General features: G+C 39.1%; 60 protein-coding genes and 1 riboswitch (2 of these 61 only partly in view). Of the genes, 51 read left to right on the top strand and 9 right to left on the bottom strand.

Annotation, left to right across the window (positions count from 1 at the left end; genetic code table 11):
* The 3 genes from ACMX9J_RS02565 to ACMX9J_RS02575 form a co-directional block, all read left to right on the top strand.
* Positions 1 to 456: the 3' portion of a hypothetical protein gene (locus ACMX9J_RS02565; RefSeq protein ID WP_416225380.1), read on the top strand. The gene continues 18 nt to the left of window position 1, outside the view; the window shows 456 of its 474 coding nt (coding positions 19-474); its start codon lies off the left edge, out of view; it ends in the stop codon at positions 454 to 456.
* Positions 457 to 631: 175 nt separating this feature from the next.
* Positions 632 to 1,207: a GNAT family N-acetyltransferase gene (locus ACMX9J_RS02570; RefSeq protein WP_028413360.1), complete on the top strand. Its 576-nt coding sequence runs from the start codon at positions 632 to 634 to the stop codon at positions 1,205 to 1,207.
* Positions 1,208 to 1,459: 252 nt separating this feature from the next.
* A complete protein-coding gene (locus tag ACMX9J_RS02575) occupies positions 1,460 to 2,146 on the top strand; it encodes an O-methyltransferase (protein ID WP_034266120.1) in 687 nt (228 codons plus the stop codon).
* A gap of 200 nt (positions 2,147 to 2,346) precedes the next feature.
* On the opposite strand, the gene ACMX9J_RS02580 is transcribed toward ACMX9J_RS02575, so the two are convergent.
* The 6 genes from ACMX9J_RS02580 to ACMX9J_RS02605 form a co-directional block, all read right to left on the bottom strand.
* The gene (locus ACMX9J_RS02580) at positions 2,347 to 3,258 is read right to left on the bottom strand and encodes a LysR family transcriptional regulator (RefSeq protein WP_416225381.1); all 912 of its coding nucleotides are present in this window, start codon (positions 3,256 to 3,258) and stop codon (positions 2,347 to 2,349) included.
* 132 nt (positions 3,259 to 3,390) lie between these two features.
* Positions 3,391 to 3,576, bottom strand: coding sequence for a hypothetical protein (locus tag ACMX9J_RS02585; protein WP_028413357.1), 186 nt, complete (start codon positions 3,574 to 3,576; stop codon positions 3,391 to 3,393).
* A gap of 155 nt (positions 3,577 to 3,731) precedes the next feature.
* Positions 3,732 to 3,866: a hypothetical protein gene (locus tag ACMX9J_RS02590; protein WP_013057043.1), complete on the bottom strand. Its 135-nt coding sequence runs from the start codon at positions 3,864 to 3,866 to the stop codon at positions 3,732 to 3,734.
* A gap of 138 nt (positions 3,867 to 4,004) precedes the next feature.
* Positions 4,005 to 5,267 (bottom strand): dicarboxylate/amino acid:cation symporter, encoded by a 1,263-nt coding sequence (locus ACMX9J_RS02595; protein ID WP_416225382.1) that lies wholly within the window; start codon positions 5,265 to 5,267, stop codon positions 4,005 to 4,007.
* Between the two features lie 50 nt (positions 5,268 to 5,317).
* Positions 5,318 to 6,646 carry a diaminopimelate decarboxylase gene (gene lysA, locus ACMX9J_RS02600; RefSeq protein ID WP_014460106.1) on the bottom strand — a complete coding sequence of 443 codons (1,329 nt, stop codon included), beginning with the start codon at positions 6,644 to 6,646 and terminating at the stop codon, positions 5,318 to 5,320.
* A gap of 138 nt (positions 6,647 to 6,784) precedes the next feature.
* Positions 6,785 to 6,967: riboswitch (Lysine riboswitch) on the bottom strand.
* Positions 6,968 to 7,033: 66 nt separating this feature from the next.
* A complete protein-coding gene (locus ACMX9J_RS02605; protein ID WP_028413355.1) occupies positions 7,034 to 7,546 on the bottom strand; it encodes a CBO0543 family protein in 513 nt (170 codons plus the stop codon).
* Positions 7,547 to 7,884: 338 nt separating this feature from the next.
* Between ACMX9J_RS02605 and ACMX9J_RS02610 the strand changes: the two genes are divergently transcribed.
* The 43 genes from ACMX9J_RS02610 to ACMX9J_RS02820 all read left to right on the top strand — a co-directional run bounded on the left by ACMX9J_RS02610 (position 7,885) and on the right by ACMX9J_RS02820 (position 50,387).
* Positions 7,885 to 9,003 (top strand): NAD(P)/FAD-dependent oxidoreductase, encoded by a 1,119-nt coding sequence (locus tag ACMX9J_RS02610; protein WP_033578972.1) that lies wholly within the window; start codon positions 7,885 to 7,887, stop codon positions 9,001 to 9,003.
* Between the two features lie 73 nt (positions 9,004 to 9,076).
* Positions 9,077 to 9,391: a YckD family protein gene (locus tag ACMX9J_RS02615; protein WP_047750976.1), complete on the top strand. Its 315-nt coding sequence runs from the start codon at positions 9,077 to 9,079 to the stop codon at positions 9,389 to 9,391.
* A gap of 161 nt (positions 9,392 to 9,552) precedes the next feature.
* Positions 9,553 to 11,277: a PAS domain S-box protein gene (locus tag ACMX9J_RS02620; RefSeq protein WP_033578973.1), complete on the top strand. Its 1,725-nt coding sequence runs from the start codon at positions 9,553 to 9,555 to the stop codon at positions 11,275 to 11,277.
* Between the two features lie 86 nt (positions 11,278 to 11,363).
* Positions 11,364 to 11,627 (top strand): DUF1292 domain-containing protein, encoded by a 264-nt coding sequence (locus ACMX9J_RS02625; protein WP_013057050.1) that lies wholly within the window; start codon positions 11,364 to 11,366, stop codon positions 11,625 to 11,627.
* Positions 11,628 to 11,779: 152 nt separating this feature from the next.
* Positions 11,780 to 13,024 carry an acyl-CoA dehydrogenase gene (locus tag ACMX9J_RS02630; protein WP_328171572.1) on the top strand — a complete coding sequence of 415 codons (1,245 nt, stop codon included), beginning with the start codon at positions 11,780 to 11,782 and terminating at the stop codon, positions 13,022 to 13,024.
* Positions 13,002 to 13,775, top strand: coding sequence for an SDR family oxidoreductase (locus ACMX9J_RS02635; protein WP_416225383.1), 774 nt, complete (start codon positions 13,002 to 13,004; stop codon positions 13,773 to 13,775). The genes ACMX9J_RS02630 and ACMX9J_RS02635 overlap by 23 nt, the downstream gene beginning before the upstream one ends.
* Before the next feature lie 19 nt (positions 13,776 to 13,794).
* Positions 13,795 to 15,411, top strand: coding sequence for a long-chain-fatty-acid--CoA ligase (locus ACMX9J_RS02640; protein WP_182029626.1), 1,617 nt, complete (start codon positions 13,795 to 13,797; stop codon positions 15,409 to 15,411).
* Positions 15,412 to 15,501: 90 nt separating this feature from the next.
* A complete protein-coding gene (locus ACMX9J_RS02645; protein WP_028413348.1) occupies positions 15,502 to 16,068 on the top strand; it encodes a TetR/AcrR family transcriptional regulator in 567 nt (188 codons plus the stop codon).
* Between the two features lie 80 nt (positions 16,069 to 16,148).
* Positions 16,149 to 17,033 (top strand): 3-hydroxyacyl-CoA dehydrogenase family protein, encoded by an 885-nt coding sequence (locus ACMX9J_RS02650; RefSeq protein WP_033578977.1) that lies wholly within the window; start codon positions 16,149 to 16,151, stop codon positions 17,031 to 17,033.
* The gene (locus ACMX9J_RS02655) at positions 17,030 to 17,812 is read left to right on the top strand and encodes an enoyl-CoA hydratase (protein WP_028413346.1); all 783 of its coding nucleotides are present in this window, start codon (positions 17,030 to 17,032) and stop codon (positions 17,810 to 17,812) included. Before ACMX9J_RS02650 ends, ACMX9J_RS02655 begins: the two co-directional genes overlap by 4 nt.
* 14 nt (positions 17,813 to 17,826) lie before the next feature.
* Positions 17,827 to 18,228: an acyl-CoA thioesterase gene (locus ACMX9J_RS02660; RefSeq protein ID WP_048020916.1), complete on the top strand. Its 402-nt coding sequence runs from the start codon at positions 17,827 to 17,829 to the stop codon at positions 18,226 to 18,228.
* Between the two features lie 25 nt (positions 18,229 to 18,253).
* Complete coding sequence (locus ACMX9J_RS02665) at positions 18,254 to 19,312, top strand: phosphotransferase family protein (protein WP_182029628.1); 1,059 nt, start codon at positions 18,254 to 18,256, stop codon at positions 19,310 to 19,312.
* Positions 19,309 to 20,052, top strand: coding sequence for a 2-phosphosulfolactate phosphatase (locus ACMX9J_RS02670; protein WP_311264512.1), 744 nt, complete (start codon positions 19,309 to 19,311; stop codon positions 20,050 to 20,052). The genes ACMX9J_RS02665 and ACMX9J_RS02670 overlap by 4 nt, the downstream gene beginning before the upstream one ends.
* A complete protein-coding gene (locus tag ACMX9J_RS02675; RefSeq protein WP_325076844.1) occupies positions 20,040 to 21,818 on the top strand; it encodes an acyl-CoA dehydrogenase family protein in 1,779 nt (592 codons plus the stop codon). The genes ACMX9J_RS02670 and ACMX9J_RS02675 overlap by 13 nt, the downstream gene beginning before the upstream one ends.
* 14 nt (positions 21,819 to 21,832) lie before the next feature.
* Positions 21,833 to 22,594, top strand: a complete 762-nt coding sequence (locus ACMX9J_RS02680) for an SDR family NAD(P)-dependent oxidoreductase (RefSeq protein WP_048021471.1) — start codon at positions 21,833 to 21,835, stop codon at positions 22,592 to 22,594.
* A gap of 29 nt (positions 22,595 to 22,623) precedes the next feature.
* Positions 22,624 to 23,397 carry an enoyl-CoA hydratase/isomerase family protein gene (locus tag ACMX9J_RS02685; protein WP_028413341.1) on the top strand — a complete coding sequence of 258 codons (774 nt, stop codon included), beginning with the start codon at positions 22,624 to 22,626 and terminating at the stop codon, positions 23,395 to 23,397.
* Between the two features lie 16 nt (positions 23,398 to 23,413).
* Positions 23,414 to 24,397 carry a quinone oxidoreductase family protein gene (locus ACMX9J_RS02690; protein ID WP_274863890.1) on the top strand — a complete coding sequence of 328 codons (984 nt, stop codon included), beginning with the start codon at positions 23,414 to 23,416 and terminating at the stop codon, positions 24,395 to 24,397.
* Between the two features lie 193 nt (positions 24,398 to 24,590).
* Complete coding sequence (gene pdxS / locus ACMX9J_RS02695; protein WP_014460089.1) at positions 24,591 to 25,475, top strand: pyridoxal 5'-phosphate synthase lyase subunit PdxS; 885 nt, start codon at positions 24,591 to 24,593, stop codon at positions 25,473 to 25,475.
* 37 nt (positions 25,476 to 25,512) lie between these two features.
* Positions 25,513 to 25,761 (top strand): ferredoxin, encoded by a 249-nt coding sequence (locus ACMX9J_RS02700; RefSeq protein WP_013057065.1) that lies wholly within the window; start codon positions 25,513 to 25,515, stop codon positions 25,759 to 25,761.
* Between the two features lie 214 nt (positions 25,762 to 25,975).
* On the top strand, positions 25,976 to 26,305 hold the full coding sequence (locus tag ACMX9J_RS02705) for a DUF3870 domain-containing protein (RefSeq protein WP_013057066.1): 330 nt from the start codon (positions 25,976 to 25,978) through the stop codon (positions 26,303 to 26,305).
* A gap of 179 nt (positions 26,306 to 26,484) precedes the next feature.
* Positions 26,485 to 27,141 carry a CoA transferase subunit A gene (locus ACMX9J_RS02710; RefSeq protein ID WP_416225384.1) on the top strand — a complete coding sequence of 219 codons (657 nt, stop codon included), beginning with the start codon at positions 26,485 to 26,487 and terminating at the stop codon, positions 27,139 to 27,141.
* Between the two features lies 1 nt (position 27,142).
* Positions 27,143 to 27,805, top strand: a complete 663-nt coding sequence (locus ACMX9J_RS02715) for a 3-oxoacid CoA-transferase subunit B (protein WP_034266157.1) — start codon at positions 27,143 to 27,145, stop codon at positions 27,803 to 27,805.
* The gene (locus ACMX9J_RS02720; RefSeq protein WP_416225385.1) at positions 27,805 to 28,986 is read left to right on the top strand and encodes a thiolase family protein; all 1,182 of its coding nucleotides are present in this window, start codon (positions 27,805 to 27,807) and stop codon (positions 28,984 to 28,986) included. The genes ACMX9J_RS02715 and ACMX9J_RS02720 overlap by 1 nt, the downstream gene beginning before the upstream one ends.
* Complete coding sequence (locus ACMX9J_RS02725) at positions 28,974 to 30,359, top strand: aspartate aminotransferase family protein (RefSeq protein ID WP_416225386.1); 1,386 nt, start codon at positions 28,974 to 28,976, stop codon at positions 30,357 to 30,359. Before ACMX9J_RS02720 ends, ACMX9J_RS02725 begins: the two co-directional genes overlap by 13 nt.
* A complete protein-coding gene (locus ACMX9J_RS02730) occupies positions 30,343 to 31,638 on the top strand; it encodes an aminotransferase class III-fold pyridoxal phosphate-dependent enzyme (RefSeq protein WP_034266166.1) in 1,296 nt (431 codons plus the stop codon). Before ACMX9J_RS02725 ends, ACMX9J_RS02730 begins: the two co-directional genes overlap by 17 nt.
* Before the next feature lie 28 nt (positions 31,639 to 31,666).
* The gene (locus ACMX9J_RS02735; RefSeq protein WP_416225387.1) at positions 31,667 to 33,124 is read left to right on the top strand and encodes an aldehyde dehydrogenase family protein; all 1,458 of its coding nucleotides are present in this window, start codon (positions 31,667 to 31,669) and stop codon (positions 33,122 to 33,124) included.
* Between the two features lie 29 nt (positions 33,125 to 33,153).
* Complete coding sequence (locus ACMX9J_RS02740; RefSeq protein ID WP_416225388.1) at positions 33,154 to 34,674, top strand: M81 family metallopeptidase; 1,521 nt, start codon at positions 33,154 to 33,156, stop codon at positions 34,672 to 34,674.
* Positions 34,662 to 35,141: a GNAT family N-acetyltransferase gene (locus tag ACMX9J_RS02745; RefSeq protein WP_028413331.1), complete on the top strand. Its 480-nt coding sequence runs from the start codon at positions 34,662 to 34,664 to the stop codon at positions 35,139 to 35,141. The genes ACMX9J_RS02740 and ACMX9J_RS02745 overlap by 13 nt, the downstream gene beginning before the upstream one ends.
* Positions 35,142 to 35,183: 42 nt before the next feature.
* Positions 35,184 to 36,593 (top strand): lysine 2,3-aminomutase, encoded by a 1,410-nt coding sequence (ablA, locus tag ACMX9J_RS02750; protein ID WP_033578990.1) that lies wholly within the window; start codon positions 35,184 to 35,186, stop codon positions 36,591 to 36,593.
* Positions 36,594 to 36,595: 2 nt separating this feature from the next.
* Positions 36,596 to 36,874: a YokU family protein gene (locus ACMX9J_RS02755; protein WP_013057076.1), complete on the top strand. Its 279-nt coding sequence runs from the start codon at positions 36,596 to 36,598 to the stop codon at positions 36,872 to 36,874.
* Positions 36,875 to 36,975: 101 nt separating this feature from the next.
* Complete coding sequence (locus tag ACMX9J_RS02760) at positions 36,976 to 38,457, top strand: amino acid permease (protein ID WP_033578992.1); 1,482 nt, start codon at positions 36,976 to 36,978, stop codon at positions 38,455 to 38,457.
* 239 nt (positions 38,458 to 38,696) lie between these two features.
* Positions 38,697 to 39,443 (top strand): MBL fold metallo-hydrolase, encoded by a 747-nt coding sequence (locus tag ACMX9J_RS02765; protein ID WP_034266182.1) that lies wholly within the window; start codon positions 38,697 to 38,699, stop codon positions 39,441 to 39,443.
* 30 nt (positions 39,444 to 39,473) lie between these two features.
* A complete protein-coding gene (locus tag ACMX9J_RS02770) occupies positions 39,474 to 39,731 on the top strand; it encodes a hypothetical protein (RefSeq protein WP_033578994.1) in 258 nt (85 codons plus the stop codon).
* A 39-nt stretch (positions 39,732 to 39,770) separates the two neighbouring features.
* The gene (locus ACMX9J_RS02775; protein ID WP_033578995.1) at positions 39,771 to 40,232 is read left to right on the top strand and encodes a GNAT family N-acetyltransferase; all 462 of its coding nucleotides are present in this window, start codon (positions 39,771 to 39,773) and stop codon (positions 40,230 to 40,232) included.
* A gap of 190 nt (positions 40,233 to 40,422) precedes the next feature.
* A complete protein-coding gene (locus ACMX9J_RS02780) occupies positions 40,423 to 41,595 on the top strand; it encodes an iron-containing alcohol dehydrogenase (RefSeq protein WP_034266185.1) in 1,173 nt (390 codons plus the stop codon).
* A gap of 178 nt (positions 41,596 to 41,773) precedes the next feature.
* A complete protein-coding gene (locus ACMX9J_RS02785) occupies positions 41,774 to 42,979 on the top strand; it encodes an MFS transporter (RefSeq protein WP_034266188.1) in 1,206 nt (401 codons plus the stop codon).
* A 142-nt stretch (positions 42,980 to 43,121) separates the two neighbouring features.
* Complete coding sequence (locus ACMX9J_RS02790) at positions 43,122 to 43,970, top strand: helix-turn-helix domain-containing protein (RefSeq protein WP_416225389.1); 849 nt, start codon at positions 43,122 to 43,124, stop codon at positions 43,968 to 43,970.
* 129 nt (positions 43,971 to 44,099) lie between these two features.
* Complete coding sequence (locus tag ACMX9J_RS02795; RefSeq protein ID WP_416225390.1) at positions 44,100 to 44,684, top strand: NAD(P)H-dependent oxidoreductase; 585 nt, start codon at positions 44,100 to 44,102, stop codon at positions 44,682 to 44,684.
* A gap of 311 nt (positions 44,685 to 44,995) precedes the next feature.
* Positions 44,996 to 46,258: an ATP-grasp domain-containing protein gene (locus ACMX9J_RS02800; RefSeq protein ID WP_165636061.1), complete on the top strand. Its 1,263-nt coding sequence runs from the start codon at positions 44,996 to 44,998 to the stop codon at positions 46,256 to 46,258.
* A gap of 15 nt (positions 46,259 to 46,273) precedes the next feature.
* Positions 46,274 to 46,834 (top strand): hypothetical protein, encoded by a 561-nt coding sequence (locus tag ACMX9J_RS02805; protein WP_034266196.1) that lies wholly within the window; start codon positions 46,274 to 46,276, stop codon positions 46,832 to 46,834.
* 33 nt (positions 46,835 to 46,867) lie between these two features.
* Entirely contained in the window at positions 46,868 to 47,806 is a 939-nt protein-coding gene (locus ACMX9J_RS02810; RefSeq protein ID WP_337050517.1) for a DMT family transporter, read from the top strand.
* A gap of 28 nt (positions 47,807 to 47,834) precedes the next feature.
* Positions 47,835 to 49,070: a DUF6421 family protein gene (locus ACMX9J_RS02815; RefSeq protein ID WP_165636063.1), complete on the top strand. Its 1,236-nt coding sequence runs from the start codon at positions 47,835 to 47,837 to the stop codon at positions 49,068 to 49,070.
* A gap of 15 nt (positions 49,071 to 49,085) precedes the next feature.
* Positions 49,086 to 50,387 (top strand): valine--pyruvate transaminase, encoded by a 1,302-nt coding sequence (locus ACMX9J_RS02820; RefSeq protein ID WP_176344055.1) that lies wholly within the window; start codon positions 49,086 to 49,088, stop codon positions 50,385 to 50,387.
* Between the two features lie 163 nt (positions 50,388 to 50,550).
* Here ACMX9J_RS02820 and ACMX9J_RS02825 read toward each other — a convergent pair whose 3' ends face one another.
* Positions 50,551 to 50,943, bottom strand: coding sequence for a (2Fe-2S) ferredoxin domain-containing protein (locus tag ACMX9J_RS02825; protein ID WP_337050637.1), 393 nt, complete (start codon positions 50,941 to 50,943; stop codon positions 50,551 to 50,553).
* Positions 50,944 to 51,034: 91 nt separating this feature from the next.
* Positions 51,035 to 51,304, bottom strand: coding sequence for a 30S ribosomal protein S14 (gene rpsN, locus ACMX9J_RS02830; RefSeq protein ID WP_034266209.1), 270 nt, complete (start codon positions 51,302 to 51,304; stop codon positions 51,035 to 51,037).
* A gap of 266 nt (positions 51,305 to 51,570) precedes the next feature.
* On the opposite strand from rpsN, the gene ACMX9J_RS02835 reads away from it, so the two are divergent.
* The 4 genes from ACMX9J_RS02835 to thrS all read left to right on the top strand — a co-directional run bounded on the left by ACMX9J_RS02835 (position 51,571) and on the right by thrS (position 56,443).
* Positions 51,571 to 52,029, top strand: coding sequence for a cell wall hydrolase (locus ACMX9J_RS02835; protein WP_033579000.1), 459 nt, complete (start codon positions 51,571 to 51,573; stop codon positions 52,027 to 52,029).
* Positions 52,030 to 52,171: 142 nt separating this feature from the next.
* Positions 52,172 to 52,372 (top strand): hypothetical protein, encoded by a 201-nt coding sequence (locus ACMX9J_RS02840; protein WP_034266212.1) that lies wholly within the window; start codon positions 52,172 to 52,174, stop codon positions 52,370 to 52,372.
* 164 nt (positions 52,373 to 52,536) lie between these two features.
* On the top strand, positions 52,537 to 54,279 hold the full coding sequence (locus ACMX9J_RS02845) for a sulfatase-like hydrolase/transferase (RefSeq protein WP_416225391.1): 1,743 nt from the start codon (positions 52,537 to 52,539) through the stop codon (positions 54,277 to 54,279).
* Positions 54,280 to 55,225: 946 nt separating this feature from the next.
* Complete coding sequence (thrS, locus tag ACMX9J_RS02850) at positions 55,226 to 56,443, top strand: threonine--tRNA ligase (protein WP_033579003.1); 1,218 nt, start codon at positions 55,226 to 55,228, stop codon at positions 56,441 to 56,443.
* Positions 56,444 to 56,614: 171 nt separating this feature from the next.
* On the opposite strand, the gene ACMX9J_RS02855 is transcribed toward thrS, so the two are convergent.
* Positions 56,615 to 56,818 carry a hypothetical protein gene (locus ACMX9J_RS02855; protein ID WP_416225392.1) on the bottom strand — a complete coding sequence of 68 codons (204 nt, stop codon included), beginning with the start codon at positions 56,816 to 56,818 and terminating at the stop codon, positions 56,615 to 56,617.
* A 388-nt stretch (positions 56,819 to 57,206) separates the two neighbouring features.
* Here ACMX9J_RS02855 and ACMX9J_RS02860 point away from each other — a divergent pair, with 388 nt between their 5' ends.
* A protein-coding gene (locus tag ACMX9J_RS02860; RefSeq protein ID WP_048020877.1) for an amino acid permease crosses the window boundary here: on the top strand, positions 57,207 to 57,671 show its beginning. 936 nt of this gene lie beyond the right edge of the window; 465 of the gene's 1,401 nt are visible here — the first part of the coding sequence; the start codon lies at positions 57,207 to 57,209; its stop codon lies off the right edge, out of view.

Here is a 57,671-nt window from a genome sequence, read left to right on the forward strand (position 1 = left end):
ATCAAAGATTCTTTTTTAGAAAAAGGAGAAATTGAATTTTTAGAATTAAAGAAAGACGAAATACGTTATCTAAAGTTCGATCGATTTTTAAAAGTCATTAAAGCACTTAATCAACGCAGTGATAAAGGCTACCAGAGTCTTATGCTTTCCGTTGATGGCTTTAAAGGTACTTCAAGAGAATTATATGAGATAGAGGAGTTTCGCAGGTATGTAAATTTGTTAATTAATCAAGTTCCTCAAATGTTATTTTATATTCATGATAAAAACAAAATGACTAATCAAATTTTGAAGAGTTTATCAAATAATAGCAGCCAGCCGGCCTCTATAGATCCTAAAAGAGCACGTTTAATGATTGATGCCATACAAGAGCAAGTAGCGAAAACAGAGGACAAAGAGATAAAGGAGAATCTTTCTGAATTCGTATGTAAAATCCAGAGCTTTGTGAATCAGTATTAACAGTTCCCAATAGAAAAGCAGAATCCATATTATAAAAAAGTACGAGAACTTAAAGCTTCTCGTGCTTTTTTTGTTGGGAAAACTGTAGAAAAAGAAAAGGATTATCAACATATATTGATAAATAATAAAAGTAAAGCTTCATATTTGGCAGTGAAATAATCAGGAGGGATGAACATTGAATCATATTGAAATAAGAAGACCAAAAATAGAGGACAGCGCAGAACTCCACGAGCTTTTTAATGAAGTGATCACAGATACCTTTCATAGAGAGGGGCTATCTGACATGGTGAACGATATACAAATAGAAATTGAAAGTAAAGAACAATATTTAAAAAGTGACCTTGATAGCGATGGGAAATGTCGATTCTTTTGGCTCGGAATAGATACGTGCACCAATAAGATTATTGGCTGCATTGAATATGGCCCTGTTAGTGAATTAATTATGGCGTGTACAAAAGGGGAGCTGCAAGGATGGATTGAAATCGGCACAGTTTTTGTTCATCCAAAGTACCAAAGAAAAGGGGTAGGAACACTGCTTATACATATTATGCTGCTTACGCTTCAAAGCAGAGAAATTAAAAAAATTTGTTTGGATAGCGGATACAAGAATGCTCAGAAAGTATGGAAAAACATATTTGGAATTCCCGATTACTTAGTAAAAGATTACTGGAGCAAAGGATATCATCACATGATTTGGAAAATAGAAACAGAACGTACACCGATAGTATTTAAGTTCAGTCATAACGGATAATAAGATGTCTTCTAGAAAATAGCCGGTAGAAAGGTACCGGCTATTTTTTACGGATTGAGCTACGATTATTTAAAGATAAAAAAGACCTCTCTGAAGGTCTTTTTTTTATGGACATATAACAATTCTTTTTAAGAGCGAGCAGGATAGTTTATTAGAGAGCTAGAACACATTCATAATACGAACGATTACGGCAACAAGCTGAATATGAGAAAAACATATTCGTATCTTTGAATAATAAAGCTTTTATCACTTATGTGGAGGAGTATGGAAATGTCTATATATGAAATTTGGAATGAAGTGGATCTTTATATGAATGATAAGCTCATACAACCTGACCCTATTCTTGATGAGGTATTGAAGGCAAATCAAGAGGCTGGATTACCTGCCATCGACGTATCGCCTAGTCAAGGAAAGTTTCTGCATTTGTTAGCTTCATTAAAAGGGGCTAAACGCATTTTGGAAATTGGTACTCTTGGAGGGTACAGCACGATTTGGCTAGCCAGAGCTCTTCCGAAAGACGGACAGCTGATTACGCTCGAATTAAGCGCTCAGCATGCAGAAGTAGCACGAGCTAATTTAAAAAGAGCGGGAGTAAGCCACTTAGTAGAAGTCATTGTCGGCCCCGGGCTTGATACATTAGCTGTATTAAAGGATAAGGGAACAGAGCCGTTTGATCTTATCTTTATTGATGCTGACAAGCCGAATAACCCAAATTACTTAAAGTGGGCTCTAGAATTATCGAAACGAGGAAGTACGATTATTTGTGATAATGTTGTTCGTCAAGGGCATGTGGTGAACTCAGAAAGTGAAGATGAAAATGTAAAGGGAATTCGACAATTTATGGATGCTCTGGCTCAAGAAAAACGAATCAGCGCCACGGCTATACAAACCGTTGGAAGCAAAGGCTATGATGGATTCATTGTAGGGATTGTTGAATGACAGAACTCGTGTTACATATAAAGAGGCTGGGACAAAAGTAGTTTTGTTGAAGGGAAATCCGACCGATGAATTCAAATTCTTGATGGAGAATCTCGATTCCTCGGTCGGATTTTTTCATGGTGATAGTGAACGTAAATTTCATGTGTGTAGGCGTAGGTGCTTCTAGCTGTGGATTGATTTCGTTATCTCCCAGCCTCTATTTAATTTGCGTCCAACTTATTTGTTATTTTTTTTGCTGTCAGAAAATTAATCAACTCTCTTACAGCGAATGAACTGTAGCGTTCTTTTAACAGAATAATTCCAAGTTCCCACATCATTTCAGGATCTGCAATAGGTACCGTAATAATATTGGAATCTTTCACTTTGGCATAAAGCGATTCGGGTAAAATAGCAATACCTAGTTCTGCTGCTGTTAATTCAATAATTAAATCCCATTGAGAACTTTTATATGCGATAGAAGGCACAAATCCTGATTTTAAAGCATCTTGAATTAACCGGTCGTGCAGCGTAAATTCTTCACTGAACATAATGAATTTTTCATGCTCCAATTCTTTCATCCAGACGGAAGAACGTTTCGCTAAAGGATGGTTTTTATGGGCGTATAAAAGGAATCTCTCCTTAACGAACGGGTATACGTGAAAATGCTCATCATGACCGCTTGTGAGAGGAAGCATAACAATCCCCATATCTACACCAGCCTCTTCCACAAGGGCTTCAATTTTTTTTGCTCCAAATTCAATAAGCTCTAGAGATACTTTAGGGTATTGTTCATTAAATGCTTTTGCAATCTTCGGGAAAAACAAGGTCCCGATGAGCGGAGGGATTCCCATCTTGATTTGCCCTGTTTGCAAGTTCATTAAATCGCCCAACAAGTGAGGCATGTCTTTTAACACCGACAGCGCTTTAGTTGCCTGATGATACACGACTTCTCCTGCATCGGTTAGCTTTAATTCTCTTGTTGAACGGTCAAGAAGCTCAAATCCTAGTTCATTTTCTACTTTTTTGACGGCTTTACTTAAAGCCGTTTGTGACAAATGAACTTGCAGCGCTGCCTTTGTAAAATTTTTATGATTCGCTACCTCTATAAAGTATTCTAAGTCTCTGATTTCCATGTGAAACTCCATTTCTGCAAACTGCTTATCCTTTTTTTTTACTCTTTATTTTAACCATTAAATTATTTACTGTAAATGCGCTGATTAAAAAAGGGAGCTATCCAATGAATAAAAACGAGGAAAGGAAATGAACTAAAGTTTCTGTCGAAATTGATTTATAAAACCAATAATCTTTTTATAGAGAAACATAGATTTTGCTACTAGCTGATGAGGAATATAAAGATTTTTGCCTGTACGTTCGGGCAAAAATGCAAAACTTATCAAAATAACTGAAAGCCCAAAGGCTGCAGCTGTAATCTCTATCCAAGAAAACACCATATCATTCCTCCTTTTACAAACCTATTAATAGAATATGTAAAAGTTTGAAAGGAGGTTGTACGATAGACCTATAAAGAGCGTCGTCATTAAGCTCTCTCAAAATAAAATGACGTCAAAGAACGCAGGGCCTGTGCCAAACGTTCTTTGACGTCATTTTATTTTCGCTCTTCAGCTTGATGCTCTTGTTTGTTTTGCTCAGTGAGACGTTTTTGATGAGCTTTTGTTTCTGCACTTACGTGATTCGCATCATTCGGTTGATTCTTCTTTGAACCTCCTGCAGCGTTACTCATTAGACGACACCTCCAGTCCGGTTATGAAACATACCTATAGAATGTGCGTATTTACAAACTTTATACACGGCTATCGATATTACTGCACACGAAAAAAGCAAAGGGAGAGTCACTAAGACTGTTCCCTTTGCTTTTTTACTAGGCGACTTTATCGGTGGTGATAATTTTGTTAATCCAGTCTTTTCCTTCTGTAAACCTTGTAACAAGCATCGCTGTTACTGTATTTCCCGTACTGTTTAAGAGCGTAGCAGGGGCGTCAATAATTGTGGAAATGACCGCAATGATGGGCAGAACTTCTGGCGAAAATCCGTAAATTGTAATGATTAACATTTCGCCAATCATACCGCCTCCAGGAATTGCTCCCATTACGGCTCCAACTAAAAAGGCTACGCCTAATATGCTCAAAATACTCGTAGCAGACGTCATATCTTTGCCGAACAAACTGAATAAGAAAACAATTTTTAGAATACCACCGATAACAGAACCATCTTTATGGGTGTTTGCTCCTAATGGAATCACTGTTTCAGCAATATCCAGCGGCACACCCATTTTCTTTGTTGCGTCTAAATTGACTGGAATAGATGCCGCGGAAGAACAGGTAGCAATAGCAGTGATAGAAGGAGCAGCTGCATTTTTCCAAAACAGCTTAATTCCTGCTTTACCGCCAGCAATCCATGCGTATAGCGTAAAGAAGCCAAAATAGTAAACGATTGCAATTAATAAATAAAGAATAAATGCTCTAGCATACCCTTGCAAGATCTTTGGTCCAAGTTCTCCTACTATAGTAGCAAAATAGCACCCTAAACCAATTGGAGCATAGTACATGACAATTTTAACGACTTTCATCGATACTTCTTGACCCGAAGTCAGAAATTTCGCCATAGGCTGTCCTTTTTCACCAGCCATCGTGGTAGCAATACCGAAGATAACGGCAAAGACAATTAATTGTAAAATATGCTCTTTCGAAAATAACTGAACAAAATCAGGTACAGTAAATGTACTAACAAGCTGATTTAAAAGCGTCATTTTTTCAGCTGTATTTTCACTGTCACCCATTAATTCTTTAATTGCAGAAGTATCTACGTTGTGCAGCGGATTGTAAAGTGATGCGCCTAAAAAGCCTAGAACGGCTGAAACAGCAGCAGTGGCGACAAACACAACGGCGATACCTAGCATAATTTTACCAAGACGTTTCATTTCGTTCATGTTTGCGATCGCCGAAGCCACACTAAAAAAGACAAGGGGAACGATAATCATGAACATTAAATTAAGAAACAAATCACCAAAGGGCTTTACGACTGCCACATCGGGCCCGATAGCATATCCTGCTATCCCGCCAATTAAAATAGCGAGAAGCAGAATAAGCGATGATCTGTACGTTTTAAATACACTTAAAACCATATAGATTTCCTCCAAACAACAATAGCTTCTTTACTACGCAAGAACAGCTATCATTTGCTCATTGCATACGTAGTAACGACTGGCTTTACATCTTTACGCACCAAATCTTCGTATGTTTCTCGCTCTACAGCAAGACGAGCTTCTCCATTTTTCACAAATACAACAGCAGGGCGCGGAATACGGTTGTAATTGCTAGCCATTGAATAGTTGTAGGCACCTGTAGAGGATACTGCTAGTAAATCTCCTTGATTAACGCGCGGTAAATCGATATCCCAAATAAGCATATCTCCTGATTCACAGCATTTCCCCGCAATTGATACTGTTTCATCTTTTTTATCCGTCACTCTATTAGCCAAGACAGCTTCATGTTTTGCATCGTAAAGAGCAGGACGGATATTATCGGTCATACCGCCATCAATTCCTACGTATTTGCGTACACCTGGAATCTCCTTCGTTGAGCCGATTGTATAAAGCGTTGTACCTGCTTCTCCTACGATGCTTCTTCCAGGCTCAATCCAGACTTCCGGAAGGGTATAATTCTGTTCAGTTAACGTGCGGCTTAGCTTTTCTGTCAGTGCATCTACATAATACTCAACTGGAAGTGGAGAGTCGCTTTCGGTATAACGAATACCAAAACCACCACCTACGTTTAAAACTTTTACTTCAAATTCCATTTTATCACGAATACTGAATAAGAAATCAGTTAAAATATCAATGGCGCGAGAAAAACCATCTACTTCAAAAATTTGCGAACCAATATGACAATGAATGCCTAAAAGATCGTAGTAAGGCTTTTCTAATGCAGAACTTACCGCTTTCATAGCCTGGTCATTGGAAAGACCAAATCCAAACTTGGAGTCTTCCTGTCCGGTCATAATATACTCATGTGTGTGGGCTTCAATCCCTGGAGTAACACGCAGAAGAATAGATGCTTTCTGTTTGCGCTCAGCTGCTAAGGCATGTAAAACTTCAAGTTCGGTAAAGTTATCCACAACAAAACAGCCAATATTCGCATCAAGAGCCATTTCAATTTCTTCAATCGTTTTGTTATTTCCGTGAAAATGAATGCGTTCAGCTGGATATCCCGCTTCAAGAGCTGTAAATAATTCGCCTCCTGAGACCACATCTAATGACATATCAAGCTTCGTTAAAAGGCTAGCCATTTCCATACAAAGAAACGCTTTCCCTGCATAGGCGATTTGATATGAAAATCCGCTTCTTTGAAAGGCTGAATGGAAGGCCTTGCATTTCGTCTCAATTAATTCTTGATCGTAGATGTATAGGGGAGTGCCGTATTGTTTTTTCAGTTCGACCGTATCGCACTGCCCAATTTCTAAATGATTGCTGCTGTTAATTTTACTCGTTCCATGTAAGTACATAATCCGTATCCCTCCATTTAAATCATTCAACTATAACTTTGATGGTCAGTAGAAAAACACAAAAAAGACCCGTGAAGTGATGTTCACGCGTCTTGGTTTCATAATAATAAAGTATTATTACATTCTAGGCATCAACATCTCTTCAATAGCTCTCCACAAACCAAGTGGTTTGTGACAGCTCAGCATTTATTCAATACTGAACCAGTATATGAACACAATGGATGTTTATATACTTCGGCACGAAATCCCTTTTACTTATCTTCACAGACTCCATTAGTCTCCAATAAGTGACTCTTGATTTCATGCACCTCTATTCTCAGAGAGGAAAATTATATTTAAATGTAACTCCTATTATATTTCCTTTTCCTCTGTCTAGTCAATGAAAAGTTAAGGCATAGGAATATCAAAGAAGATAAATAAAAAAGCTATGAAGCTTCCAGATAGAATCCAAGCAGCCAGCGCTGTCTTCTGATGAATGATTAAAAGTGAGAACGTGACAATATTGAAGAGAAAAGAACATAGCAGCGACCATCCATAATGATGAGTGATACTGTGATTAACATAAGCAATGAACTCAATCACAGTAAATAAAAGCGCCCATAAAAGAATCCACCACAGCCGGCCGCTTACATGCAGCGGCAGCCTTCCTAAAAAAACCGGTATAACAAACGGATAAATAATTAAGGTTATTCCAAGAGAAACCATTAGGTGATCGGGTAGAAAAAGATGATCAATACCAACAGGGTGAAATACCCATACGCGGTGATGAAACAGCAGCACTTCATAAAGCAAATTCCCCGTGACCCAAAACAGCAAAGTAGGGTAGTATTCTTGATACCTTCGCCACTTGCCAAATAGTAAACCAAGAATGATAAAAAATAATACAAATGAAGATTGCATACGCTCTCCTTAAAATAACGGTTATTTCTTTTTATTTACATATTATAGTGGTTTTATTCTTTCATTTTTTTATTCAGCACCTATAATAGAAAAGCCGTAAGCCACAGCGTTAAAGACGTACTACCACTATTTATGGCTTTCTTCACCCTGTTATAATCTTGGTAAAAGAACTTCTACCGCTTTTGTTTACGAGACGAAAGGAGCTATATGTCAAAGTCAGCAAGGCTTAAAAATAAGCTTAAAATAGCTTCGCCTAGTATGTGACTTCTTTTTTTGCTATGCTAAAATTGCATACATATAGCATGAGAATACTAGAAGAAAGAAAAGGGTGTTTTGGTATGAAAACATACATCGTAGTTGGAGCTGGGGTACTTGGAGCTTCTACGGCATATCATTTAGCAAAAGCAGGAGCAGATGTGACATTGATAGATCGCAAGGATGCTGGTCAAGCTACTGATGCAGCAGCAGGAATTGTTTGTCCATGGCTTTCGCAGCGTCGAAATAAAGCATGGTACCGCTTAGCAAAAGGCGGCGCCAAGTACTATCAAACATTAATTCAGCAATTAGAAGAAGATGGAGAAACGGATACGGGATATAAGCGAGTAGGAGCAATTAGTTTACACACTGATGAACAAAAGCTTAAAAAAATGGAAGAACGAGCATATAAGCGTCGGGAAGAAGCCCCCGAAATAGGCGAGATTACACGTTTATCCGCTAAAGAAACACAGGCTTTGTTTCCGGCTCTTTCGGAAGAATACAGTTCAGTTCATATTAGTGGAGCCGCTCGCGTTAACGGAAGAGCTCTTCGAAACGCACTTGTGAATGCAGCGAAGAAAAACGGTGCAAAAATAATAGAAGGAAACGCAGAACTACTTTATGAAAATAATCAAGTAACGGGCGTTGCCGTAAATGGACAAACCCTTCTAGCAAGTACAACAATCGTGACAGCAGGAGCGTGGGCAAATCAATTACTAGAGCCTCTTGGAGTGAAATTTTTAGCAAGCTTTCAAAAAGCGCAAATTGTCCACTTGCATCTTCCTGATTTAGATACAAAAGACTGGCCCGTTGTAATGCCTCCAAGCGACCAATATATTCTTTCGTTTGAACAAGGTCAAATTGTCATAGGAGCAACACATGAAAACGACACGGGTTATGACTTGAGAGTAACGGCTGGGGGGCTTCATGAAATTTTTTCAAAGGCCTTATTAATTGCTCCTGGCTTAACAGAAAGCACAGTCTTAGAAACAAGGGTAGGGTTTCGACCATTTACTCCAGGCTTCTTGCCAGTCATCGGGGCTCTTCCAGCTTACGAAGGAATACTAGTAGCGAATGGTCTCGGAGCTTCAGGCTTAACGTCGGGTCCTTATCTTGGTTCAGAGCTTGCTAAATTAGCACTTGAAATGGAAATGGAAATTGATCTTAGCGATTATGATGTAAGAGGAGCTATTGAGTCCTAAGCAAATGGAATGAATGAAAACAAATAGAAGTTCGCAAACTATAACTACTATATGATGAAAGGAAGTAGATTGTTTGCGAAAGGTTATGATAAGTGCAGCAGCAGCTTTTTTATTTATGAGCGGGACGCCTGTATTAGCGGAAAACAATCCTCAGCCAGAAACAAAAGACGTGCAGCTGACGTCTCAGCAAAAGCAGGAATTATCCGTTCTGTACAAAGAAATGTTCGAAAAAAAGAAAGAAATACTTTCAAAATATGTGGAGTACGGCGTGCTAAGCAAAACGGAGAGTCAAAACATTTCTTCACATATGGAAAATCGCTATCAGCATATGGAGAAAAATGGGTTTGTTCCGAAGCGGCACTGTCATAAAATGAATCATTCAAAGTAATTCCTATTCACATAAAAAAGCGCCTATACAGGCGCTTTTTTTATGTGAATGAATGGAAAATATCTGCTTCTTTATCTAGTAAATTTTAAACGCCTCATGTAAAATTAAGAGAATGAGAACGATTAGGAAAGATGCTAGTGAGGGGTAGGTAAATATGAACGATGAACGAAAATAAAAAAATAGTCCGATTACATGCAGAAAATCATTCAGCTGAGGCTCTAGGAATCATATTTGCTTACAAACAAAAAGGTGACCACCTTGTTTACAGTATGTATCAAGGAGAAAGCGTTTCTGAGCAAAAAATACCTCTAGAAGAATGGGTCTCGTATGAGCATTTTTTCGAAGCGCTAAATAAAAAGAAAACGCTTATGTACGAGCTTCAAATAAATGATAAACGCTATGTAGTAAACTTAACCCCTTTATCTTACACAGAAAAGCCTGAAATTATGGGACATTGCGTGAATATAACTAGTTATCAAGAGAAAAAAGAACAGATTCAACCTTTTATTTATCATAACGCAGATGCTGTTGCTATCGTTGACTTAGAGGGTAAAACGCTTCAAGTGAACCCTGCGTTTGAGAATACATTTGGCTGGACGTTTGAAGAAATTCATCAAAAGCCTCTTCCGATTATACCTTCGTTTTTAAAGGAGCCCGTGTGCGAACTTCACAAGACTATTCAATCAGGGGAATCGAAAACGGAATTTGAGACGGTAAGACAGCATAAAGACGGGCATTTAATTAATGTAAGCGTCACACTATTTCGCGTTGAAAATATGAATGATTGGCCGTTATGCATTGCGTTTGTCTATCGAGATATAACATCGCGCAAGCAGGATGAGACGGCTTTAAAAGAAAGCGAACAGCGCTACCGAAGTTTGATTGAGTTATCCCCGGAAGCAATTATCGTTCATAGTGAAGGTAAAATTGATTATATCAACCCTGCAGGAGCTAAAGCACTAGGATACAAGAATCCTCAAGATGTATTAGGAGCTTGTGTTTATCAGTTTGTTCACCCTGATTACTATGATGTTGTAAAACAGCGAATTTATCGAATGAAAACAGAAAATAAATCTGTGGATCTGCAGGAAGAAAAGTTTATTCATAAAGACGGTCATACGATTGATGCCGAAACCATTGCCTTTCCTATTCCCTATATGGGAAAGCAGGCCATTCAAGTTTTGTTTCGTGATATTACAGAACGTAAAAAAACTGAAAAATTGCTGCGTGAATCCGCTCAGCTTTCCTTAGTCGGACAGTTAGCAGCGGGTATCGCTCACGAAATCAGAAACCCTCTAACAGCGGTAAAAGGATTTATGCAGTTATTAGAAGAAACGAGCGGTCAGCCTTACTATGTAGAAATGATAAATCATGAGTTAGATAGAATCGAATTGATTGCCGACGAGTTCTTGAGTCTTGCAAAGCCTCAGGCGAAAACCTACAAAGACAAACACGTCCAAGATATCTTAGAGAACACGTTAAAGCTAGCTGAGGTGCAGGGGATTACAGAGAAAATTCACGTAAAAAAAGAGATTGATCTTCATCTTCCTCTCGTATTATGCGAAGAAAACCAGTTAAAACAGGTCTTTAGCAATATATTTAAAAATGCCGTCGAATCTATGCCAAGTGGAGGAACTGTAACGATTCAACTAAAAAGATTTAATCAGGAGAACCTTGTTGTCCGGTTTAGCGACGAGGGGCCAGGCATCACGCAGGAACGAATGCAGCATTTAGGAAAACCTTTTTATAGTACGAAAGAGAAAGGAACGGGGCTTGGACTGATGGTGTGCTATAAGATCATTCGAGAACATAGAGGAGAAATTAACTTTGTAAGTGAACTTGGAAAAGGAACTACCGTAGACATTCTTTTGCCTTTTAAAAAGTAGATTCTACTTTTATAAGCATGAAACCTTTTCTAAAGGGGAATACATGTTAGTGAACGAATAATGAGGTTAAAATAGGAGGGAATACGATGGAACGTATTGAAACGGGAGAGATTTTTACAATTTTAGATGAAAATGATCAAGAGCAAGATATTGAAGTGCTTGGAAAAATGACGATTGAAGGCCACGATTATATTGCCGTTGCGTTTGTGGAAGAAGTTTTAATTGAAACAGAAGAAGAAATTGATGTTTTCTTTTTAAAAATTGAAGATGATGGTGAATGGTCTTCAATTGAAGATGATGATGAGTTTGAAAAAGTATCAGCCGTATTTGAGGAAATGACATCCGCGTAAAAAGAGAGGTTACAACCTCTCTTTTTTTTATTTCTAAATAATATAATATTTAGAATTTTTCTAAAAATATCTTGCTGAATTATTTCCCTTCATTTATGATGAATATGTAACATACCAACCGGTTAGTAAGTAAATGAAAGCGAGGGACTACCGTGTATTTTTTTTACTCTGACAAAGTAGTGAAGCTGCAAAAAGAATTGAGCTCTTTTATGGAAGAGCATATTTATCCAAATGAACGGCTATACGAACAACAGCTGAATGAACAGCCATCTAGATGGTCAGCTGTTCCTCCAATCATGGAAGAGTTAAAAGAAAAAGCAAAGCGAGCTGGGCTATGGAACTTATTTTTGCCAGAAAGCGAATACGGAGCAGGTCTAACAAATGTAGAATACGCTCCTCTTTGCGAAATTATGGGCCGTTCTATTATTGGACCAGAAGCTTTTAACTGCGGAGCTCCTGACACTGGCAATATGGAAGTGCTGGTTCGATACGGAACGCCTGAACAGAAAGAAAAATGGCTAAAGCCTCTGTTAAATGGAGACATTCGCTCCTGCTTTTCTATGACAGAACCGGATGTAGGTTCTTCTGATGCCACAAACATTCAGTGCAGTATTGTAAGAGAAGGCGATGAATATGTAATCAATGGAAGAAAATGGTGGTCTTCAGGTGCGGGAGATCCTCGCTGCAAAATTGCTATTGTCATGGGAAAAAGCGATTTTAACGCATCTAAATATGAACAGCAGTCTATGATTCTAGTTCCATTAAATACTCCGGGAGTTAAAATTGAACGAATGCTGCCAGTCTTTGGATACGATCACGCTCCTCATGGACATGCTGAAATTCATTATGACAATGTGCGTGTGCCAGCATCCAATATGCTTTTAGGCGAAGGAAAAGGGTTTGCTATTGCTCAAGGTAGATTAGGGCCTGGACGTATTCATCACTGCATGCGTCTAATAGGAGCAGCTGAAAGAGCGCTCGAAGAATTATGTAAGCGTATTCAAAGTCGTTCTACATTTAATAAGGTGCTTTCTCAGCAAGGGGTTATTCAAGAATGGGTGGCAGAATCGCGTATTGAAATTGAGCAAGCTCGCTTATTAACATTAAAAGCTGCTTATATGATGGACACAGTTGGAAATAAAAAAGCGCGGAAAGAAATTGCCATGATTAAAGTAATAGCTCCTGCTATGGCTTTAAAAGTCATTGATCGTGCCATTCAAGCATTTGGAGCAGCAGGTGTTTCAGAAGACACGCCGCTTGCGGCACTTTGGGCAAATGCCCGCACTTTGCGCCTTGCCGATGGTCCAGACGAAGTGCACAAAGCACAGCTTGCAAGACTTGAGCTAAAATCCTATCAAGAACAGGAGGCAACCTATGCACATAAAGGATCTATTTGATTTAACTGGAAAGACAGCTATTATTACCGGAGGAGGCAGAGGATTAGGAGAGCAAATGGCAGAAGGGCTTGCAGAGGCAGGGGCAAATATTGTTCTATGCTCAAGAAAAAAAGAAGCATGTCAGCAAGTGGCTGATCGATTGGCCACCATAGGCGTAAAAACCCTCGCTTTAGCATGCGACATCAGTCAGCCTGAAGATATTAAAAATGTCGTGCATCAAACGATTGAAACATTTGGACGCATCGATATTTTAATTAACAACAGCGGAGCTACGTGGGGAGCTTCGGCTGAAGAAATGCCTCTTGAAGCATGGCAAAAAGTGATGAATATTAATGTGACGGGCACGTTTTTAATGTCACAAGAAGCTGGAAAAGAAATGATTAAACAAAAAGCTGGTAAGATTATTAACATTGCTTCAATTGCGGGTCTTGGAGGAACGGACCCTCAGTATATGGATACAATCGGGTACAACACGAGTAAAGGAGCGGTCATTACGTTCACGAAAGATTTAGCTGTCAAATGGGGACAGCATAATATTCAAGTTAATGCAATTGCGCCGGGATTTTTTCCTACTAAAATGTCAGGTGCGATTATGGAACAAGGAAAAGATTATTTTCTAAGTCAAACCCCTTTAAAACGCTTTGGCTCCGAAGCTGATTTAAAAGGAGCGGCTGTTTTTCTTGCTTCTGCAGCGTCTAATTATATTACGGGCGATATTCTGACAGTAGACGGTGGAGTTCATGCTATGTGAATAAGAAAGGAGTTACTCAATGGAAGACGTTAAAAAATGGTTTACACCTTATCCAGAAGCCTACACTCATGACATTCACATCGAAGATATTTCACTATTTGATATGCTGAAAGAAACAGCCGAACGTTATCCTGCTCACACAGCCACGCGCATGTATCAGCATACGTTAACGTACCAGGAGCTGTACCACTCAGTTCGCGTATTTGCAGGAGCACTGCAGAAAAAAGGGATTAAAAAAGGAGATCGTGTAGCAATTATGCTGCCAAATTGTCCGCAATATATAATAAGCTATTTTGGCATTGTAGCAGCGGGCGGCATTGTCACTCAGGTCAACCCCATGCTTGTCGAACAAGAACTAGAGCATATTTTACACGATTCCGGCGCAAAAAAAATAATTCTACTCGATGATTTCTATACGAGACTTCAAGAGATAAGGAATCGTATTGAGATAGAAGAAGCGATAACCGTCAGCTTGCAAAAACCTTTTGTTCCTACATCACCAGACCTTTCCTTCTTAGATTTTCTAACCATTAAGCATGAATTTAATCAGCCGGTCATCCATCCAGCACACGATATTGCTGTTCTTCAGTATACGGGAGGAACGACCGGACCATCTAAAGGTGCGATGCTTACACATACAAACATTTACACAAACGCAGTTCAATCATACGAAATATTTAAGCATGATATTGAATTGGGAAAAGAAAAATGCTTAACCGTTATTCCATTGTTTCACGTATTTGGCATGACTTCCTGTATGCATTTATCAATTCTTTGCGGAAATGAAATATTGCTATTGCCGCGTTTTGATTTAGAAGAAGTACTAAATACAATCAAAAAAGAGCAGCCTAGTATTTTTCCTGGAGTGCCAACTATGTATGTCGCGATTACCAATCATCCGCGGGCAGAAGAATACAATATCGAAAGTATTCGCATCTGCAACAGCGGCAGTGCGCCAATGCCTGTTGAGCTGATGAAAGAGTTCGAACGAAAAACGGGTGCTAAAGTGTTAGAAGGGTACGGCTTATCAGAAGCGTCCCCCGTTACCCATTGCAACCTGCCGTTTTGTGAACGAAAGCCAGGCACAGTCGGACTTGGCGTTCCGCAAACTGCTTATAAAATTGTAGACGTGGCTACAGGAACAAAAGAACTGCCAAGAGGAGAGCTTGGAGAAATAGTGATTAAAGGCCCTCAAGTTATGAAGGGCTATTGGAATCAGCCTGAAGAAACAGCTCACGCGCTTAGAAACGGCTGGCTGTACACAGGAGATATTGGACAGATAGACGAAGATGGGTATTTATCCATTGTTGATCGCAAAAAAGATATGATTATTGCGAGTGGTTTTAATGTGTATCCTCGAGATATTGAAGAAGTTTTATATGAGCACAGCCACATTAAAGAAGCCGTTGTCATTGGCGTTCCGCATCCTTACAGAGGAGAAACAATTAAAGCGATTTTGGTAGTGAAAGAAGGAAAATCTCTTTCTGAAGAAGAGCTTACTTCTTATTGTCGACATCATCTTGCAGCTTACAAAATTCCGCGAATCTTTGAGTTTCGCGCTGAGCTTCCTAAGACCAATGTAGGAAAAATTTTACGAAGAGCACTGCGAGAAGAAGTGGTGAAAGAAACGATGTAAAGAAGCTGAACATAAACAAACTTTTTCAAAAGCTCCCTCTAAGCCATGGTATAATTTGTGAAAATGAGAAAAGACAGAGAGGGTTTGACGATGAAAGATTTGATGATGGAACGAAGCATTCAGCTTTTTGCTCAAAAAGGTTTCAAAGAAACGTCTATTCAAGATATTGTAAATGAATTAAATGTCACAAAAGGAACGTTTTATTATTATTTTAAAAGCAAGCAAGAGCTTTTAATGGATATTCACCTTCAATATATTGAAAGATTAATAGAAAACCAAGAGACGATTCTTGCAGATAAGACAATATCTTATCCTGAAAAGCTGCACAGCATTATTTTTAAACTTGTTCATGATATTGAGAAAGAAGGTCTTCGAGCTAAAGTGTTTTTTCGAGAGATGCGTCATTTGAGTGAAGAACACTTACAGCAAATCATTCCAAAGCGCGATCGTTTTAAAGAAAACGTACAGGAAATTATTGAAAAAGGAATGGAAGCAGGGCAGTTCCGTTCAGATTTGCCTTCAGATATCGTGACGCTAGGCATATTAGGAATGACAAATTGGAGCTATTTTTGGTTTCAGCCGGATGGTGAAAAGTCAGATCGAGAAGTTGCGGCTATTTTTTATAAGATGTTAATGAAAGGTATTCAGTCACAGTAGCTGCTAGGCTGGACAGTGCTCGTAAAAGGTGGGAAAGTATAAGCTCTTTCTCTCCTTTTATATTAAAAGGAGGCTATAACATGAATAGTAAAGATATACAGCGTATTGCTGTCATTGGCGCAGGACAAATGGGACATCAAATTGGTATGCTTTGTGCACTTGGAGGATATGAAACAATTATTCAAGATATGAATGAACAATCACTCATCGAGGCGAAAAATAAGCTGGAAGCAATTATAGACAAGTGGGTTCACAAAGGCAAAATTTCCTCTGATGCTAAAGAAGCCGCATTTCAAAGGTTGTCTTTTACAAGCACATTAAAGGAAGCGGTTTCAAGTGCTGATTTTGTGATTGAAGCTGTTGTAGAAAAGTTAGATGTAAAACAAAGCGTCTTTAAAGAAATAGATGAGTACGCACCAAGTCACGCCATTTTAGCATCGAATAGTTCAACAATTGTTAACTCGCTTATTGCAAGTGCAACAAACCGTCCAGAGCAAATCGTTAACATGCATTTCTTTTTTCCTCCTCTTGTAATGGACTGCGTAGAAGTTGTGATGAGTGAAAAGACAAGTGAACAAACAGCTCAAACGACAATGGAAGTTTGCAAGCAAATTAATCGCACAGCAGTCCTTCTGAAAAAAGAAATCTCAGGTTTTATTGCCAATCGAATTTTAGGAGCGCTGCAAAAAGAAGCCGTTTTCCTTTACGAAAATGGATACGCAGATTTTGAAGACATTGATACGATTTGCAAAAAAGCGCTCAATCACCCGATCGGTCCTTTTGAATTGATGGATCTCTCAGGAATTGACGTCGGATATTTTGTGATGCAGCAGCGCTATAGCGAAACAGGGGACCCTGAGGACAAGCCAGCTGCGTGCATAGAAGAAAAAGTTCAAAAAGGCGAGCTTGGACGCAAAACAGGAAAAGGTTTTTACACATACCACACACAGGGAGTGAAGCAATGATGAAAAAATTTGTACGTATTGAAAAAGAAGAGAAAACAGCTATTGTAACCATTGATAATCCGCCTTTAAATGTAATGAGCCAGGCTGTTGTGCAGCAGCTTGAAGAAACGTATGAAGAGCTTAGTAAAGATCCTGATGTCATTACAATCATTTTAACGGGAGCGGGCGACCGGGCGTTTATGGCTGGAGCTGATATTAAAGAATTTCCACAGCTAATGGGACAAAGCGGTATTAAAGAAGAGTTTATGAAAACCCATCGTGTTTTGCAAAAACTTGAAAACATTGAAAAACCAACAATTGTCGTGTTAAACGGTTTAACGTTTGGGGGAGGGTGCGAACTTTCACTAACCGCTGATATACGCATTGCCGAAGAACATGCTCAAATCGGTCTTCCGGAAGTGAAGCTCGGATTGTTTCCCGGAGGCGGCGGAACTCAGCGTCTTCCGCGCGTAATCGGCGCATCTAAAGCTAAAGAATGGATGTTTGCCGGCAGTCCTGTTTCGGCGGAAGAAGCACTTCATGCAGGCTTTGCCAATCATGTAACGCCTAAAGGAAAAGGGCTCGAAAAAGCAAAAGAGCTGGCTAAGAAATTTAACCGTCACTCTCTTCCGTCACTTTCTCGAATTAAGGCAGCGGTAAACGAAGGAATGAATCGTACACTATCTGAAGGTCTTGAACTTGAGGCAGAGCTGTTTGAAGAAGTCTTTCAAACAGAAGATATTAAAGAAGGAGTATCAGCATTTATTGAAAAGCGTCCCGCTGTTTTTTCACATAAGTAAAGGAGGAGAAAACCATGTATGAAACACAGGTCAAAGTGCGTTTTTGCGAAACAGACGCACTCGGTCACATTAACAATACGAGCTATTTCATTTATTTAGAAGAGGCACGCATTGCTTTTTTTGAAGAAATGGGAGCATCCATGCATACAAAAAAGTGGGAGTATATTTTAGCGTCTACTAAATGTGATTTTGTTGCGCAAGGATATTTTAATCAAGTGTTAACGATTAAAACCTTTGTATCTAATGTCGGCAATAAAAGCTTTACAATTGGCCATGAAATTACCGACAGCAAGACGGGATCGCTGATTGCTAAAGGAGAAGCTGTCATCGTGTACTTTGATTTTGATGCACAAAAAAGCATTTCTATTCCAGCGGACATTAAGCAGTTTTTGATGAATTATAAAGTAGCTGTTTAACTATAAAAAAGCAGGTGGTAAAAGAATGTCACAAATCATTCCTGTACGAAAAGGAGAGGAATTAAACACGGAAAAACTGCATCAGTTTCTCCGTGTTTCGATTCCTGATTTACCTAAAGAGCCTCTTTTAATCAAGCAATTTGGATCGGGTGCGTCCAATTTAACCTACGCTCTTTCAGTCGGAGAGTGGGAGGCGGTGTTGAGACGCCCGCCATTTGGGCCAGTTGCGCCAAAAGCGCATGACATGGAAAGAGAATACAAGATTTTATCTGTTTTATCGAAATCTTTCCCTCTCGCTCCTAGGCCTAATGTGTTTTGTGAAGATGAAACGGTGGTCGGGAAACCCTTTTTTTTAATGGAGCGAAAGCACGGTGTTCTCATCGACACAGCGTTTCCAGAAGACGTGAAAGGAACTAGCGAACTTTGCCGTCGTATTTCAGAACAAATGGTAGATGTCCTTGTTCAGCTTCATGACGTTCCTTATAAAGGTACGCTCCTTGAAGAAATCAGCAAGCCTGAAGGTTTTTTAGAACGTCAAGTACACGGCTGGATTCATCGTTATGAAAAATCAAAAACAAGTGACATACCGGAAGTAGAAGCACTAAAGAAATGGTTGACCACACACATCCCCACTTCACAGCATTCAACCATTATTCACTATGATTATAAGCTTAACAATACGTTATTTTCACCGGATGGAAATAAAATTGTAGGATTATTTGACTGGGAAATGACAACCGTTGGAGACCCGCTTGCTGATTTGGGAGTGGCGATGAGCTATTGGATGGAAGACAGCGACCCTGAACTTTTAAAAAGAGGATTGGGGAACCCACCTGTTACTGTGCAAAAAAGCTTTTATTCCCGTCGAGATTTTGTGGAAGCGTATGCTAAAAAAAGCGGACGAGATGTGTCACACATTGACTTTTACCTGAAGTTTGCGTACTTCAAACTTGCTGTCATTTGTCAGCAAATTTATTACCGTTATAAAAAAGGCCAAACAAATGACAAACGGTTTTCACAATTTGGAGAGTATGTAAAAACGCTGATTATTCATGCTCTGCATACAGAACGCGGGCATATATGAAAAGAAAAGTTCACGTAATACTCAAAAAAGAAGAGCTTCTTGCCAAAAAGCTAGAAGGAAAAACGGTCGTTATATTTGACGTCTTATTGGCTACTTCAACAATTGCGGCTGCTTTACAACAAGGAGCAATAGAGGTTATTCCCGTAAAAAACGAAGAAGAAGCGCGCAATAAAGCAAAAACGTATAAGCCTGACGAAATTGCGCTTGTAGGCGAATATAGAGGGAAAACGATTGAAGGCTTTTTTGATCCAAGCCCCAGCACGATAAAGCAGCATGTTCAAGATAAAACGGTTATTTTATCCACCACTAATGGAACGGTGGCCATTCATAACGCTGAAAAAGCAAAACATGTCTATGCAGCTTCACTGTTAAACGGAGAAGCGGTTGCCAGTGCTGTTTGTCAACCAAGTCAAGATGAAACTGTTTTATTGGTTTGTTCAGGTTCATCCGATCGCTTCTGTCTAGAAGATTTATATGGAGCGGGGTACTTTATAAGCTGTCTTCTGCAACTAAAAACATTTTATTTAACGGATGCTGCAAAAGCCGCACTGCTTTTGTATAAGGCTTATGAGCATTCATCTATTGAAATATTGAAACACTCAGCCGTAGGAGAAATGCTCACTCAGTATGGCTTTCTAGACGAAATTGGCTTTGTAAGCCGGAAAAACGTCTATTCTGTAGTTCCTAAGGTAGTGAAGAAAAAGCTAGTAAACGGGGAGGAAATGATATGTCTGAAATGAAAACCGAAGCAAAAGGCGGATCATTTTTACTTAAAAAAACATCTGCGCAGCACGTCTATACACCTGAAGACTTAACGGATGAGCATCGTATGATCGCTCAGACAGCAAAGCAGTTTATTGAAAAAGAAGTCGACCCTTACCACAGTGACATTGAGCAGCAAGATTTTGATAAAGTAGTAGAATTGATGCACAAAGCAGGCGAACTCGGACTTCTTGCTCACAGTATTCCAGAAGCATATGGAGGACTAGGTCTTGATAAAGTAAGCAAAGGACTCGTCGGTGAAATCATCGGCCGGACAAGCGGATATGGAGTCGCTCATTCTAATCATACATGCATTGCGACACTTCCTATTACGTATTTTGGTACCAAAAAGCAAAAAGAAAAATACTTGCCCAAATTGGCAAGCGGTGAATATATTGGCGCCTACTGTTTGACAGAGCCAGAAGCTGGTTCTGATGCTCTTGCAGCCCAAACAAAAGCCGTATTAAATCCTGAAAAAACGCATTATGTATTAAATGGAATGAAGCAGTACATTACCAATGCTGCCTTTTCAGATACGTTCATCACATATGCAAAAGTAGACGGAGAACATTTTACCGCTTTTATTGTAGAAAAAGATTTTGAAGGACTGTCTCTCGGGCCAGAAGAAAAGAAAATGGGGATTAAAGGGTCGTCTACTCGCCCGGTTATTTATGAAGATTGTTTAGTACCCGTAGAAAACGTACTTGGACAAGTAGGAAGAGGTCACTTAATTGCGCTGAACGTCTTAAACCTTGGACGTTTTAACTTAGGTTCTGCATGTATGGGCGCAGCGAAATATGCGTTTGAACTTGCTTTAGGTTATACAAAAGAACGCAAGCAGTTTAAAACAGCTATTGCGGAATTTAACGCTTCAAAAGAAAAAATAGCAAAAATGGCGGCTCGTATTTTTGCATCTGAATCTATCCAGTACCGTACAGCTGGTTTACTAGAAGAGGCGCTTGGTGGACTATATGAAAGTGAAAATCATAAGTTAGTAGCTAAACAGCTGGCTGAATTTGCAATGGAATGTTCAGTGTGTAAAGTGTATGGATCGGAAACTCTTGATTTAATTGCCGATGAATCGCTGCAGCTTCATGGCGGAGCAGGATTTATTCAAGAATATAAAATTGAACAAGTATACCGTGACTCACGCATCAATCGTATTTTTGAAGGTACAAATGAAATCAACCGCCTTTTGCTTCCAACTCAGCTTCTAAAAAAAGCAGGCAAAGGAGAAATAGAGCTGAACAAACGAGTAGAACATGCCGTTAGTGAATTGATGAGCGGTCAGTGGGAAATATCTTCAAATGAACTTCTAGCACGAGAAAAGCAGGCTGTTATTACAACAAGACATTTATTTCTTGCATTGTTAGGAACAGCATTCCAAACGTTTCAGACAAATCTAGCGCAAGAACAAGAAACGCTGATGAAACTAGCAGAAATTGCTATTGGGCTATTCGCTATGGAGTCATCTGTGCTGCGCGTGGAAAAAGCTGTAACCAGAAATGGAGAAGAAAAAGAAACGTTAAAAAGCAAGCTCACAGCAACAGTTGTTAGTGAAACGCTCTTTGAAATTGAAAAGCAGGCTCGACAATTAATAAACGGGATGTTAACGGATGAAAAACACCGACAGTACCGCACAATTCTTGGAAAATGGATGAATGATTTGCAAAGTGAAGGAGAGTTCATGCGCAATCGAGACATCGCCCGTGAATTTATCGACAGCGGACGATATGTTGTATAAGGAGGGGTATTATGATGCGTTTTGAAGGGCAAATAGCTGTTATTACAGGAGCTGGAAGCGGCATTGGAGAAGCGACCGCTCAAAGAATGGCGAAAGAAGGCGCTCGCGTCATTCTTGTCGGGCGAACGAAAGAAAAACTAATACAGGCTGCATCCGCTATTGACACACGGTGTGAACGAAAATGTACAGATATTTTCCCAGCTGACGTAACGAAAGAAGAAGACGTCAAAGAGCTTGCTGAGTTTATAAAAGAAAAGTACGGACAAATTCATTTATTAATTAATAACGCAGGCGGATCTGTTAATTCCACAATCAAAGAAACAACGCTTGAACAGTGGAAACAGGTGCAGGACGTCAATTTAACAAGCGTATTTCTTGTAACAAAACATTTGATTCCTTTTTTAACTGAAGAAATAGCAGAAAATCGCTCTATTGTTAACATCGCTTCTCTTTCAGGACATAAAGCAGGTGCGCAAATTCCCCACTATAGCGCTGCTAAAGCTGCTTTAATCAACTTTACAAAAGCAATGGCATTTGAATTAGCACCTCACGGAATCAGAGTAAACTCTGTGTCTCCTGGATTCGTAGAAACACCTTTAACACAGCCTGGACTTGAAAATGAGCGCTTCACTAAGGCAATCGAAAAAAATACAGCTTTAAAACGTGTAGGTAAACCAGATGAAATTGCAAATGTTATTGCTTTTGTAGCGTCTAAAGAGGCATCGTATATGACGGGAAGTGATTTATTAGTAGACGGCGGGTGGCTTATCGTTTAATGCAAAGCAAAGAGGAGGAAGTCGAAATTATGAGTGATTTAGTAGTAGAAAAGCAGGGGACTATTTTATCTTTAACATTAAATCGACCGGATCGTTTAAATGCATTCAGTGAGGAAATGATTGAAAAGTTAACAGCTGAAATAAAACAGGCACAAAGCGATGAGTCTATTAAAGTGGTTATATTAAATGGAGCGGGGCGCTCGTTTTCTGCCGGAGGCGATGTAAAAACGATGGGTCAAGCATCGGGAGCTGATGTTTATGAACATATCGGCCGTTTAAATGAATGTATTTTAGCGATGCAAAATCTAGAGAAGCCAATTATTTCAGCAGTTCATGGGTTTGCAGCAGGAGCTGCTTTTAATTTAGCTCTCGCTTCTGACTTTATCATCGCATCACAAGAAAGCCGATTTGTATTAAGCTTTTCTCAAGTGGGATTGATTTCAGATGGAGGAGGTCTTTACTTTCTCACAAAGGTCGTTGGCCCCCACAAAGCTAAAGAACTGCTGTTTTTAGCAGAGCCTCTGGATGCCGATACGGCTTACAAAGCCGGTTTTTTGAACCGTGTAGTGCCGTTAGATCAGTTGAAAGATGAGGTTACGTCTTTTGCAAGCCGTTTATCACAAGGGCCAACGAAAGCGTACGGAAAAATGAAAAAAATCGTCAACGATTCATTCCATTTAACGCTAGAACAAGTGCTTGAACAAGAAAGGCTAACGCAAGTTCTTATGGTAGAAACGAGGGATCATCAAGAAGGAATATCTGCATTTAAAGAAAAAAGAAAGCCACTATTTCAAGGGAAATAAGAGGGGGATATAAAAGATGAAAGCTATTCAATTCACCCAGTATGGAGGGCCTGATGTTCTGCAAGTTATCGATATTGCACGCCCTGTACCTAAAAAGAAAGATGTGCTCATTAAAGTTGCGGCAATTGGCGTTAATTATGCCGACGCTGCGCGGCGCGAAGGAGCATATGTAGTCGAAACGCCGCTGCCTTTTATTCCAGGCTCTGAAGTAGCAGGCGAAGTGGTTGAAGTAGGCGAGGATGTACAAGGGATAAAAGTAGGTACAAAAGTCGTGACACTGCTGGGATCTAATCGAGCAACAGGATACGCTGAGTACACGCTGGCAGATTCAAGAGGCCTTATTCCGTTGCCGGAGAATGTGGATTTAACACAGGCCGTTGCTTTGCCTCTTCAAGGACTAACGGCTTATCATATTTTAAAAACAATGGGTCGCCTTGAAAAAGGAGAAATCGTCATCGTTCATGCAGCAGCAGGCGGCGTCGGAACCCTAGCTGTTCAGCTTGCGAAAATTTTTGGAGCTGGAAAAGTTATTGCTACAGCGAGCTCTAAAGAAAAGCTTGAGCTTGCAAAAAATCTTGGAGCCGACGAAGTGATTAACTATACAGAAACGGGCTGGGAAAAACGGATTTTAGAAGTAACAGAAGGAAAAGGAGCCGATATTATTTTAGAAATGGTAGGAGGCCATATATTCTATGAATCTCTTCAATGTCTTGCACCATTTGGGCGCCTCGTTTTTTACGGAATGGCTAGCGGAAAATCTGTAAAGTTTAACCCTGCTCGCCTGATGGAAAAAAATCAGGCGGTTCTCGGCTTTTTCTTACCTCAAATGATGGCAAAACCAGCACTTTATCAGCAAAGCCTGCATGAGCTATTAAACTACGTGAATTCCGGTCAGTTAAAATTAATGCTGGGCGGTACATTTTCACTTGAAGAAGCAGCAGATGTACATCGTCTGCTTCAAGGAAGAAAAACGACCGGAAAATTAGTGTTAGTTCCTTAACAAAACAGCTTCCGTCTCTAATAGGGATGGAAGCTGTTTTAGTTTAAAAAATTGGCTTTCGCCTGCCAAATTTTTAAAAACCGCTTAATAATTTGGCATAAAAATCAGTACTTTTCACTAATTTCTTCTATATTTTAACACTGGCATGGAAGTTGCATAATAAGTGTTTGAACATATAAAGGAGGAATTGAATATGGTGAGAAATGGAACGGACCGCGTGAAGCGGGGAATGGCAGAAATGCAAAAAGGCGGCGTTATCATGGACGTGATCAATGCAGAACAGGCAAAAATTGCAGAGGCAGCAGGCGCTGTTGCTGTTATGGCATTGGAGCGTGTTCCAGCTGATATTCGTGCAGCAGGCGGCGTGTCTCGTATGGCAGACCCAACAATTGTTGAAGAAGTGATGAACGCTGTGTCCATTCCAGTTATGGCAAAAGCTCGTATTGGCCATATTGTTGAAGCACGCGTGCTAGAAGCAATGGGTGTAGACTACATTGATGAAAGTGAAGTACTTACTCCAGCTGATGAGGAATATCACCTTAACAAAAGTACATTTACGGTTCCATTTGTATGCGGATGCCGTGATTTAGGGGAAGCAGCAAGACGAATTGGTGAAGGTGCTTCGATGCTTCGTACAAAAGGCGAACCAGGAACAGGAAATATCGTGGAAGCAGTGCGTCATATGCGCCAAGTCAACGCTCAAGTACGTAAAGTTGTGGGCATGGACGAAGATGAGCTAATGACAGAAGCCAAACTATTAGGCGCGCCTTATGAGTTATTACTGCAAATTAAACGTGAAGGTCGCCTACCAGTTGTAAACTTTGCAGCGGGCGGCGTAGCAACACCAGCGGACGCAGCGTTAATGATGCAGCTTGGAGCAGACGGCGTGTTCGTTGGTTCAGGAATCTTTAAATCCGACAACCCTGAAAAATTTGCTCGAGCAATCGTGGAAGCAACAACGCATTATCAAGACTATGAACTGATTGCAAGCTTGTCAAAAGGGCTAGGAAGTGCAATGAAAGGAATTGAAATTTCATCATTATTACCAGAAAATCGTATGCAAGAACGCGGCTGGTAATAAGTAATAACTTTTAAACTTAGTTAGGAGAATGATCATGGGGAAATATACGATAGTCGATAAAGAAACGTGTATTGCGTGCGGCGCATGCGGAGCTGCGGCACCTGATATTTATGATTATGATGATGAAGGAATTGCGTTCGTTATCCTTGATGATAATCAAGGCACTGTTGAAGTGCCCCAAGAGTTAGAAGACGATTTAATAGATGCGTTTGAAGGCTGCCCAACAGAGTCCATCCGTATAGCAGATGAAAAGTTTGATGGAGATTCGAATAAATTTCAATAAAGCCGAATAAATAAAAAAATAGAAAGTTTTTTTAAAAGAAAAGAAGGATTTTGTCTAGAAAAGGCGAAATATTAGTTGTGTAAGAACATATCTTTTTAAAAATGAAAGCACTTACATAACTAAAAGCATATGAGTTAGTCTCATTTGACCTTTCAGAATTATTAGTGTAAATGTGCGGAGTAATTAAATAGTTTTTAAAAGGAGATTAAGGGGCATGCAAATACTGAATACAGTCATTGTGACAGGATATGCAAAAGCTCCACAGGGAACTTCCATGTATGAAATGTATAAGCATGCGGGAATTGTACTAGAAGTGGATCTGACAGAGCATAAAATTGTAAATGCTGAGTTTACGTTTATTACGGAGCTGACGCAAAATTTTTTCCGGAAGCTGCTTATTGGTTACTGCCTTGCAGATGGAATTGAACCTCTTATTGAACGTATTCAAAATTATTATTTTGCTCCATCTCAACAGGCGATTATCGTAGCGCTTCAGGCTGCAATCCAACGTTACTGGGATAATGTGAATCAAAAAATTACATAGCGTTTGGTTAGAATAAAGTGAGAAGACAACCTCTTTTCATGGTCTTATTAAAACCAAGCAGACACACACACTTTACAAAGAGTGGGGGACATCCCTTTTTCTTTGGGGAGTCATTGTGTCCTGCTTGGTTTTTTTCGTGTAAAGCGCTGTGAAATATAAAAAGAAAAGGAGGAAACAAAATGAACAAAATCATCACGCGCGAAGAAGCAATAGAAAAAATAACAGATGGCGCACGCATTATGGTAGGTGGATTTGGTCTTGTTGGAAGCCCGCTTAGTCTGATTGAAGCGATTGCCAAATCAAACCTTAAAGATTTAGAGATTATTAGTAATAACCTCGGTGAACCTGGAAAAGGATTAGGTGTATTGGTTCAAAAAAAACAAGTAAAAAAAGCCATAGGGTCTTATTTTACTTCCAACCCTGAAGTTGTACACGCTTATCAACAACAAGAACTTCAAGTGGAGCTCATCCCGCAAGGAACAATGTCCGAGGCAATTAGAGCAGGAGGAGCAGGCATCGGAGGATTTTATACGCCTGTGAGCGTAGGGACTCAGCTCGCTGAAGGAAAAGAAGAACGAGTGTTAAAAGGAAAGAAATATGTTTTGCAAGAATCGCTGCACGCAGATGTAGCGCTTATAAAAGCTAAAAAAGCAGACCGACTCGGAAATCTTATTTACAGCAAATCAGCAAGAAACTTTAATCCAATGATGGCAACGGCCGCTGATATCGTGATTGCTGAAGTAGAAGAAGTGGTTGAAGTTGGACAAATTTCTCCTGAAGAAATTATCACTCCTCATTTATACGTTACTTATATCGTAGTGAAAGGAGAAAAATAAGATGAACGTCAAACAATATATTGCCGGGCGCGCTGCAAAAGAGCTTTGTCACGGAGATGTAGTGAACTTAGGGATAGGGATTCCTACTTTGGTTGCTAATTATATTTCACCCGATGTTCACGTGTTTTTACATTCAGAAAACGGAATTCTCGGCGTTGGCCCTACTCCTGAAGAAACCTATATAGATCCAGAGCTTGTGAATGCTGGGAAGCTTCCCGTCACGGTCTTGGAAGGTGCCTCATTTTTTAACAGCGCCGATTCTTTTGCGATGATACGCGGAGGTCATGTGAATGTATCCATTCTTGGAGTGCTTCAAGTAGATGAAGCAGGGCGAATTGCGAACTGGGCTGTCCCTGGGAAAAGTGTTCTTGGCGTAGGAGGAGCAATGGATTTATTAGAAGGATCGAAAAAAGTGATTGTGACGACTCTTCATACGAATAGTCAAGGAGAGTCAAAGCTAGTTAGGAATTTAAGCTATCCGCTTACTTCAGAGCGACGAGTCGATATGATTATTACGGAATTAGCTGTCTTTTCGGTAACCGATCTTGGTCTTGAACTTCTTGAAACAGCTCCGGGTGTTTCTTTAGAGGAAGTAAAACAAAAAACTGAGGCTGCTTTTCATGTTTCTACATTGTTTAGCAAAGACAATGAGGTGACGGCATAATGGCAGTGATTGTAAATGCATTTCGAACTCCTATTGGAAAGTTTGGCGGTTCGCTTGCAGATACGCTTCCAGAAGAACTAGTCTCTCTTGTGATGAAAAACAATTTGTCTTCAGCCGGATATACATCAGAGATTGTTGATGAAATTATTGTCGGACAAACGAAACAAAGCGCTCATGCTCCTAATATAGCGAGAGTAGCCGGGCTTAAAGCTCAATTCTCTGAACGTATTCCTGCTTATACCGTGCACCGCCAGTGCGGCTCAGGCATGCAGGCTGTGATGAATGGCGCTATGTCCATTTTATCAGGTCAAGCCGAAACGGTATTAGCTGGAGGAGTGGAAAGCATGTCTCAAGCACCGCACTATACGGTAGGCACTCGTTTTGGTTTTCACGTTGGTGATTTAACACTCTATGACTCTAACACAGAAAGTCAGCCAAAATCACAGCCTGAAACGCTATACGGAACGTTTACAATGGGACAGACGGCGGAGTGGCTTGCTGAAAAGTATAGCATTAGCCGTACGGAGCAGGACGAGTTTGCTTTTTATAGTCAGGAAAAAGCTAGGCGGGCTATAGAACTTGATTTGTTCGAAGAAGAAATTATACCGGTTCCTGTAAAAGAAGGAATGAGGCATTTTGCAACAGATGAATTTCCTCGTCTTACTAGCAAAGAAAAGCTTGGTACGCTTAAGTCCGTTTTTCAAAGAAATGGAACGGTGACAGCCGGAAATTCATCCGGAAGAAACGATGGCGCTTCGATGCTGCTGATGATGTCGGAAGAAAAAGCTGAGCATCTCGGATTAACACCTATGGCAAAGATTGTGTCGTTTGCCGCAGCCGGCGTCTCTCCAAAGGAAATGGGAATTGGCCCCGTTTCTGCTTCGCAAATTGCTTTAACTAAAGCCGGTTTAAGCTTAAATGATATGGACTTAATTGAATTAAACGAAGCATTTGCCGCCCAAAGTATTGCTTGCTTAAGAGAATGGGACATCACATCAGAGAAAGTGAATGTAAACGGAGGAGCAATTGCGCTTGGACATCCTTTAGGCTGCTCCGGGGCAAGAATCATCACAACTCTGTGTCATGAGCTCCACAAGCAAAAAAGACGATACGGCCTTGCTACTATTTGCGTTGCAGGAGGATTAGGAATGGCGATGGTGGTGGAAAGATGGACGAAATAAAAAGAGATTATGTTTTTCATAGAGATTTAACAAAAAAGTACCCTATGATTACGTACGGTCAAGGAAGCTACTTAATAGATGAACAAGGAAAAAAGTATTTAGACGGCTGCTCCGGGGCCGTAGCGGCAAACTTAGGGCACGGCATTGTAAAAATAGCCGAGGCGATGGCTGATCAGGCTAAAAAAGCGGCGTTTGTTCATACATTACGTTTTGAAACAGATGTTTTGCATAAACTTGCAGGAAAAATCGGTAAAATGGCTCCACTCTATTTAAACAAAGTCTATTTTACATCAGGAGGATCAGAAGCCAATGAAAGTGCATTAAAATTAGCAAGGCAATATCACAGAGATGTCGGAAAGACGCAAAAACACATCGTAATCGGAAGGTGGCAGTCCTATCACGGAAATACGATAGGGGCACTATCAGCTGGAGGAGATGTAAAAAGACGATATCCTTACACACCTAATCTTTTACATTTTGCGCACGTTTATTCTCCTTATTGTCACCGCTGTCCGTATAATCGCAATCAAGAAGACTGCGTGGCAAATCAAAACTGGAGCTGCATCACCGATATTGAACGCACCATTTTAGAGCTCGGTCCAGAAAATATTTCAGCTTTTATCGCAGAGCCGATTGTAGGAAGTCAGCAAGGAGCTGTCGTGCCTCCGCTTGACTATTTCAAAAAAGTACGTGAGCTCTGCAGCCGCTATGACATTCTTTTGATTGTTGATGAAGTGATGACAGGCTTTGGGAGAACGGGAACTGATTTTGCAGTGGAACAATTCGGAATCGAACCGGATATTCTAACGTTTGGTAAAGGAGTTTCAGCAGGGTACGCTCCTTTAGGAGGAATGGTTGTCCATGACCGTCTGATTCAAGGACTGTTAGAAAATAGCGGCGGAAAATTCCTTCACGGCTATACGTACAGTGGACATCCTGTTTCGATAGCGGCAGGACTTGCTGCTTTGGACATGTATGAAGAAGTAAATATCCTTCAAAATGTAGAAACTCAAGGTGCGTATTTAATGGAATGTTTAGTAGCGCTGCAGCGAAAGCATCCGTATATTTCAGATATTCGCGGCCGCGGACTTTTAATTGGATTAGAACTAATGAAAGACGCCAATCAACAGATATTTTTCGAGCCAGGCGAAGCAGCCAGCGAAAAGCTCAATGAAATTTGTATGGAGCTTGGAGGCGTATTTTATCCAGGGTCCGGATCTATAGATGGACATAAAGGAGAACATATCATTATTAGTCCTCCTTTAAACATAACGAAATCAGAAGTTGATGAAATAGTGAGATTGCTAGATCATGCGTTTTCTATTTTTCATCAGCACATAAGAAAGGATGAGTCATATGAAAGTGCAAAATAAAACAGAAGAGCTTCAAATCAAAGGCAAAAAACATTTATCACCCGTGATGACAAGAGTAACAGAGCTTGTTATTGAAAAAGCGCACGGTGCGAAATTTTGGACAGCTGATGGCACGGAATACATTGATTTTGTATCAGGAGTAGCTGTCAATGCAGTAGGTCATACACATGAAAAGATGGTAGAAGCGATTAAAAAACAAGCAGATCAGCTGCTTCACCTCGGTTTAAATTACGGATACTATGAAACAGCTGTGAATTTGGCAGAAAAACTTGCGCAAATTACGCCAGGAAACTTAGATACGGTTTTCTTTTCAAACTCAGGCGCAGAAGCTATTGATGGAGCGCTTAAGTTAGCAAAAGCGGCCACTGGGAGACCAGCGATTATTGCTTTTGAAGGTTCTTTTCATGGCCGTACACTCGGAGCTACAGCTATTACGGCTTCAAGCTCCAAGTACCGAAGCTACTACGAGCCGATTTTAGGAGAAGTGTATCACGCGCCTTATCCGTATCCAAGTCAGCTTCCTAATATTGACGAGGAAGAAGCGGAAGCATATTGCTTAAATCAACTGCAAAAGCTGTTTGAACTGCGAGTGGATCCTTCACGCGTAGCGGCGATTGTTATTGAGCCAGTCATGGGTGAAGGAGGCTATTACCCTGCTCCTTCTAGCTTTTTACGCGCACTGAGAGACATAGCGAATGATTATGGCATTCTGCTTATCTTTGATGAAGTGCAAACGGGATTCGGGCGCACTGGAAAAATGTTTGCCGCAGAACATGCTGGAGTCACACCAGATATTTTAGTTTTAGCAAAAGCTCTTTCCGGTGGTATGCCACTAGGAGCAATTGTAGCAAGCCGAGAACTGCATGAGAAATGGCCAACAGCCGGACATGGTTCTACTTTTGGTGGAAATCCAGTATCGTGCGCAGCTGCTTTAGCTAACATTTCAATCATTGAAGAAGAAAAGCTTGTAGAGCGCAGTGAAAAAGTAGGTGCCGATATTGTGAAACGTCTTCAGCATTCTATCGGACATTTACCGGCTATTAAAGAGGTTAGAGGAATTGGCATGATGATTGGCATTGAATTTCATGTTGAAACAGCAGCTGCTTATGTTCCTGCCATTAAATCAAAAGCGCTGGAAAGAAGACTGCTTATCATGAACTGTGGAGTCAAAGGGCAAACCATTCGCTTAATGCTGCCGCTGAATATTGATAAAGACGTGCTGAATCAAGGGCTGTCTTTATTAGAAGAAGTCATCACAGAAGCAGTTTCAATTAACTAGCTTTTTAAATGAAAAGGAGGGTAACGATATGAGTCAAACTAAAACCGAACTGCTGCAAGGAGATTTATATATTAACGGCGAGTGGGTAAGTGAAGAGGAGCAAACCTATTTTAAAAGTATAAACCCTGCAACACAAGAGCTCGTCGGAACGTGCGCAGCCGCTACGGCTAGTCAAGTCGATGCTGCCGTAAACGCGGCTAGTAAAGCCTACAGCCACTGGAAAAATACATCTATTCCGGAACGTGCAGCATTTTTAACAAAAGCAGCTTTGCTTTTTGAAGACAGAAAAGAAGAGCTAGCTCAAGTGATGACAAAAGAAATGGGAAAACCACTGACAGAATCCATAGGGGAAGTTGGTGTCGTCATTGCAACAGCTCAGTATATGGCGGGAGAAGGAAGACGTTTGTTTGGCGAAATAGTGCCCGCTGGCTTTCCTGACCGAGATATAAAAATGGTGCGCGAACCGCTTGGAGTTGTGGCATGTATTACACCTTGGAACTTTCCTGTTTCTCTCGCTTCTTATAAAATGTTTGCTGCTTTAATTGCTGGCAACACGGTTGTTTGGAAGCCGGCTTCAGAAGTGGCGCTCTCAGCGAAGATTTTTATGGAAGTATTGCACGCTGCGGGGCTTCCAAAAGGAACGATTAACTTGCTTACAGGATCGGGCAGAATCGTTGGACAAAAGCTTGCTACGCACTCTGAAGTGAAAATCATCTCATTTACAGGTTCTACGGAAGTTGGTCAGCAATTAGCAGAAATGAGCAGCAAAACCTTAAAGCGTATTTCTTTAGAGCTAGGAGGAAAAAACGCGGTTATCGTATTAAAAGATGCCAATCTGGATAAAGCAGCAGAGGGAATCGTTAAATCAGCATTCACGACAACGGGTCAGCGCTGTACCGCAGCTAGCAGAGTCATCGTGGAGCGTTCAGTAAAAGAAGAGCTGTTGAAAAAAGTAATAGCTCTTACAGAAGAAATGAAGATTGGAAATGGTCTTGATGAAGGGGTTGCAATAGGACCGCTTGTTAATGAACAGCAGTGCCGTTTAGTAGAAGATTACGTACAAAAAGGGGTAGAAGAAGGCGGGAATATTGCGCTCGGAGGTCGTGCTTTATCAGAGTTAGGAACTTGTTATTACATGCCTACAATCATCGATAACGTCCATTCAAATCACACAATTGCTCAAGAAGAGATTTTTGGTCCCGTGCTTGCTTTTATTGAAGTAGATGGCTACGAAGAAGCAATGAGCGTCAATAATGGAACGGTGTACGGACTTTCCACTTCTATTTATACAAGCAGCTTGCACTATGCCAGCCGAGCTGCCAAAGACGCTGTTAGCGGATTAGTCTATATCAATAACGGAACATCTAATGCTGAAATGGGGGTAGCATTCGGTGGAATGAAAATGTCTGGCAACGGCCACAGGGAAGTTTCTCATCATGCATTTGATGTGATGACAGAATGGAAGTCTGTCTACACCAACTATTAATCTCGCACCTTAGCGAAAAGGAGGAGCACATGTCTTCATATCGCATTGGCATTGCCTTTTTTTATCATGAATCTCACAGCTTTAGTCCATTAAAAACAGAAATAGAACAGTTTGTACAAGAAGGATATTTTGTTGGAACGGAAATATATAAAGCATACTCAGGAACCAAAACAGAAGTAGGGGGATTTTTAGATGTATTAAAGCAAGAGAAGCAAGTAGAAATCGTTCCCCTTGTTTGTGCAGCTGCAATTCCGTCTGGGGTTGTATCTTCGGCAGCTTATTACACAATTGAAAAGCAAATGCTGCATATGCTTACTCACGCCGGCCCGCTAGATGGCTTATTAATCGCCTTGCACGGCGCAATGGTAGCAGAGCATCTTTTCGATCCGGAAGCTCATTTGTTAGGTCAAATAAGAAGCTGTATAGGAAGCGATGTTCCCATTGCTACTACGCTCGATATGCACGCAAATATCAGTGAAGATATGCTTACGTACACGCCGCTACATTTCGGTTTTAAAACATATCCTCATATTGATATGTATGAACAAGGAGTGAACGCAGCGCGAGCGCTTTTAACACAAGTAAAAGAAAGCGCTATCTATTATGCGTCTTTAAAAAAAATGCCCATGCTTTTGCCGTCGATTAATATGCGAACAGCAGAAGGGCCGATGAAAAAAATGATTAATCTTGCTAAGCAAGCCGAGCAAGAAGAAGACGTATACAATGTTTCCATTTTTGGAGGCTTTCCGTATTCTGATATTCCAATTGCGGGAGCAAGCGTGCTCGTAACAGCTTTGAATCCGGAAACAGCAGAAAAAACAGCAAATAGACTAGCTTCTCAGTTTTGGAGTATAAAAGAAGATTTTATCATGGATTTGCCTACCGTTGAAGAAGGTCTGCAAACAGCGTTAAAACGATCAAACGAACAGCCAATTGTGCTCGCTGATATAGCGGACAATCCTTTAAGCTGCGGAAGCGGCGATACAACAGAGCTTTTAGAATACATGCTGAAGCTAAATATGCCGGGGACACTGTTTGGAGGTCTTTATGACCCTGAATCTATTAAACAATGCGTGCAAGCAGGAGTTGGAAGCTACGTCTCTCTTTCCTTAGGAGGAAAAGTTTCTCCTGAGTTTGGAAAGCCCGTTGAAGTTGAAGCAAAGGTCATTGGCTTATCAGAAGGTAAGTTTTACAATTCGGGACCGTTTAATCAGCATTTAAAAGTAAATGTAAAAGGCGCAGCTCATATTCGAGTAGGAGAATTGGATATTTTGTTGATTGGAAGGCCGGTATCAGCAAACGATCCTGAACTTTTTCGCCATATTGGCATTGAGCCAGCGACGAAAAAAATCATTGGTTTAAAAGCTAAAAATCATTTCAGAGCCGCTTTTGAACCGCTTGTAGGATCTATCATCTATGTGGATGCGCCAGGCGTAGCGTCAAACCGCTTAACGACCTTTAATTATCAGCACCTTCCAAGTCCAATATGGCCGCTGCAAGATGCAAAATATGAAAGTGAAAAAAGGAGGAGAGAAAAATGGATGCATTAAAAGAGCAGTATTATATCGAAGTCCCAGAGTCGTTAAGTCCCGCGCAGCAAAAAATGATGATTGAACTTGAAAAAGATGCGTTTCCGGGCATGGGAGCCGTTGATGAACAGACGCTTGTACCTTTAGCGCGCTACGGAAAGCTCATTCAATATTTCCAGGAAAATGACGCAAGGCCAATTGCCATTTGCGAGCTGCTTAGAGATTACAAAGATGTCACAAAAGCTTATATCTTTGGGTTCTACGTCCGCTCTGATAAACAAGGAAGCGGAATTGGACAGCTGTTCTTAGAAGAAATATTTTCGATTCTACAAAAAGATAATTTTGAAAGCGTTTGTTTGACTGTGAATGTAAAAAATGAAGGCGCTGTTAAGCTGTATAAAAAAATGGACTTTACGATTAAAGAAACGCGGGCAGGAGAGTTTGGCGAAGGAGAAGATCGCTATTATATGGTGCGGTCAATTTCTTAGTAGAACATCTATTCAAAAAATGAACCTTGGAGGGAATATAAAATGAAAAATACATTATATAAAGCAAGCAGACATTGGAAAGAAATCGAGCTTTGGAAAGATGTAACGGACGAGCAGTGGAACGACTGGGTATGGCAGCTGACAAACACGATTAAAACATTGGAAGATTTAAAGAAAGTGATCAATTTAACACCTCAAGAAGAAGAAGGCGTTAAAATTGCAACTAAAACGATTCCGTTAAACATCACTCCTTACTACGCATGGTTAATGGATGAGAATGATCCGAAATGTCCAATCAGAATGCAGTCCGTTCCTATTTCAGAAGAACTGCATAAAACAAGGTATGATTTAGAAGATCCGCTTCATGAAGATGAAGATTCACCGGTTCCTGGCTTAACGCACCGTTATCCCGACCGCGTCCTGTTTTTAGTTACAAATCAGTGCTCCATGTACTGCCGCTATTGTACAAGAAGACGTTTTTCAGGACAAATCGGAATGGGCGTTCCAAAAAAACAGCTGGATACAGCGATTAATTACATTGCAGCCAACCCTCAAATTCGTGATGTATTAATTTCCGGAGGAGACGGCCTATTAATCAATGACAATATTTTAGAATATATTTTGAAAAATTTGCGCGATATTCCGCACGTAGAAATTATTCGTATCGGTACAAGAGCGCCGGTCGTGTTCCCTCAGCGCATTACAGAAAATCTGTGCAACATCTTAAAGAAATATCATCCGGTTTGGCTAAATACGCACTTTAACACATCAATTGAAATTACAGAAGAATCAAAGCGTGCATGTGAAATGCTTGCGAACGTAGGAGTTCCAGTTGGAAACCAAGCGGTTATTTTAGCTGGAATTAACGACAGCGTGCCAATCATGAAGCAGCTTATGCATGATTTAGTAAAGATCCGCGTGCGTCCTTACTACATTTATCAATGTGATTTATCAGAAGGAATCGGCCATTTCCGTGCGCCAATCAGCAAAGGGCTAGAAATTATGGAAGGACTTCGCGGCCATACGTCCGGCTATGCAGTTCCTACGTTTATCGTGGATGCTCCTGGAGGAGGCGGTAAAATTCCGCTGCAGCCAAACTATATTATTTCTCAAAGCTCCAATAAAGTGGTGCTTCGAAACTTTGAAGGTGTTATTACGTCTTATCCAGAGCCGCAAAATTACCAAAGTGGAAGCGCAGAAGAATTTTATAAAAAAGTATATCCTGAAGTGTTTGAAAAATTTGAAAGCAACGGTGTTCTTTCGATTATTGATGATACAAAGTTCAACTTAACGCCAGAAGGTCTAAACCGTCTTGACCGCCGAAAAACGTATGACCAAAATCCAGAGCATAGCTCTTTAAAAGACAAGCGTGAAAAGCGCGATCAATTAAAAGAGAAAAAATTTGAAACGCAAATGAAAAAATACGAAACGGCGGGAGCGAAGGAGGAATAATATTGAAGTGCCAATGGTGCGAATCATATGAAGCCAAGGAGACGGATGCAACGGTTTATTGGGAGCTTCCTGACGGTACAAAAGCTATAGAAATTAAAGAGACGCCTTCCATTACATGTTCAGAATGTGGAATTACGTATCAAACAGACGAAACAGTTGGACACATTGAAGATCAACTGTTTTTAATCAACACCTCTGCCTTAGAAAAAAGTGTAACGTACGAACAGCTTATGAGCCTGCCTCGTCTATTAAAACGAAACTACTTTGATTTTTCAAAGTGAGCAATAAAGGATCCATCTCCTACTTTTTATAGGAGATGGATATTCTTATACGCTTTACGTTAAACATGTTCGCATAGTTCTTTTATGAAGGTGGGATAAGTATGGAAGCAGTCGATATAAATCGTAATGAAGAAGAAAAAAAACAGGACGATAAGCATGTAAAACGCCATTTAAAAGCTCGTCATATGACCATGATTGCCATTGGAGGTTCAATAGGAACTGGCTTATTTCTAGCCACGGGATCTTCCATCCAAACTGCTGGACCGGGAGGAGCGCTGATTGCTTACGGGGCTATTGGAATTATGGTTTATTTTCTCATGACTAGCCTTGGAGAAATGGCCACGTTTATGCCGGTATCAGGTTCTTTTTCAACATACGCCAGTCACTATGTAGACCCAGCTCTCGGGTTTGCGCTCGGCTGGAACTACTGGTTTAACTGGGCTGTTACGCTCGCTGTAGAAATAGCTGCTTCTGCTATTATCATGAAGTTTTGGTTCCCTGATGTGCCAAGTATTATCTGGAGCGCTTTGTTTTTAGGCTTAATTTTTTTACTTAATTTCCTATCTGTAAAAAGCTATGGAGAATCTGAATATTGGTTTGCTCTCGTAAAAGTAGTAACCATCATTGTATTTATCGGAGTGGGCCTTCTGACGATCTTTGGCATCTTCGGCGGTGAATATATCGGCTTTAAAAACTTTACATTAGAAGAAGCGCCGGTCAACGGCGGATTTCTGTCCGTACTAAGCATTTTCTTTATCGCGGGATTTTCTTTTCAAGGTACAGAGCTAGTCGGTATTGCGGCAGGGGAAAGTGAAAACCCTCAAAAAAATATACCAAAAGCCATTCGCCAAGTCTTTTGGCGCATCCTTCTATTTTATATTGCAGCCATTGCTGTAATCGGGCTTATCATTCCTTACACCAGTCCATCTCTTCTAGGAGGAGATGTGGATAACATTGCGGTTAGTCCATTTACGCTTGTTTTTGAAAAAGCAGGAATTGCTGCAGCTGCTTCGGTGATGAATGCTGTTATTCTTACATCCGTTTTATCAGCCGGAACATCTGGTTTATATGCTTCTACGCGAATGTTATGGTCAATGGCCAATGAAGGGCAAGCGCCTAAAGCGCTTCGGAAAATTAATCGTCGAGGAATTCCAGTAAATGCGCTTGTTTTAACCACTATTATTGGCGGTCTTGCCTTTTTAACATCCGTTTTTGGTGATCAAATGTATATGTGGCTTTTAAACGCTTCAGGTATGAGCGGATTTATTGCGTGGATTGGTATTGCCGTCAGCCACTATCGTTTCCGAAAAGCATATGTTGCTTCAGGACAGGATCTAAATGATCTAGCCTATAAAGCAAAATGGTTCCCTCTAGGTCCTGTTCTTGCATTTGGAATGTGCCTCATTGTTATTTTAGGACAAAACTATCAAGCGGTACTTTCCGACAAAATTGATTGGTACGGCTTAACGGTCTCCTACATTGGCCTGCCTCTCTTTTTAGCGACGTGGTGGGGATATAAAATAGCAAAGAAAACCAAGGTTGTACCTTTGCATGAGTGCATTCAAAAAGAGGATAAGAAATAAAAAAGCCATAGTGGCTAACGACAAAGAAAAAAGGTGAACCCCGGACAGTGGGGTTCACCTTTTCATTTATAAAAATCGATTATTTTACACTCTGTTATACAAATATCATATCATAAAAAGTGATTTTTTTCCAGTCTGGTTTTTATTTTGTTTATTGATAAAATTCAAGAATAGCACTGCATGCTAAGCAATTGTGGAGGTTGGAAATCTTTGTACTTTAATAAGAAAAGGGGTTCGTAATGAGAATTTCTGCAGGTGTTGAGATGCTACAGTTGACTGCCAGAGCTTTTGACCAAGATATAATATTAAATCCTACGTTAGTTTGGAATAACGATGAAGCTATTCTAATTGATACAGGAATGCCTGGGCAAACCGATCAACTGAAAGAGATCTTGGGTGAATTGAATATATCTATTGAACAGCTAAAAGTAATTCTTCTAACGCATCAAGATCTAGATCATATAGGGTGTGCGACTGATATACGAAAAAAATCAAATGAAAATATCATCGTATATGCTCATGAATTTGATAAGCCGTATATTGAAGGGAAACTTCCGCTTATTAAAACGAATGCTAGTCAAATGAGTAAAGAAGAACTATCAGCTATACCTGATGAAATAAAATATTTATATAAAACCCCTCCAAAAGTTGACGTGGATATAGTATTAAAAGGAAGTCAACTGCTTCCATACTGCGGAGGCATTGAAGTTATTTTTACTCCCGGACATACGCCTGGGCACGTTAGTTTTTATTTAAGAAAATCAAAAACGCTGGTTGCCGGAGATGCTCTAGTATTGGCAAATGGACAGCTAATGGAACCTGTTAAACAAACGACCTTAAATATGGACCAAGCAGTTCAATCACTTGAAAAGTTTTTAAACTATGAGATCGAGCATGTTATTTGTTATCACGGAGGCTATTTTCAAGGCTGTCCGAAAGAAGCGATTTTAAGGATAAAAGAACACGTTGCAGAGAGACAAAGTTAAGATAAATAGAAGCCAAAGGGGATGGACAAAATGTTTACACCAACTATCAGTGTCCGAAAAATAAATGATAATCTCATTATAAAATGGCAGCTTGCACACTTTACGATTCCGTTAGAAGACATTCTTGAAGTAACGGAAGATGACACGTACGGAGGCAAAGAAGCAAACGCCATTCGAATTGGCCCTCCGTACGGAACAACTGACCGAATTTTTATTAAAACGACCAATAAAAACTATCTGTTATTTACCTCAAACGCACCGGCTATATTAAACGAAATAAATTCATAACGACCACTACTAAATATGAGATATATAGGAGAGAAAAAATTGAAGATTAGCCGTACTTTCGATGCTGATACAATTGCCAAGCTTAATCAGTCTGTTCATCAACTGCATGTAGAATTATCCCCCGAGCGCTTTCAAACATATGATTTTCAGAAGATACATGAATTTTTTAAGAAAGTGATGGAAAACGATAGGTTTATCTTTCTTTTAGCAGAAGATGAAGGACAGCATGTAGGATTCGCTTGGGTTGAAATAAAGCAGTATTCAGAAACAGTGTTTAAAAAAGCTTACAAGTCAATTTATGTTCATCAAATAAGTATCGCAGAACTCCACAAAAACAAAGGGTTTGGTTCAAGTTTGATGAAAGAAATTTATAGCATTGCCCGTACTCAAGACATAAATACAATTGAGTTGGATTACTGGAGTGACAATACGGTTGCGGAGAGTTTTTACGAAAAAGAAGGCTTTGTTACGTATAGAAAAATGGTTTATAAAGAGCTTTAAAGAGAGCATTTACTTGCTCTCTTTTTTATGTCTAGGAAGCCATTTTCTTCATTTTAATCACTCAATAAAACAAAGTACGCGATTTGAGAACTTAACTCTTGAAAAATTTTTGTTTTACATTTATACTTACATTCTTGTTCGCGTAATGCGACAACTTACTTTATATTCAACTAGGAGGTATACAGATAGTATGGAAAATTTCATTTATCATAATCCCACAAAATTAATCTTCGGAAAAGATCAGCTTCAAGCATTATCAGAAGAACTCCCGAAATACGGAAAAAATATTTTGCTTGTATATGGTGGAGGAAGCATTAAGAAAAACGGTTTATATGATCAAGTTCTTGCGCTGTTAAAAGAGCTAAACGTAAACATACACGAGTTAGCGGGCGTAGAGCCAAACCCTCGATTATCTACGGTACGAAAAGGAATTGAAATTTGCCGAAATGAAAACATTGATTTCATGCTAGCAGTCGGCGGAGGAAGCGTTATTGACTGTACAAAAGCAATCGCTGCCGGAGCTGAGTATGAAGGAGACGTCTGGGATATTATTAACAAAAAAGTCACGGCTACAAAAGCACTGCCGTTTGGAACGGTATTAACATTGGCAGCAACAGGTTCTGAAATGAATCCTGATTCGGTTATTACGAATTGGGAAACAAATGAAAAATACGTTTGGGGAAGCGCCGTTACGCACCCTGTATTTTCTATACTAGATCCTGTGAACACGATGTCTGTTCCTAGAGATCAAACTATCTACGGCATGGTAGACATGATGAGCCACGTGTTCGAACAATATTTCCATAACGTGAAAAACACGCCTTTACAAGATCGTATGTGCTATTCCGTATTACAAACAGTAATTGAAACAGCACCGAAATTGCTAGAAGATCTGCAAAGCTACGAACACCGCGAAACGATTTTATATTCCGGAACAATCGCATTAAACGGAACACTTCAAATGGGATACTTTGGAGATTGGGCTTCACATACAATTGAACACGCGGTATCAGCAGTATATGACATTCCTCATGCGGGCGGTTTAGCAATCCTATTCCCAAATTGGATGCGACACGTTGTAGATCAAGATGTCACTCGTATGAAACGCGTCATGACAAGCATGTTTGATATTGAAACTGCAGGTAAAAGTGACAAAGAAATTGCGTTAGAAGGAATCGATAAGCTAAGCGCTTTTTGGTCCAGCCTTGGTGCACCTTCTCGCTTAGCAGATTACGATATCGGAGAAGAGCGACTAGACGAAATTGCTGGAATTGCTGCTCGTGAAATGGAGCACGGAGGTTTCGGTAACTTTAAGAAACTGAATAAAGATGATATTTTAGCTATTTTAAAAGCATCACTATAAGGTGAATAGCAAAAAGAAGGAGACATAGATCTCCTTCTTTTTGTTTTATCTTATAAATGATTGGAACTTAAGTAGCGTATGGAGAAATTTTTTTCTAGGATTTCGGTTAATAATCTAAGAAAAACCTTTATAATTGAGTACAGAAAGAACGCTTTAGAGGATATAAGGGAGTGGGAAGATGAAAAAATTTGCGCTAGCTTCATATGCGCTTTATTTGTTGGGCGGATTAGTCATTACAGCCGTAGGATCCGTCTTACCGCAATTGTTAACACATTACCATGTGTCTTATACAGTTGGCGGGCAGCTTGTATTAGTAGGTTCTTTAGGATTTTTGATAGGAGTTCCGCTATCTTCTTTTCTATTAGGACGCTTCAGCGAAATGAATTTACTTACAATTTCCGCATTAATGATAGCGCTATCACAAATAGGTATGCTTTTATTGCCTCCATTTGAGTGGATTATCGTATTCAATTTCTTAAATGGTATTGGTGTAGCGGCCTTGGAAGTAGTTGTAGCTACTTTAATGATGGAAGTATTTATCGGTAGAAGAGCTATTGTTATGAGTTATTTAGAAGTATCATTTGGCCTGGGTGCGCTGTTGATGCCGTTAATAGCTAGCTTATTGATTTCACAGAACAGCTGGAGGTATTCATTTTTTATAACCAGTATACTAGCGTTACTAATGGTTGTAGTCTGTAAAATGATTCCTTTTAAAAAAGAGACTGTTTCAACTTCAGAAAGCGGTGCTTCAGACGCCAACTCAGAACCTGCGCCTGTGCTTGCTAAAAATCAAAGATGGAAAATACTCGCTCTTTTTAGTGTAATGATTTTTATGTACGCCGGAGTGGAAAGCAGCATGAATAATTTTCTTTCGTCTATTTTTATCGTGTATCTAGATGTAATTCCATCACAGGCTACTTTAAGCATAAGCGTTTTTTGGGTGGCTATGCTAATAGGACGAGTAGCTACTGGATGGGTTATTCGAATCGTTACATACGAACGCTATCTTTTTGGCAGCATTGGAGGAACAATTGTGAGTTTAGTGCTGTTTATCTTGTTAAAAGAAGCAGTAGCAGGCTATATTTTATTAGCGTTTTTAGGGCTTGCAATGTCAGGTATCTATTCGATAACGATGGTATATGCTAACCATACGTTTACCGGATCTGCTCGTATTGTCACCAGTTTAATTACTGGTTTTTCAGGGCTTGGAGGTGCTGTTTTCCCTGCGCTTATTGGCTTTACTATGGACGCAAGCGGCATTACCTCAGCGCTTTGGTACATAACAGCTTTTGCATGTTTATATCTTCTAGCGCTCTGTATCATTTTTTTCGTTCAGCGGGGTGCAAAACAGAAATCTAATAACCATTTACAGGCTATGAAATAAAGAGTTCGTCATAAAAGAAGTGAATCTATGGTTCACTTCTTTTTCTTTTTATTCTCTCTTTCGTTATAGTAATCAAAAAGGGTTCACATAAATTCAAACTAAAAAGTAAAAGATGGATATCTCTATAAAAAAGGAGCGCTATATGAAAGAAGTGAAGTTTAACTCAAATGACGTTTTGAGTCAAAAACAAGAAAATATTCAAATTATAAAAGCAGCAAACGTGCAGCCTCAACAAGCACGTGAAACGTTGGATAAACATTTGCTTCTTCTTCACCGTACCGCTAAGCCTGTTGCGATTCAAGAAACAGTAGCAGACAGCTTTCATGGAGGAGTAGCGTTTAAAAATGATATTAACTTTATTCCTGCGGGAGCTGACAGCACTTGCGAGTGGAAAGAACCGTTATCTTTTTTACGTGTTGAGTTAAATCCTCAAATCGTTAAAGAAATAGCTGATAAAGAAAGCTTATCTTCTAGGCTTGATTTAAGCTATTACCTTAGAAATCAAGATTATAAAATGCAGCAGCTGCTTTTATGGATTAGCGAAGAGGTCGAACAGGGGAATCCCCAAGGAAAACTGTACATTGACTCAGTTACAAATTTAATTATTTATCACATTTTAAAACAGCATAACGATAGTCAGCCCAATTTCCTTGGTAAGAATCCGGGACTTGAGCATTTAAAAATAGCGATGGAATACATGCAAGACCACTATGCTGAATCAATTACATTAGATAAGTTAACTCGTTTGTCTAATTTAAGTCCCTCTCATTTCATTAACAGCTTTAAACAAACGCTAGGCGTAACGCCCCATCAATACTTGCTTAAGATTCGGATCGAAAGAGCAAAAGAAAAATTGCAAAGGTCCAGTTTGCCGCTTAGTGAAATTGCTTATGAATTAGGCTTTACAGATCAAAGCCATTTCTCAAGGCACTTTAAGAAAATAACCGGAATGTCCCCGCTTAAGTGGAAACAAAATTTTGTACAAAAATAACCGAATTTTGTACAAGAAAACGACTTGAATATCTCCTAAAATAAACGTGTAAAGGAATTTAAGAGGAGATGTTTAAGTGAAAATCATCTCCGTACTATAAAGATCATACACAGTATAGGAGAGATCATAATGAAAGTATTAGTAAATATATTTCACCCTAATTTAGCAGAATCTAACGTTAATAAAGCGTGGATGAAGCGATTAGAGAAGGAAGATGTCACAGTTAATAATATCTATGAGCGCTATCCGAATTGGGAAATTGATGTAGAAAAAGAGCAAGAGCTTTTATTAAAGCATGACCGCATCGTTTTTCAATTTCCTTTTTACTGGTATAGTACGCCTCCGCTAATGAAGAAATGGTTGGACGATGTATTAACTTTCGGCTGGGCATACGGCACGAATGGCACCAAACTGCATGGAAAAGAATTTGGATTGGCAATTTCAGTAGGAGGTCCGCAAAAGTCATATAGAGCAGGAGGTTATAACAACTATACGATCAGTGAGTTAACAAAACCGCTGCAACAAACGGCTAACTTAACGGGCATGAAGTTTCTTACTCACTTTGTTCAATATAATTCGGTTGTAGTTACCGAAAAAGAGGTTAGTGAAAGTGCGGAATGTTTAACTCAGCATATAACAGATCCCGCATTAAACCCAGACGTTGCATTAAAAAGAATACTAGATGAGATGGCTGAAAAAGATGTAACTTTATAAATGGTTACTATCTATTTTAATAAAAAACATAAAAAAGAAAGGTTGAACCTAGGTCGACCTTTCTTTTTTTATAAAAATTCTCATTAAATTTTTTCTAACCATATCTTTATAATTAAATAGCAAAATTTTTGCTTTTAGTTTTGCTTTAGTATTAACCCTATAAATTATTCTTTTCTTTACCTTTTACTAATATATCAAATATTCTATATATTCCTAATGTTATATAAAATTAAATTGACAAATATATGAAGCGGTCATTAGAATTTAGTCATCGAACAGTGAAGAACTGTTTAAAAGTAGGGGGGAAGTAAATGCTGTTACAAAATAAGCATCTAGCAGTTGTGTTACAAAATACATATTTACCGTTTATTTTTGAAGAAGCAGAAGCTCTCGGAATTAAAATGACGTTTTTTTATAACCAAGAAGAAGTAGAACCTAAGCATCTTAAAAACGTACAAAATTTCATACCCATTGATTTATTTCACACCTCAGGCAAAGCTCTTGAGATTATTAAATCAGAGCATCATAAAAATCCTTTTGACGGCATTATGACATTATATGAGCCTGCGTTAGAGTTTGTAGCTCAGCTGACAGAAGATTTAAACTTACCGGGCTTATCACCGTTTGTGATTAGTAACTGTCGCAATAAACAGAAAATGAGAGAGGTTTTAAAAGATAATGATCTTAACACTCCGTATTTTAAAGAGGTTGAAAATACGGAGGAATTAAAGAATCTTTCACTGCCTTATCCTGTCGTAGTAAAACCTTCTAACGGATTTTCCAGTCAAGGTGTATCACGAGCGAATAATAAAAAGGAATTGATTGACAGCATAGAAAAAGTGAGATGCGTAAATGAAGAAGACCTAAGTAAATTTACAAAAAATAAAACGGGCATGGTAATTGAACAATTTATAGACGGACCAGAGTTTGCTATTGAGACGTTTTCTGTAGAAGGAGAGGTTTGTGTACTCTCTATAGGCTACAAAGGAAATTCCAAAGGGCCTTTTTTTGAAGAAGGTGTTTATATAGCTCCAGCTCCCCTAGAAGAAAACGTTTTGGAATCTATTTCGCAAGAAGCAGCTAGGGCAGCAACCGCTTTAGGGATTGAGAATGGCCCCGCCCATATTGAATTACGCTTGGACCCAGCAGGAAAACCTTATGTGATTGAAATAGGAGCGCGCATTGGAGGGTCTGGGATTTCTCATTATATCGTAAAAGAAAGTACAGGTATTAACTATATGGAGCTAGTTTTTCACTATGTATTAGGATTAAAACCTCCTGTATTAAAAAAGGAAAGAAAACGAAAGAAAGTGGTGGGCAACTACATTATCCCTGTGCAAGGCCATGGGATTTTTAAAGAAATTCGAGGCTTAGAAGACGTGCGTAGAGACACTGAAGTAAAAAGGGTTATTCAATTTATAACTGAGGGGACAGACATTTTACCATATCCGCACTTTTCAGGTTACCCTGGATTTATTTTAACCACTCATGACTCTTATTCCGACTGTGAACAGTATTACAGCTATTTGGATAACAAAGTAAAAATCGTTTATCAAAATAAAGTAAACGCATAGGGGGTATCAAAAGCTATGATAGTTGCAGAGTCGTCTAGTAAGAAAAATCAGCAGCTTCAAAAGATTAGTATTATCCATACCTTAGGGCCTGAAGGAACAAATTGTGAAAAAGCAGGCTATCTGTGGTTTGAACGCCAAAGCATACAAGGTCAGGTCTTTTTGCATCAAACGTTGGAAGAAGCTTTAGTTCATGTGAAAGAAACAGAGAGTTCTGCTCTTCTAGGCTGCGCGGTATATCCTTACTTACATGATATTGTGTTCAAAAATTTAACTAGTTTAGAGCTAGTAGATAGCTTTATTATGCCAACATATAGCATGGTTCTTGCCTCAAAAGAAGAGGTGATAACAAACAATAACCTATTAATCGCTTCACATCCTGCCCCTGTTGATTTAGCTCATTCCATCAGTCCCAATGTTCAGTTAGTAAATAGTAATGCTCAAGCGGCGATTGATTGCTTAGAAGGAAAGGTAGACGCATGTATTACAACAAGTAAAGCCGCTAACGAGCAGGGGTTAACAGTTGTAAAAGATTTTGGAGAAGTGCCGATGTGTTTTACACTTCACGGAAGAAAATAGGCTCAACTTAAAAAAAAGAAATAAGGTGAAACAGTGATTTCTAAATTAACCCGTATTCATGTACATCTTTTGTTTTGTCTATTAGCCGTCATTGGAGGAACCACATGGGCTTTTCAAAAGACGGGATTAAAAGATAGCTTGCCTCTATGGTCAGCAGGTATGAGGTTTTTAATTGCTAGTTTAATAATTACCCTCTACCTCTTATTCACAAAAAAAATGTCCGTTTCAAAAGAAGTAGTAATCATTTCAGCATTAAACGGAATTTTGTACTTTGCTCTACCGTTTGGTTCTGTTTATTGGGCATCCGTCTATTTGCCAAGCGGGCTTGTTTCCGTTTTAGCTGCCAGCATTTCAGTATTTGCTCTTTTATTTAACCGCTTATTTAAAGGAACACCGGCTACAAAAGGACAAAAGATAGGTGTAGTCATGTGCTTAATTGGTATGAGCGTTGTATTTGGAAATCAGCTGTTTATACAGGGAAATGTTATCCAAATAGTAGCCATGATCGTCATTTTAATGGCTATGCTAGGTTCTGCTTTTATAACTGTTCAAGTTCAATCTCGCATAAAATCCTTGCCTATTATGACCTTTAATTCTTTTTCGATGCTAAGTGGAGGCGCTTGTTTACTGATTGTTAGTTTATTTACAGAGAATGGAAACCGCACTTTCTCTGGGGTTAGTCTTATCTCATTATTATACTTGGCTATTATAGGATCGGTCTTAGGGTTTTCTATTAATATTTATTTATTAAAAAAATGGCATATATCAAAAGCAACGGCGCATCTATTTATTTCACCGGTTATCGCCTTATATGTAGGATTTGTCTTTTTAGGTGAAACATTAAACAAACAGGTCTATATAGGTACAGCGTTTGTAATAGCGGGGGTTATATTTATTAACTTAAAAAAGCAAATAGAGAAAAACACACATAACTCTACTCTTAAATCATCTAAAGATATTTCTGCTAAGTAGCTGTTCTAAAAAAAGGAGGGTTTTAATCATGTTAACAAAAAATCACACTCAAAGTTTAGTGGAGTTATTAAACGGTAAAATAGTACCTGCTCTATATGAGATAAGAAAATATCAGGGCCCAAATGGAGAGGTCAAAAGAAATTACGAAAAAGCTAGAGAGCTCTTATTAAAAGTAGTTGCTGAAACTGAAACAATATATAACTCTTTAAATTTACCTGAAGTGTGGCATGCATTAAAAAATGACGTATGTGATTGGATTGAAAGAGGACTCGATCAGTCTCCTTACTTTGATCAAACGTTAATTGCCTATAGCCCGCCTACAAACAGGGAAGCGACGTTCTTTTTAGGACCGATTGTAACGCCTAATGGCCCTACAAAAAGAGGATTTTATTTAGAAGCCTTTATCGCTGTTCGCGATGAACCTGAAATCATGAAATCCATCGAAGCAGACCTTCCTCATCCTAAAAATGGATGTGAATCTTTAAAGCTGTTGGCTGGTACTCAAGGATTTATGGAAGGAAAGTGTATTGTATTTTTCCCTGAGAATGTAAAAACAAAAGAAAAGGTAACAAGTCAAAACTTCGCGATATTTTTCTTTAATAAATTTCACAGCATATACAATGAGGATACATTAAAAAGAGCGTCTTCTATCTTTCCTGATTTTAACTTTAAATCTCATACTATGAATAGAGAAGACACTTATCAGGCAAGGGTAATCTGGGGATATCTGCATGATTATTACCATCACTGCGGAAATAAACCTTTTGACCAACATATACAGGCGAAAATGAATTTTTTTGCAGGCATACTAGAAGAAGTTAAAGTAGATTGCCAGACGGTGCTGACTCTTCATAAAAGAAAATATCCTTTTTGGGAAGAGATAACGGAATTTGTTCTCTTTGAACGCCTTTTAAGGTATCCTAGTCAGCATAATGCACCTCGAAACTTTGATTCTGGAACAGGTTTTTTTCTTTTTAGCTGGCTAGTTACAAATGGGCGTTCAATTTCCCGAAAAGAAGACCATGCTTATTTAGATTTAGACATGTGTTTGAAGGAACTAGACCTTTTAGTAAAAGAAATTGAACAACTTGAAACAATTCAAAGTGACTCTGGCTATAAAGAAAAAGCTGAACATTATGTTCGAAAATACTTATTACCTAGTGAGAACGATGATAAATTTATTATCCCGGACAATTACTTTATTAATCAGCAAAATAAAAAGATTGAAGTTCCATACTTACTATTCGATGACCATAATCTTTAAGGAGAAGGTGGACTAGTGACTGCTTTGCATTTGAGTAAAATAGGAAACAAAATGACTAATAAAGTAGGCGTTCGCGCGATTATGCATGACATCCAAGAAGTGCTCAATTCCGATCTCAATCAATATGTGAATTTAAGTGCTGGCAACCCCGCCATCCTCCCTCAAGTTTATGAAATGTGGGAAGAAGCTTTAAGAGATATTGTGAACGACAAACAATTAAAAAATTTGATTAGCCAATATGGTTCTAGCTACGGTACGCATGAATTAATTGATTGCATAAGAGAATATTTCTTTACGAATTATCGTATTAAACTGGACAGAGAACAAGTCTTGATTACGTCGGGAAGTCAAAATCTCTTTTTTTTAGCTTTAAATTCGTTTTGCGGTACAAGTAAAGAAGGAAGAGTAAAAAAAGCATTAATACCTATGCTGCCAGATTACGCTGGGTATAGTGGAGTCGCACTCGAGGAAGGTGTAATAGAAGGAATTCCTCCTATCCTTTCAAAGCTTGATCATCATACGTTTCGTTATGAATTTAACAAACAGGCATTCAAAGATAAAATAGCACAGGACCCAGATATCGGAGCTGTCGTATTATCAAGACCTAATAATCCAAGCGGCAACATCCTTTCCGAAGAAGCCGTACAGTTTATATCCCAAGTTTGCAAGGACTATCACATTCCATTGCTAATTGATTCAGCGTACGCACCTCCTTTTCCGGCTATGAACTTTGTTGAAATGAATCCAATTATACATGGCAACATCATTCACTGCATGAGTCTTTCTAAAGCCGGCTTGCCTGGAGAGAGGATAGGGATTGCTATAGGGAAAAGTGACTTTATAAAAGTAATGGAAGCTTTTCAATCAAATATCTTGATTCACTCTTCTAGGCTAGGTCAACGAATGGTGGTTAACACCTTGAAGAGCGGAAAGTTAGCTGGAATTTCAGCTAACTATATAAGAACTCATTATAAACAAAAACATGACTATTTAAAAAACCTTTTAACTACACATATGCCGGATGATATTCCTTGGTATTTGCACAAAGCGGAAGGTTCGTTATTTGGTTGGCTTTGGTTGGAAGGTTTGCCTTTCAGTGATAACGATCTATACAATAAATTAAAAGCAGAAAACTTGATTGTAGTACCAGGCGGATCATTCTTTCACGGCAGCCAATCTTCTCCTCACAACCGGGAGTGCATTCGTATAAGTCTTACCGCTACAGATGAGGAGTTAAAAAAAGGAATCCACATTCTTTCATCAGTAGTTAAGAAAATATACAGTTCAGATCTTATATGTGAAACAGAAAAAATCTAATTTCTTAAAGGTTTAGAGGTAAAAAAAGCCGTCCCGGTTGCTAGGGGCGGCTTTTTTGTTTAGATTAAGCAATAGACACATTAGAGAAAACAAACAGACATTTTTAATGATGTTTCTCTTTTAGTTGGTTACCTTTATAAGACCATGGTTTCACTGTTGTGAATTAAAGTTTTTTAGATACTTTGATGACTATTTCTTTTTGTTTTGAGATACCTTTAACAGTACCTTCTGTTCGCTGGAAACCTTCTCCGCAAAAAGTATGACTTGTTTTTTGGACAAAAAGTTGATCTGTCTTTAAAGAGTTAATAAGCTCTTGTGCATCATCAGGTTTCATATCTTTATACCAAATACCGTCTGGGTAGGAAATGACGACGCATTTATCATGGCATCTTCCGTTACATCGAGTACGAGTGGTGTGTATGTATTCGTCCAGTTCTTGATTAGCTATCTCGCTTCGAATCGCTTGTGTAACTTCTTCGGCACCAGCTCGATTGCAGCTGCTTCCATTGCAAATGAGAACGTGATGTTTCGTTTTATCTAAGTTCCATGTAGCCATGTTAATCCCTCCTATTAAAAGTAACGATTACGATTTATAACGTATACTAATTCCTTTTTTAGCAAAGAGGGCTTTTTACCTCATTAGAATTTTACCAGCTTGATTTTTTCACTCCAGGAAGCTGTCCCTTGTGAGCGAGTTCTCTAAATGCAATTCGCGAAAGCTTAAATTTACGTAAATATCCACGAGGTCTTCCCGTTACTTCACAGCGATTATGCAAGCGAGTAGAAGAAGAGTCTCTAGGAAGCTTTCGTAGTTCATTATAATTTCCTTCTTCCTTTAACTGTTTTCTTAACTTAGCATATTTTTCGACAAGTGCTTGTCGTTGCTTTTCTTTTGCTATTTTTGATTTTTTAGCCAAATAATCAATCCTTTATTAAATATTAAAGTCCTTCTTTCAAATCGTAATCATTACTATTTATATTGTTATATCATAAATGACTAAAGAATGAAATGCAAGCCATATTTAATGAGTAAAGTTATATTTTTATATGCTGAAAAATAGTTAAAAAAATACGAGAATATACAATTTCTTTTGGAACTGGATAATTTTTTGCAATGAAAGACTCCTATATTTCTGCTAGCATATGAACCACGTCAAGAAATAGCAAGGAGGCTTTTATTTTTATGATGAAAAAACTAGTAATTGCTATCGCAATGCTTATCCCGAGTTTTGGTGCAGGTTACTCAGCATTTGCTGCAGCACCCGCTCATGAACAGCACATTCAAGTAAATAAAAATGATAAAGAACTATTAGCTCGTCTTGTATCAGCTGAAGCCAAAGGAGAGCCGTACGCAGGCAAAGTAGCCGTGGCAACAGTTGTATTAAATAGAGTCGACAGCAGCAAATTCCCTGACACTGTAAAAGGCGTTATTTATCAAAAAGGTCAGTACAGCCCAGTCAGCAACGGTCAAATTAATAAACCTGCAGACAAAGGTTCAAAAAAAGCTGTAGAAGAAGCAATTAACTTCCAAGGTCAAGGAAAAGGTTCCTTATTCTTCTTTAATCCTGATAAAACGGGAGATCAATGGCTGCGCCAAAAGCAAGAAACAATTAAAATAGGGCATCATGTATTTGCAAAATAATAAAAAAGCTAATGGCTAGCTACGTGCTGTCATTAGCTTTTTTAGTTATGTACATAGCATAAACAGTAGAACAACCTTCGAAATTAGAATTTTATGGTAAAATAAAAGAAGTCATTCGTAATTAAAAATATGAGGTGATAACTTGAAAGAGAATATGATGTTTGCTTGGATAGCTTCATGGTTAGCTCTTGTTGGTCAGCTCATTTTTTTTATGGGAGTAGCGCTTGTTACAGGGGATTGGCGCTACATGATGTGGAGTTTTATGATAAGCATAATTGTAGGTATACCTAGTATAATGGGTACCTATAAACGAAATCAGCAGCTAAAAGCATACAAAAAATAAGGAATATCGTATTGAAACGCGTTATGAAAGACTTAGAGAAATCCTCTAAGTCTTTTTTTGTTTGGGTATAAAAAGACATGAACCGTACTCCGTTCTTCTAAAAAAAGTACTTTTTACATAGTTTATCAATACAGAACATTTGATAAACACGCGGAGGAGTAAACATGAAGGAGCAGCCTAATTTTTTGTTGATTATGGTGGACGAAGAACGATTTCCACCCGTATATGAAAGTAAAGAAGTAAAAAAGTGGCGAAAAAAACATTTAAAAGCACATGAATTTTTAAAACAGCATGGAATGGGGTTTACTCGTCACTACGTCGGTTCTACAGCCTGTTCACCGAGTCGAGCTACATTGTTTACAGGGCAGTACCCTTCCTTGCACGGAGTGACCCAAACGCAAGGTATCGCAAAGAAGTCACAAGATCCTGATATGTTTTGGCTGCAGCCTAATACCGTCCCAACGATGGGAGATTATTTTAAGCAGGCTGGGTATCAAACCTTTTATAAAGGAAAATGGCATATTTCTGATGAGAACATCTTAATTCCAGGAACACATAACGTTTTTTCTAGCTACGAGATGCAAACAGGAATACCGGATCCAGAAAAAGAGCGCCTCTATCAACGGGCTAATAAGCTTGAAAAGTTTGGTTTTTCAGGGTGGATTGGTCCAGAGCCGGAAGGGAGAAACCCGCACAATTCTGGTTCATCTGCGGCCATTGGAGTGAGTGGACGAGACGAAATATATGCAGAGGAAATCATAGAGCTTATTCAACGATTAGAATATCAAAAGACTGCGCAGCCTTGGCTCATGGTAGCTTCGTTTGTGAACCCGCATGACATTGCGCTGTTCGGAGCGATCACCAAACACCTTGCTATGTTTCAGTTTTCTATTGATGAGACAATTCCGAACATCGAGCCGCCACCTACTATTAGAGAATCTTTACAAACGAAGCCTAGCGCTCAAAGCAGCTATAAATACATCTACCCAAAAGCGCTGCAGCCGACGCCAAATTCTAATTTCTACCGGCGCTTATATTATCAGCTTCAAAAAAATGTTGATAAACAAATTTTGAAAGTCCTTCGGACTATAGAACAATCTTCGTTCTATGACAATACCATTATTATTTTCACGTCGGATCACGGTGATTTGCTTGGGGCTCACGGAGGACTACATCAAAAATGGTACAACATGTATGAAGAGTCGATTCACGTGCCGCTTCTCATTCATAACAAGCATTTGTTTCCTAGTTATCAACGTACAGACTTGCTGACTAGTCATGTTGACTTGATCCCGACAATGCTTAGCTTGGCTAATATCGATGTTTCCGCTGTTCAAAAGCAATTGCAAAAAAGTCATACGGAAGTACATCCATTTGTTGGGCGAGACCTCTCAGGAACGTTGCGAGGAGAAACATCGCTCCATCAAGAAAAAGCACCGATTTTCTTTATGACGGATGATGACCCGACAAAAGGACTTCACCAAACAAATTTTTTAGGAGAAAGCTATCCGTCAGTCGTTCAGCCTAATCACATTCAAGCGGTCATTGTCGAGTTTCAATCAGCCGCAGGAAAGGAAATCTGGAAATACGCTCGATACCATGATAATCCGCAATTTCGGTCAGCACCTAACGAAAAAGATGAAGTCATCCACCGAGAGCAATATGAAAGTTACCCGGTAGATCTTACTAACCTTAAAGAAACATCGGTTCCGGATCAAATTGAAATGTACAATTTGACCAAGGATCCGTTAGAAACAGTAAATTTGGCTTACCCGTATTTTTCAACAAATGAAACAAGGAAAATTCAGCGGCAGCTTGATGTTATTCTTAAAGAACAACTCAGGAAAAAACGGATTTTTCCGCAAAGTGGAAGCATGTACCAGGAGCTTCCGTCTAAAGATAGATAAAAATAGTTTCGACGAGTTCAAGCCAAATATTGGTGTAAGTAGAAAAAGGTATATTTAATATTTTAGTATATAAATAAAAAAACTGATGATACTTGTGCTATGTTACTTATTCTGATTTGAGCAGTACTGGATTTTAATTCGTTAATAATACTTAGATAAAGCAAATAAATGCTTGTAATATCTTTCTTTTTTGCCTTTATTTTTACACAATAAAGGTAAAAACAAAATAAAATGCAGGTGTTAATATTATAATAAAAAACTTTTTAAGCCCATATATTCTTAAGTAACTTTTTGGGAATTTAAGCATAAATTAATTCTATAATATTAAAAAATAAAAATTATTTCTTGACTTCTGTAAAATTTATACACTATAATCACTTTTAACAACTAACAAACATTATTTGGCAACGAAAAGGACATGAATTAGGTGCTGTTTTCTTCGCAGAGAATAGGGTCAGCGGCTGGGAGCCCTTAAGAAATCATCTAATTTACCACCTTAGAGCTATTGCAGGGAATGTGCATAACTGAAACTGCAATCGGTAAAACCGTTATCTTTTTTGAGCGTAAAATGCGTACAGGTATTTTACGGAATTAGGGTGGTACCACGACCGCATTCGTCCCTTCACTAGGGATGAGTGCGGTTTTTTATGTAGAAAAAATGAATATACAAGCATTGAAAAGGACATGAATCATTTTTGGATTTTCTTTACAGAGAGTAGGGTCACTGGCTGAGAACCCTTAGAAAACGAAATGAATTTACCACCTTGGAGCTGCGGCGGGGAATGTGTATACACTGAAACTGCAACCGGTAAAACCGTTATCTTTTTAAGCGTAAAATGCATACAGGTATTTTACGGAATTAGGGTGGTACCACGGCCGCATTCGTCCCTTTACTAGGGATGAGTGCGGTTTTTTTGTTGAATAAAAACATATTGGAGGAATGAACATGTCAAAACAAATGGAAGCAGAAAAACGAAATCATCAAAAATTAGGTCAAGAACTGGAGCTGTTTATGTCGATGGAAGAAGCTCCTGGTATGCCGTTTTTCTTACCTAACGGAATGATTGTTCGAAATGAGTTAGAAAACTACTGGAAACAAAAGCATTACAAAGCAGGCTATCAAGAGATAAAAACTCCCATCATGATGAAACAGGAGCTATGGGAACAATCAGGGCATTGGGAGCACTATCATGAAAATATGTATTTTTCAAATGTTGACAAACAAAACTATGCGATTAAACCGATGAATTGTCCGGGAGCCATTTTATTGTTTAACAGCAAGCGAAGAAGCTATCGAGAACTTCCGATTCGATACGCAGAACTTGGATTGGTTCACCGTCACGAGCTTTCGGGCTCTTTAAACGGACTGCTAAGAGTCCGGTCATTCACACAGGACGATGCGCATTTATTCGTAGAACTTAATCAGATTGAAGCTGAGATTAGCCGCATTCTAGCGTTTATCCATGACTTTTATTCACATTTTGGCTTTGATTACAAAGTGGAACTATCCACACGTCCTGAAAAATTTATGGGAGATATTGAAACATGGAATCAAGCGGAAAAGTCGCTTCAATCTGTGCTAAATGAAAAAGGATTAGACTACCAGGTGAATGAAGGAGACGGGGCTTTTTACGGGCCGAAAATCGATTTTCATATTTTAGACTCTTTAGGCCGCAGCTGGCAGTGCGGAACAGTTCAGCTTGATTTCTTAATGCCAGAGAAGTTTGACTGTATGTATATTGGAGAAGACAATAAACCGCATCGTCCTGTAATGATTCACCGCGCTATATACGGTTCCGTTGAACGTTTTATGGCCATCTTGATTGAACATTATGAAGGTCAATTTCCTCTTTGGTTAGCTCCAGTTCAATTTAAGCTTTTGCCTATTGCACCGCCGCATGTGGAATATGCGTACAAGGTGAAACACGAGCTGGAGTCACAAGGGTATCGTGTTGAAGTGGATGATCGTATTGAAAAAATAGGTCTGAAAATTAGAGAAGCCGAAATGCTCAAAGTTCCTTATATGGCCGTAATAGGAGATAAAGAAGTAGAAAATAAATCGCTTGCTATGCGAAAGCATGGGAAGAAAAACATTGGAACAGTAAGTGTTGAAGAGGCAGCTGTACACTTGAATAAAGAAATGGATTCAAACAGAGTTTATTGAAGCCATTTACCTTGCTAAATAGAAAAATCCGATTTTTTAAGTCGGATAGTGATTCCCTTCATCTTGTCTTACATCAAAATGAAGGGAATATTGAACTAGAAGGGTATAAGATAATATATATCAGCAGTATAACTTTTGCCTTAGACAAACGCCGGTATTTTATAAAAAAAATTATCTTGTTCCATTCGAATCGTTTGTACGGGGGGAAGCTGAATCTTCATTTGACAATTTGTTCATAGGTTGCTGACCTCGCTTCTTTTTAGAAGGAGAATAAAAAAGAAATTTAAACATAAAGCACACTCCTAATGCTAATAAAATACAGCCAATAAGTAAGTTAAGCATCTCTCTCCGCCCTTCATACACTTCAGTTTTCATCATTATAACACCCGTTAAGGTAAAACATTCATCGTTCTGTAAATAATCCCTATGTCAGGAATTTATATTTGAAGATAGGCAGCGAAAAAACTATCTGAAAATGAACCGATTTATTTTTTAGAATATTAATTTTATTCAAACTTATTATACATAATCACAATGATGATTTCTTTATTTAGTTGATAAAGCCAAAATAGAGAGAGATTAAGAAATCGCTTACAAAAACTCTTGAAATATATATAATGATATTAGTATACTAATAGACAAGTTAGTAATTATTTCTATATAATTACTTCTGTATCTGAAGTAAAAACGCGTAGTCAAATAGGAAAAGACGTCATTTTTAAGTTTTTTAATGGATGAGTGGCAACAGAGAGGAGAGAGTGCAATGGGAAAACTATTTAAAAAGAAGTCAATCGAGCAATTATTAGAACAAAGTCAAAACAAATCTCTAGTCAAAACATTAGGGGCATTCGATTTGACTCTTCTTGGTATTGGAGCCGTAATAGGAACGGGGGTTTTAGTTTTAACAGGCTTAGTAGCTGCTAACGATGCGGGGCCAGCCGTTATTTTTTCTTTTATACTGGCTTCTATTGTATGCGGTTTTGCAGCGCTGTGCTATGCGGAATTTGCTTCAACTATACCTGTATCTGGGAGCGTTTACACCTATACATATGCAACCATCGGCGAAGTGGTAGCACACTTAATGGGATGGACATTGCTTTCCGTCTATTTATTAACGATGTCAGCAGTAGCAAATGGATGGTCTTCTTATTTTAATAATTTTTTAGAAGGCTTTGGTTTTTCACTCCCAAAAGAATTGATTACGATCCCTGCAAATGGAGGCCTGGTG

The organism is Priestia sp. RMT2NF4 (assembly GCF_047872835.1).
Lineage (GTDB): Bacteria > Bacillota > Bacilli > Bacillales > Bacillaceae_H > Priestia > Priestia zanthoxyli.

Excerpts from the sequence above, each read along its gene's own strand:
- ACMX9J_RS02635 (WP_416225383.1), top strand. The coding sequence starts at position 13,002 with ATGCACATAAAGGATCTATTTGATTTAACTGGAAAGACAGCTATTATT.
- ACMX9J_RS02620 (WP_033578973.1), top strand. The coding sequence starts at position 9,553 with ATGAACGAAAATAAAAAAATAGTCCGATTACATGCAGAAAATCATTCA.
- ACMX9J_RS02730 (WP_034266166.1), top strand. The coding sequence starts at position 30,343 with ATGAAAGTGCAAAATAAAACAGAAGAGCTTCAAATCAAAGGCAAAAAA.
- ACMX9J_RS02795 (WP_416225390.1), top strand. The coding sequence starts at position 44,100 with ATGAAAGTATTAGTAAATATATTTCACCCTAATTTAGCAGAATCTAAC.
- ACMX9J_RS02650 (WP_033578977.1), top strand. The coding sequence starts at position 16,149 with ATGAATAGTAAAGATATACAGCGTATTGCTGTCATTGGCGCAGGACAA.
- ACMX9J_RS02655 (WP_028413346.1), top strand. The coding sequence starts at position 17,030 with ATGATGAAAAAATTTGTACGTATTGAAAAAGAAGAGAAAACAGCTATT.
- ACMX9J_RS02815 (WP_165636063.1), top strand. The coding sequence starts at position 47,835 with ATGTTAACAAAAAATCACACTCAAAGTTTAGTGGAGTTATTAAACGGT.
- thrS (WP_033579003.1), top strand. The coding sequence starts at position 55,226 with ATGTCAAAACAAATGGAAGCAGAAAAACGAAATCATCAAAAATTAGGT.
- ACMX9J_RS02625 (WP_013057050.1), top strand. The coding sequence starts at position 11,364 with ATGGAACGTATTGAAACGGGAGAGATTTTTACAATTTTAGATGAAAAT.
- ACMX9J_RS02585 (WP_028413357.1), bottom strand. The coding sequence starts at position 3,576 with ATGGTGTTTTCTTGGATAGAGATTACAGCTGCAGCCTTTGGGCTTTCA.
- ACMX9J_RS02725 (WP_416225386.1), top strand. The coding sequence starts at position 28,974 with ATGGACGAAATAAAAAGAGATTATGTTTTTCATAGAGATTTAACAAAA.
- ACMX9J_RS02835 (WP_033579000.1), top strand. The coding sequence starts at position 51,571 with ATGATGAAAAAACTAGTAATTGCTATCGCAATGCTTATCCCGAGTTTT.
- ACMX9J_RS02605 (WP_028413355.1), bottom strand. The coding sequence starts at position 7,546 with ATGCAATCTTCATTTGTATTATTTTTTATCATTCTTGGTTTACTATTT.
- ACMX9J_RS02805 (WP_034266196.1), top strand. The coding sequence starts at position 46,274 with ATGATAGTTGCAGAGTCGTCTAGTAAGAAAAATCAGCAGCTTCAAAAG.
- pdxS (WP_014460089.1), top strand. The coding sequence starts at position 24,591 with ATGGTGAGAAATGGAACGGACCGCGTGAAGCGGGGAATGGCAGAAATG.
- lysA (WP_014460106.1), bottom strand. The coding sequence starts at position 6,646 with ATGTACTTACATGGAACGAGTAAAATTAACAGCAGCAATCATTTAGAA.
- ACMX9J_RS02595 (WP_416225382.1), bottom strand. The coding sequence starts at position 5,267 with ATGGTTTTAAGTGTATTTAAAACGTACAGATCATCGCTTATTCTGCTT.
- ACMX9J_RS02770 (WP_033578994.1), top strand. The coding sequence starts at position 39,474 with ATGTTTACACCAACTATCAGTGTCCGAAAAATAAATGATAATCTCATT.
- ACMX9J_RS02780 (WP_034266185.1), top strand. The coding sequence starts at position 40,423 with ATGGAAAATTTCATTTATCATAATCCCACAAAATTAATCTTCGGAAAA.
- ACMX9J_RS02610 (WP_033578972.1), top strand. The coding sequence starts at position 7,885 with ATGAAAACATACATCGTAGTTGGAGCTGGGGTACTTGGAGCTTCTACG.
- ACMX9J_RS02760 (WP_033578992.1), top strand. The coding sequence starts at position 36,976 with ATGGAAGCAGTCGATATAAATCGTAATGAAGAAGAAAAAAAACAGGAC.
- ACMX9J_RS02745 (WP_028413331.1), top strand. The coding sequence starts at position 34,662 with ATGGATGCATTAAAAGAGCAGTATTATATCGAAGTCCCAGAGTCGTTA.
- ACMX9J_RS02575 (WP_034266120.1), top strand. The coding sequence starts at position 1,460 with ATGTGGAGGAGTATGGAAATGTCTATATATGAAATTTGGAATGAAGTG.
- ACMX9J_RS02855 (WP_416225392.1), bottom strand. The coding sequence starts at position 56,818 with ATGAAAACTGAAGTGTATGAAGGGCGGAGAGAGATGCTTAACTTACTT.
- ACMX9J_RS02685 (WP_028413341.1), top strand. The coding sequence starts at position 22,624 with ATGAGTGATTTAGTAGTAGAAAAGCAGGGGACTATTTTATCTTTAACA.
- ACMX9J_RS02590 (WP_013057043.1), bottom strand. The coding sequence starts at position 3,866 with ATGAGTAACGCTGCAGGAGGTTCAAAGAAGAATCAACCGAATGATGCG.
- ACMX9J_RS02790 (WP_416225389.1), top strand. The coding sequence starts at position 43,122 with ATGAAAGAAGTGAAGTTTAACTCAAATGACGTTTTGAGTCAAAAACAA.
- ACMX9J_RS02825 (WP_337050637.1), bottom strand. The coding sequence starts at position 50,943 with ATGGCTACATGGAACTTAGATAAAACGAAACATCACGTTCTCATTTGC.
- ACMX9J_RS02680 (WP_048021471.1), top strand. The coding sequence starts at position 21,833 with ATGCGTTTTGAAGGGCAAATAGCTGTTATTACAGGAGCTGGAAGCGGC.
- ACMX9J_RS02640 (WP_182029626.1), top strand. The coding sequence starts at position 13,795 with ATGGAAGACGTTAAAAAATGGTTTACACCTTATCCAGAAGCCTACACT.
- ACMX9J_RS02675 (WP_325076844.1), top strand. The coding sequence starts at position 20,040 with ATGTCTGAAATGAAAACCGAAGCAAAAGGCGGATCATTTTTACTTAAA.
- ACMX9J_RS02690 (WP_274863890.1), top strand. The coding sequence starts at position 23,414 with ATGAAAGCTATTCAATTCACCCAGTATGGAGGGCCTGATGTTCTGCAA.
- ACMX9J_RS02700 (WP_013057065.1), top strand. The coding sequence starts at position 25,513 with ATGGGGAAATATACGATAGTCGATAAAGAAACGTGTATTGCGTGCGGC.
- ACMX9J_RS02645 (WP_028413348.1), top strand. The coding sequence starts at position 15,502 with ATGAAAGATTTGATGATGGAACGAAGCATTCAGCTTTTTGCTCAAAAA.
- ACMX9J_RS02735 (WP_416225387.1), top strand. The coding sequence starts at position 31,667 with ATGAGTCAAACTAAAACCGAACTGCTGCAAGGAGATTTATATATTAAC.
- ACMX9J_RS02665 (WP_182029628.1), top strand. The coding sequence starts at position 18,254 with ATGTCACAAATCATTCCTGTACGAAAAGGAGAGGAATTAAACACGGAA.
- ACMX9J_RS02715 (WP_034266157.1), top strand. The coding sequence starts at position 27,143 with ATGAACGTCAAACAATATATTGCCGGGCGCGCTGCAAAAGAGCTTTGT.
- ACMX9J_RS02845 (WP_416225391.1), top strand. The coding sequence starts at position 52,537 with ATGAAGGAGCAGCCTAATTTTTTGTTGATTATGGTGGACGAAGAACGA.
- ACMX9J_RS02785 (WP_034266188.1), top strand. The coding sequence starts at position 41,774 with ATGAAAAAATTTGCGCTAGCTTCATATGCGCTTTATTTGTTGGGCGGA.
- ACMX9J_RS02670 (WP_311264512.1), top strand. The coding sequence starts at position 19,309 with ATGAAAAGAAAAGTTCACGTAATACTCAAAAAAGAAGAGCTTCTTGCC.
- ACMX9J_RS02740 (WP_416225388.1), top strand. The coding sequence starts at position 33,154 with ATGTCTTCATATCGCATTGGCATTGCCTTTTTTTATCATGAATCTCAC.
- ACMX9J_RS02765 (WP_034266182.1), top strand. The coding sequence starts at position 38,697 with ATGAGAATTTCTGCAGGTGTTGAGATGCTACAGTTGACTGCCAGAGCT.
- ACMX9J_RS02720 (WP_416225385.1), top strand. The coding sequence starts at position 27,805 with ATGGCAGTGATTGTAAATGCATTTCGAACTCCTATTGGAAAGTTTGGC.
- ACMX9J_RS02660 (WP_048020916.1), top strand. The coding sequence starts at position 17,827 with ATGTATGAAACACAGGTCAAAGTGCGTTTTTGCGAAACAGACGCACTC.
- ACMX9J_RS02580 (WP_416225381.1), bottom strand. The coding sequence starts at position 3,258 with ATGGAAATCAGAGACTTAGAATACTTTATAGAGGTAGCGAATCATAAA.
- ACMX9J_RS02705 (WP_013057066.1), top strand. The coding sequence starts at position 25,976 with ATGCAAATACTGAATACAGTCATTGTGACAGGATATGCAAAAGCTCCA.
- ACMX9J_RS02710 (WP_416225384.1), top strand. The coding sequence starts at position 26,485 with ATGAACAAAATCATCACGCGCGAAGAAGCAATAGAAAAAATAACAGAT.
- ablA (WP_033578990.1), top strand. The coding sequence starts at position 35,184 with ATGAAAAATACATTATATAAAGCAAGCAGACATTGGAAAGAAATCGAG.
- ACMX9J_RS02800 (WP_165636061.1), top strand. The coding sequence starts at position 44,996 with ATGCTGTTACAAAATAAGCATCTAGCAGTTGTGTTACAAAATACATAT.